At 48.3% G+C, this 57,300-nt stretch carries 57 protein-coding genes and 1 riboswitch (2 of these 58 running past the window's edge); of the genes, 15 read left to right on the forward strand and 42 right to left on the reverse strand.

Annotated elements, in window-relative coordinates; translation table 11 throughout:
• A protein-coding gene (locus ASG16_RS08040) for a cysteine dioxygenase (RefSeq protein WP_056491867.1) crosses the window boundary here: on the forward strand, positions 1–336 show its 3' portion. The gene continues 144 nt to the left of window position 1, outside the view; 336 of the gene's 480 nt are visible here — the last part of the coding sequence; its start codon lies beyond the left edge, outside the window; its stop codon occupies positions 334–336.
• 6 nt (positions 337–342) lie between these two features.
• On the opposite strand, the gene ASG16_RS08045 is transcribed toward ASG16_RS08040, so the two are convergent.
• Both ASG16_RS08045 and ASG16_RS08050 read right to left on the reverse strand, forming a co-directional pair.
• On the reverse strand, positions 343–1,659 hold the full coding sequence (locus ASG16_RS08045) for a globin-coupled sensor protein (protein WP_048034563.1): 1,317 nt from the start codon (positions 1,657–1,659) through the stop codon (positions 343–345).
• 123 nt (positions 1,660–1,782) lie between these two features.
• A complete protein-coding gene (locus ASG16_RS08050) occupies positions 1,783–2,574 on the reverse strand; it encodes a YybI family spore inner coat protein (protein WP_056491870.1) in 792 nt (263 codons plus the stop codon).
• A 208-nt stretch (positions 2,575–2,782) separates the two neighbouring features.
• Here ASG16_RS08050 and ASG16_RS30665 point away from each other — a divergent pair, with 208 nt between their 5' ends.
• Both ASG16_RS30665 and corA read left to right on the forward strand, forming a co-directional pair.
• Entirely contained in the window at positions 2,783–2,959 is a 177-nt protein-coding gene (locus tag ASG16_RS30665; RefSeq protein WP_157966766.1) for a hypothetical protein, read from the forward strand.
• On the forward strand, positions 2,922–3,857 hold the full coding sequence (corA, locus tag ASG16_RS08055) for a magnesium/cobalt transporter CorA (protein ID WP_048034565.1): 936 nt from the start codon (positions 2,922–2,924) through the stop codon (positions 3,855–3,857). The genes ASG16_RS30665 and corA overlap by 38 nt, the downstream gene beginning before the upstream one ends.
• On the opposite strand, the gene ASG16_RS08060 is transcribed toward corA, so the two are convergent.
• On the reverse strand, positions 3,858–4,952 hold the full coding sequence (locus tag ASG16_RS08060; protein WP_056491873.1) for an HD-GYP domain-containing protein: 1,095 nt from the start codon (positions 4,950–4,952) through the stop codon (positions 3,858–3,860).
• A gap of 159 nt (positions 4,953–5,111) precedes the next feature.
• On the opposite strand from ASG16_RS08060, the gene ASG16_RS08065 reads away from it, so the two are divergent.
• Positions 5,112–6,125, forward strand: coding sequence for a DUF2804 domain-containing protein (locus tag ASG16_RS08065; protein ID WP_056491875.1), 1,014 nt, complete (start codon positions 5,112–5,114; stop codon positions 6,123–6,125).
• A gap of 76 nt (positions 6,126–6,201) precedes the next feature.
• On the opposite strand, the gene ASG16_RS08070 is transcribed toward ASG16_RS08065, so the two are convergent.
• The 5 genes from ASG16_RS08070 to ASG16_RS08090 form a co-directional block, all read right to left on the reverse strand.
• Complete coding sequence (locus ASG16_RS08070; protein ID WP_007715663.1) at positions 6,202–6,504, reverse strand: YunC family protein; 303 nt, start codon at positions 6,502–6,504, stop codon at positions 6,202–6,204.
• A 99-nt stretch (positions 6,505–6,603) separates the two neighbouring features.
• Entirely contained in the window at positions 6,604–6,843 is a 240-nt protein-coding gene (locus tag ASG16_RS08075) for a DUF6154 family protein (protein ID WP_056491878.1), read from the reverse strand.
• A 47-nt stretch (positions 6,844–6,890) separates the two neighbouring features.
• Complete coding sequence (locus ASG16_RS08080) at positions 6,891–8,345, reverse strand: bifunctional metallophosphatase/5'-nucleotidase (RefSeq protein ID WP_056491881.1); 1,455 nt, start codon at positions 8,343–8,345, stop codon at positions 6,891–6,893.
• A gap of 24 nt (positions 8,346–8,369) precedes the next feature.
• Positions 8,370–9,194 (reverse strand): sulfite exporter TauE/SafE family protein, encoded by an 825-nt coding sequence (locus tag ASG16_RS08085; RefSeq protein ID WP_048034570.1) that lies wholly within the window; start codon positions 9,192–9,194, stop codon positions 8,370–8,372.
• Between the two features lie 19 nt (positions 9,195–9,213).
• The gene (locus ASG16_RS08090) at positions 9,214–10,071 is read right to left on the reverse strand and encodes a DUF72 domain-containing protein (protein ID WP_056491884.1); all 858 of its coding nucleotides are present in this window, start codon (positions 10,069–10,071) and stop codon (positions 9,214–9,216) included.
• 52 nt (positions 10,072–10,123) lie between these two features.
• Between ASG16_RS08090 and ASG16_RS08095 the strand changes: the two genes are divergently transcribed.
• Positions 10,124–10,630, forward strand: coding sequence for a M67 family metallopeptidase (locus ASG16_RS08095; protein ID WP_056491887.1), 507 nt, complete (start codon positions 10,124–10,126; stop codon positions 10,628–10,630).
• Here the strand turns inward: ASG16_RS08095 and ASG16_RS08100 are convergent.
• On the reverse strand, positions 10,561–11,964 hold the full coding sequence (locus tag ASG16_RS08100; RefSeq protein ID WP_056491890.1) for an aspartate kinase: 1,404 nt from the start codon (positions 11,962–11,964) through the stop codon (positions 10,561–10,563). The two genes, ASG16_RS08095 and ASG16_RS08100, sit on opposite strands and share 70 nt — an antisense overlap.
• A 188-nt stretch (positions 11,965–12,152) precedes the next feature.
• Between ASG16_RS08100 and ASG16_RS08105 the strand changes: the two genes are divergently transcribed.
• The gene (locus tag ASG16_RS08105; protein WP_056491893.1) at positions 12,153–12,905 is read left to right on the forward strand and encodes a polysaccharide deacetylase family protein; all 753 of its coding nucleotides are present in this window, start codon (positions 12,153–12,155) and stop codon (positions 12,903–12,905) included.
• 62 nt (positions 12,906–12,967) lie between these two features.
• Here ASG16_RS08105 and floT read toward each other — a convergent pair whose 3' ends face one another.
• From floT to ASG16_RS08120, 3 genes are all read right to left on the reverse strand, one after another.
• Positions 12,968–14,509 (reverse strand): flotillin lipid rafts scaffold protein FloT, encoded by a 1,542-nt coding sequence (gene floT, locus ASG16_RS08110; protein WP_056491896.1) that lies wholly within the window; start codon positions 14,507–14,509, stop codon positions 12,968–12,970.
• Entirely contained in the window at positions 14,509–15,048 is a 540-nt protein-coding gene (locus tag ASG16_RS08115) for an NfeD family membrane protein (RefSeq protein ID WP_056491899.1), read from the reverse strand. Before ASG16_RS08115 ends, floT begins: the two co-directional genes overlap by 1 nt.
• A gap of 87 nt (positions 15,049–15,135) precedes the next feature.
• Entirely contained in the window at positions 15,136–16,572 is a 1,437-nt protein-coding gene (locus ASG16_RS08120) for an aminotransferase-like domain-containing protein (RefSeq protein WP_056491902.1), read from the reverse strand.
• A gap of 146 nt (positions 16,573–16,718) precedes the next feature.
• On the opposite strand from ASG16_RS08120, the gene ASG16_RS08125 reads away from it, so the two are divergent.
• The gene (locus ASG16_RS08125) at positions 16,719–17,660 is read left to right on the forward strand and encodes a DMT family transporter (protein ID WP_056491905.1); all 942 of its coding nucleotides are present in this window, start codon (positions 16,719–16,721) and stop codon (positions 17,658–17,660) included.
• 51 nt (positions 17,661–17,711) lie between these two features.
• Here the strand turns inward: ASG16_RS08125 and ASG16_RS08130 are convergent, their stop codons facing one another.
• From ASG16_RS08130 to ASG16_RS08145, 4 genes are all read right to left on the reverse strand, one after another.
• Positions 17,712–18,176, reverse strand: a complete 465-nt coding sequence (locus ASG16_RS08130) for an NUDIX domain-containing protein (protein WP_235617547.1) — start codon at positions 18,174–18,176, stop codon at positions 17,712–17,714.
• Positions 18,177–18,192: 16 nt separating this feature from the next.
• Positions 18,193–18,729, reverse strand: a complete 537-nt coding sequence (locus ASG16_RS08135; RefSeq protein WP_056491911.1) for a suppressor of fused domain protein — start codon at positions 18,727–18,729, stop codon at positions 18,193–18,195.
• Positions 18,730–18,974: 245 nt separating this feature from the next.
• Entirely contained in the window at positions 18,975–22,304 is a 3,330-nt protein-coding gene (locus ASG16_RS08140) for a cadherin-like beta sandwich domain-containing protein (RefSeq protein ID WP_056491914.1), read from the reverse strand.
• Between the two features lie 176 nt (positions 22,305–22,480).
• On the reverse strand, positions 22,481–23,794 hold the full coding sequence (locus ASG16_RS08145; protein WP_056491918.1) for an amidohydrolase family protein: 1,314 nt from the start codon (positions 23,792–23,794) through the stop codon (positions 22,481–22,483).
• 454 nt (positions 23,795–24,248) lie between these two features.
• Between ASG16_RS08145 and ASG16_RS08150 the strand changes: the two genes are divergently transcribed.
• The gene (locus tag ASG16_RS08150) at positions 24,249–24,566 is read left to right on the forward strand and encodes a hypothetical protein (RefSeq protein ID WP_056491921.1); all 318 of its coding nucleotides are present in this window, start codon (positions 24,249–24,251) and stop codon (positions 24,564–24,566) included.
• 59 nt (positions 24,567–24,625) lie between these two features.
• Here ASG16_RS08150 and ASG16_RS08155 read toward each other — a convergent pair whose 3' ends face one another.
• From ASG16_RS08155 to sufC, 6 genes are all read right to left on the reverse strand, one after another.
• Positions 24,626–24,997, reverse strand: a complete 372-nt coding sequence (locus tag ASG16_RS08155; RefSeq protein ID WP_056491924.1) for a hypothetical protein — start codon at positions 24,995–24,997, stop codon at positions 24,626–24,628.
• Positions 24,998–25,414: 417 nt separating this feature from the next.
• Positions 25,415–26,812: a Fe-S cluster assembly protein SufB gene (sufB, locus tag ASG16_RS08160; protein ID WP_015893091.1), complete on the reverse strand. Its 1,398-nt coding sequence runs from the start codon at positions 26,810–26,812 to the stop codon at positions 25,415–25,417.
• A 39-nt stretch (positions 26,813–26,851) separates the two neighbouring features.
• Positions 26,852–27,289 (reverse strand): Fe-S cluster assembly sulfur transfer protein SufU, encoded by a 438-nt coding sequence (sufU, locus tag ASG16_RS08165; RefSeq protein WP_056491927.1) that lies wholly within the window; start codon positions 27,287–27,289, stop codon positions 26,852–26,854.
• Positions 27,276–28,502 carry a cysteine desulfurase gene (locus ASG16_RS08170; protein ID WP_048034590.1) on the reverse strand — a complete coding sequence of 409 codons (1,227 nt, stop codon included), beginning with the start codon at positions 28,500–28,502 and terminating at the stop codon, positions 27,276–27,278. Before ASG16_RS08170 ends, sufU begins: the two co-directional genes overlap by 14 nt.
• Complete coding sequence (gene sufD / locus ASG16_RS08175) at positions 28,502–29,800, reverse strand: Fe-S cluster assembly protein SufD (RefSeq protein WP_056491930.1); 1,299 nt, start codon at positions 29,798–29,800, stop codon at positions 28,502–28,504. Before sufD ends, ASG16_RS08170 begins: the two co-directional genes overlap by 1 nt.
• Before the next feature lie 21 nt (positions 29,801–29,821).
• Positions 29,822–30,610, reverse strand: coding sequence for a Fe-S cluster assembly ATPase SufC (gene sufC / locus ASG16_RS08180; RefSeq protein WP_047073088.1), 789 nt, complete (start codon positions 30,608–30,610; stop codon positions 29,822–29,824).
• Between the two features lie 279 nt (positions 30,611–30,889).
• Between sufC and ASG16_RS08185 the strand changes: the two genes are divergently transcribed.
• Complete coding sequence (locus tag ASG16_RS08185) at positions 30,890–31,480, forward strand: stalk domain-containing protein (RefSeq protein WP_056491933.1); 591 nt, start codon at positions 30,890–30,892, stop codon at positions 31,478–31,480.
• A 102-nt stretch (positions 31,481–31,582) separates the two neighbouring features.
• Here the strand turns inward: ASG16_RS08185 and pckA are convergent, their stop codons facing one another.
• The 5 genes from pckA to ASG16_RS08215 all read right to left on the reverse strand — a co-directional run bounded on the left by pckA (position 31,583) and on the right by ASG16_RS08215 (position 36,316).
• On the reverse strand, positions 31,583–33,166 hold the full coding sequence (gene pckA / locus ASG16_RS08190; protein WP_056491937.1) for a phosphoenolpyruvate carboxykinase (ATP): 1,584 nt from the start codon (positions 33,164–33,166) through the stop codon (positions 31,583–31,585).
• Between the two features lie 292 nt (positions 33,167–33,458).
• A complete protein-coding gene (locus tag ASG16_RS08195; protein ID WP_056491940.1) occupies positions 33,459–34,601 on the reverse strand; it encodes a M20 peptidase aminoacylase family protein in 1,143 nt (380 codons plus the stop codon).
• Positions 34,602–34,659: 58 nt separating this feature from the next.
• Positions 34,660–35,001 carry an SCP2 sterol-binding domain-containing protein gene (locus tag ASG16_RS08200; protein ID WP_056491943.1) on the reverse strand — a complete coding sequence of 114 codons (342 nt, stop codon included), beginning with the start codon at positions 34,999–35,001 and terminating at the stop codon, positions 34,660–34,662.
• Between the two features lie 459 nt (positions 35,002–35,460).
• Positions 35,461–35,853 (reverse strand): VOC family protein, encoded by a 393-nt coding sequence (locus tag ASG16_RS08210; protein WP_007726371.1) that lies wholly within the window; start codon positions 35,851–35,853, stop codon positions 35,461–35,463.
• Between the two features lie 22 nt (positions 35,854–35,875).
• On the reverse strand, positions 35,876–36,316 hold the full coding sequence (locus ASG16_RS08215; RefSeq protein WP_017251440.1) for a hypothetical protein: 441 nt from the start codon (positions 36,314–36,316) through the stop codon (positions 35,876–35,878).
• A gap of 306 nt (positions 36,317–36,622) precedes the next feature.
• On the opposite strand from ASG16_RS08215, the gene ASG16_RS08220 reads away from it, so the two are divergent.
• A complete protein-coding gene (locus ASG16_RS08220) occupies positions 36,623–38,677 on the forward strand; it encodes a methyl-accepting chemotaxis protein (RefSeq protein WP_056491946.1) in 2,055 nt (684 codons plus the stop codon).
• Positions 38,678–38,731: 54 nt separating this feature from the next.
• On the opposite strand, the gene gcvH is transcribed toward ASG16_RS08220, so the two are convergent.
• The 7 genes from gcvH to ASG16_RS08255 form a co-directional block, all read right to left on the reverse strand.
• Positions 38,732–39,112 carry a glycine cleavage system protein GcvH gene (gcvH, locus tag ASG16_RS08225; RefSeq protein ID WP_047073101.1) on the reverse strand — a complete coding sequence of 127 codons (381 nt, stop codon included), beginning with the start codon at positions 39,110–39,112 and terminating at the stop codon, positions 38,732–38,734.
• 59 nt (positions 39,113–39,171) lie between these two features.
• Complete coding sequence (locus ASG16_RS08230) at positions 39,172–39,624, reverse strand: redoxin domain-containing protein (RefSeq protein ID WP_048034597.1); 453 nt, start codon at positions 39,622–39,624, stop codon at positions 39,172–39,174.
• Between the two features lie 33 nt (positions 39,625–39,657).
• A complete protein-coding gene (locus ASG16_RS08235; protein WP_056491949.1) occupies positions 39,658–40,848 on the reverse strand; it encodes an aminotransferase class I/II-fold pyridoxal phosphate-dependent enzyme in 1,191 nt (396 codons plus the stop codon).
• Positions 40,845–41,210, reverse strand: a complete 366-nt coding sequence (locus ASG16_RS08240; protein WP_056491952.1) for an arsenate reductase family protein — start codon at positions 41,208–41,210, stop codon at positions 40,845–40,847. Before ASG16_RS08240 ends, ASG16_RS08235 begins: the two co-directional genes overlap by 4 nt.
• 58 nt (positions 41,211–41,268) lie before the next feature.
• Complete coding sequence (locus tag ASG16_RS08245; protein WP_056491955.1) at positions 41,269–42,075, reverse strand: hypothetical protein; 807 nt, start codon at positions 42,073–42,075, stop codon at positions 41,269–41,271.
• 83 nt (positions 42,076–42,158) lie between these two features.
• Entirely contained in the window at positions 42,159–42,350 is a 192-nt protein-coding gene (locus ASG16_RS08250) for a hypothetical protein (protein WP_056491958.1), read from the reverse strand.
• A gap of 47 nt (positions 42,351–42,397) precedes the next feature.
• On the reverse strand, positions 42,398–43,210 hold the full coding sequence (locus tag ASG16_RS08255; protein WP_048034602.1) for a DUF2797 domain-containing protein: 813 nt from the start codon (positions 43,208–43,210) through the stop codon (positions 42,398–42,400).
• Positions 43,211–43,351: 141 nt separating this feature from the next.
• Between ASG16_RS08255 and ASG16_RS08260 the strand changes: the two genes are divergently transcribed.
• On the forward strand, positions 43,352–44,053 hold the full coding sequence (locus tag ASG16_RS08260) for a polysaccharide deacetylase family protein (protein ID WP_056491961.1): 702 nt from the start codon (positions 43,352–43,354) through the stop codon (positions 44,051–44,053).
• 58 nt (positions 44,054–44,111) lie between these two features.
• On the opposite strand, the gene ASG16_RS08265 is transcribed toward ASG16_RS08260, so the two are convergent.
• On the reverse strand, positions 44,112–44,840 hold the full coding sequence (locus ASG16_RS08265) for an amino acid ABC transporter ATP-binding protein (RefSeq protein WP_082517261.1): 729 nt from the start codon (positions 44,838–44,840) through the stop codon (positions 44,112–44,114).
• Between the two features lie 203 nt (positions 44,841–45,043).
• On the opposite strand from ASG16_RS08265, the gene sppA reads away from it, so the two are divergent.
• The 4 genes from sppA to ASG16_RS30670 all read left to right on the forward strand — a co-directional run bounded on the left by sppA (position 45,044) and on the right by ASG16_RS30670 (position 47,884).
• Entirely contained in the window at positions 45,044–46,009 is a 966-nt protein-coding gene (sppA, locus tag ASG16_RS08270) for a signal peptide peptidase SppA (RefSeq protein WP_056491963.1), read from the forward strand.
• Positions 46,010–46,038: 29 nt separating this feature from the next.
• Positions 46,039–46,530 carry an RDD family protein gene (locus tag ASG16_RS08275; protein WP_056491966.1) on the forward strand — a complete coding sequence of 164 codons (492 nt, stop codon included), beginning with the start codon at positions 46,039–46,041 and terminating at the stop codon, positions 46,528–46,530.
• Positions 46,531–46,648: 118 nt separating this feature from the next.
• On the forward strand, positions 46,649–47,659 hold the full coding sequence (locus tag ASG16_RS08280) for a CAP domain-containing protein (protein WP_056491969.1): 1,011 nt from the start codon (positions 46,649–46,651) through the stop codon (positions 47,657–47,659).
• A gap of 42 nt (positions 47,660–47,701) precedes the next feature.
• Complete coding sequence (locus ASG16_RS30670; RefSeq protein ID WP_056491972.1) at positions 47,702–47,884, forward strand: hypothetical protein; 183 nt, start codon at positions 47,702–47,704, stop codon at positions 47,882–47,884.
• Between the two features lie 129 nt (positions 47,885–48,013).
• On the opposite strand, the gene ASG16_RS08285 is transcribed toward ASG16_RS30670, so the two are convergent.
• The 7 genes from ASG16_RS08285 to ASG16_RS08315 form a co-directional block, all read right to left on the reverse strand.
• On the reverse strand, positions 48,014–49,198 hold the full coding sequence (locus ASG16_RS08285; RefSeq protein ID WP_056491975.1) for an MFS transporter: 1,185 nt from the start codon (positions 49,196–49,198) through the stop codon (positions 48,014–48,016).
• 28 nt (positions 49,199–49,226) lie between these two features.
• Positions 49,227–51,311: an ABC transporter ATP-binding protein gene (locus ASG16_RS08290; protein ID WP_056491978.1), complete on the reverse strand. Its 2,085-nt coding sequence runs from the start codon at positions 51,309–51,311 to the stop codon at positions 49,227–49,229.
• Between the two features lie 19 nt (positions 51,312–51,330).
• Positions 51,331–53,073: an ABC transporter ATP-binding protein gene (locus ASG16_RS08295; protein ID WP_056492412.1), complete on the reverse strand. Its 1,743-nt coding sequence runs from the start codon at positions 53,071–53,073 to the stop codon at positions 51,331–51,333.
• 136 nt (positions 53,074–53,209) lie between these two features.
• A complete protein-coding gene (locus ASG16_RS08300) occupies positions 53,210–53,785 on the reverse strand; it encodes a GNAT family N-acetyltransferase (protein ID WP_056491981.1) in 576 nt (191 codons plus the stop codon).
• Positions 53,786–53,883: 98 nt separating this feature from the next.
• On the reverse strand, positions 53,884–54,924 hold the full coding sequence (gene mtnA, locus ASG16_RS08305) for an S-methyl-5-thioribose-1-phosphate isomerase (protein WP_056491984.1): 1,041 nt from the start codon (positions 54,922–54,924) through the stop codon (positions 53,884–53,886).
• Entirely contained in the window at positions 54,921–56,150 is a 1,230-nt protein-coding gene (gene mtnK / locus ASG16_RS08310; RefSeq protein WP_056491987.1) for an S-methyl-5-thioribose kinase, read from the reverse strand. Before mtnK ends, mtnA begins: the two co-directional genes overlap by 4 nt.
• A 135-nt stretch (positions 56,151–56,285) precedes the next feature.
• Positions 56,286–56,431, reverse strand: a riboswitch (SAM riboswitch).
• Positions 56,432–56,527: 96 nt separating this feature from the next.
• A protein-coding gene (locus ASG16_RS08315) for an anti-sigma factor (RefSeq protein WP_056491990.1) crosses the window boundary here: on the reverse strand, positions 56,528–57,300 show its 3' portion. Its footprint extends 403 nt past the window's final position; 773 of the gene's 1,176 nt are visible here — the last part of the coding sequence; its start codon lies beyond the right edge, outside the window — the gene reads right to left on this strand; its stop codon occupies positions 56,528–56,530.

Genomic DNA, 57,300 nt, shown 5'->3' on the forward strand with positions numbered 1-57,300 from the left:
CGCAAAGTATTATTCTCCACGCCACATGTTGAGGTTGTCTTGATCCATCTGCCAGCAGATCAGGAATCCATTCCACATAATCACGGTGACTCTTTTGGATGGGAATTGGTAGTCTCAGGCACGTTAACAAATATGATTTATGTCCAAACGAATATTGAAAATAAAGTTCAACGAGCACAAACAACTCATGTCAGCACGGGTGAATGCTATTTTGTAGAGCCAGGGGAAATTCACGCCATTCGCAACAATGGACAAAGTCCAGTTGTTTCCGTAAACGTTTACAGTCCTCCATTGCGTAATTGCCGCCAATATTGCTCCTTTGAACCGACAACGTAATACTTTTTACAGGTTTTCTGTTATTTCCGATAGCTCATCCGCAGAGCTGGCTACCTGTGCAACCGCTTGGTTCATATCCTCCATGACTTTGAAGAAGTTTTCCAGCTCCCGCTGAATCCGTGAGCTCTGTTCTTTACTGTCTGAGACAGCGCTCATGATTCCTTCAAAAAAGGCATTCGTCTCGTTTACTACCGCCGTGCTCGATTGGACCAACGCTTGAATTTCTATCACGACAGACGAGAGGACCACTGTCTGTTGGTTCGTCTTCTCGATCAGTTCACGCACACCGAAAACCGACTTTTTGGTCTGTTCTGCCAGCTTGCGTACCTCATCGGCTACGACGGCAAATCCACGTCCCTGTTCACCAGCACGTGCTGCTTCAATCGCAGCATTTAATGCCAAAAGATTTGTCTGCTCAGCAATTGCCGTCACGACCTCTACAATCCCTTGGATTTTTTCTGCGTTTTCCTCCATCGCGTTCATTTCTTCCGAGATTTGCTTGACGCTGCTCTGAATCAAGCACATTTGCTCCTGTTGTTTTTCCAGCTTTTCTTTGCCTTCACGGGACAGGTCTTGCGCTTTCGTGGAAAAGCCCGTGCCATTTTCAGCAAAACGAAGCACTTCTCTCGACTGTTCTGTCAATTGCACAACTGACGCGCTGTTTTCTTCTGAGACCGCTGCCAGCTCATGTGCAGAATTGGTCAGGAGGATTCGCAGCTCGTCCTTTTTGTCTTGTTCCGCTCGCCGTGCCTTTTCATGCTCGTTTTCATATTCCTCCAGCACAATTTGCTGTTCGATGCTTAGAATCTTCGTGACGGCTGTGAGGGCTCGTACGAATTCATCCTTGTCCGCGATGTTTTTTTGCAAGAGATCAATCAAGGAAACCATCATGTTTTGGAAGGCACTCAAGTACCATTTTGGTTCCAAGCCAATTCGCATATGAATAACCGCAATTCTACTGCGCTGTTCAATATAAGCGCTGTCGATGCGTCCGCTAAACATTTCGGAGATATGGCGGTTCAACGTTAATTTCAACCGTTCAATGGTGCTGTTTTGGTTTACAATCTTCATTAAAATCGGTTCATTTTCAATACTGGCATAGAAATAGTCGACAATAGCGTCAATATTTTGAATGATAAGTGGCTGAAGTGCTTTCACAATGGTCAGTTCTTCTTCGGTCAGGTTGATCATTGCTAGTTGCTTTGCGAGGGTGTTTTTCCCTACAATATGCACTTCCCCCTTTTCCTTCACCCCCTGAAAAAAAGATTCACTTTTTCCTTTCCCTTTCAACCCAAAAAAGGTGGAAAACGGACATGTGCTCATAGCCTGAACTCCTTTTATCCGAGTACATATATCTCTGGAATATCCTTTCAATTATATACCCCTTTACAAACGGGTGTAAACCGCCCACCTTGGCTATGGGCGGTTGTTTGAGCCTAGCTACGCCTACATTTCCGCTTTCCTCACAACTACTCGTTGCAGCTTCCAGCTTGTTTTGTCCCATTTCCAGTACGACTCCACATACGCGATCGTATCGGCATTGGCAACACCACTAACTCTTTGTTCCCCTTTTAATTCACAGATTCCATCGCGAATCTCATCGATGGGCTTGAGTACGCTGAACGTGTTAGGCATAACCTCTACTGGAGAAACCAGCTTCCCGTTCTTGTATACGCCATTTTCTTCATAGATTTTTTTGCGATCGGACAAATCGAGAACGACAGTCTCCCCCGTCTCCTTGATCGTCAAGGACACCTTGTAATGATCCTGATAGGAGCCCGAAATCGTCAAGGGCTGCGGAACTGGCAGAATCGCCGGCTTGTTGTCCTTGTTTGCGAACAAATAAAACTCTGACGTCCCTGCACTGCCCCCAGTCGGTGCCTGAAGCAAAATTTGTTGCACACCGCCTCCAGTAAAATCACAAAAGAACATCTCCGGCTGATAAGCGCCATACGGTGTTGTAAAAAAGGTTGTTTTTTTTGCAACGGGGTCTTGAACCATGATTTTTAAGTGTTCGAAGTAAGGGCTGTCTGCCGCAAATCTCTTTCCTAGCAACGTAACGAGATCCGGTCGACCGTCGCCTGTCACATCCTGCTGTTTGATCTGGATTTCCTCGAACACAGTCGGAGGAGGCTGTACGTCTCTCACCTCCAGGGCAAGAGCTGCTTGTCCCCACCCGGCTCCTGTCAACATCCATACGATACAGCCGATCATACCTACCCTTTTGCTTGTCCACATGTCGATACATCCACCTTTTCATCTGCTCAAGTTATCTGTAGTATGCAAAAAATGGCTTTGGTCAAACCGTCCTAAACGGTAAAATAGAGAGAGGGATCGTAGGAAGTGAGGAACACTATGGCAATATTACCACTAGCCGCAGCGGGAAAAAGGACGAGTTGACGTTCATATGTATAGGATGAAGGCTTTTATCGAGGAGGCTACTTGCATGAAGACTCCCAAGCAACAGCGTGCATCACAGGCTCCGCCTAGCCGCCGGGCACTTCGTTCTGCATATGAATTGATTCTCACACAGATCTGGCCCCGTCTCCCCGCTGCAACCGAATCTACTTGCAGGAGAATCGATCATGAAGATAAGGCTCGTACAAAACGGAATCATCACTGAGATAGAAGACATCGAAGAGGCTGCAACTCCTCCCGTGAACGGGTTTTACTGGATTCATGCCGCGCCATTCGATTTGGATATTTTACAGCCTCTGTTCGGACTGCATCATCTGGCTGTCGAGGACTGCATCGACGAGGAAGAACAGCGGCCCAAGCTGCAAAATTACGATGATCATTACTTTATGGTCATCAATGGCATTACCTTCCACAACCATGATATCTTCTTGCGCGAGATCAATATTTTTTTGGGCAGCAGCACCATCATCACCGTAACGAAGCAGGAGGCCCCAGAATTCACTACCATGCTGTCGATCATCCGGGAAAAAGAAGTCAATCGCCCCGATGCGTTTCTGTACTACTTGGTAGACCAAATTGTCGATCTCTATTTTGATGTAACCGAAAAAATTGAGGACCTGCTTGAAGATCTGGAAGAACAAATTTTGATGCACACGAAAAAATCCCATCTGGATCAAATTATCGGACTGCGCAGTGAGATCTTGTACGCCCGTAAAATGCTCGTTCCCCAGCGGGATTTGATTGACGCCCTACATAAAAAAGAACTCCCGCTGATTCAGCCTTATCTGCGGAAGTACTTTGGCGATATTGTAGAGGATGCCAGCAAAATTGTAGAGAGCTTTGAAGCTTTTCGCGAGCTCATCGGAAACTTGCGCGAAGCGTATCAAGCGGCGCTTGCCGGCAGAGCCAACGATATTATGCGTGTTTTTACCGCCTTGACGACGATTTTTATGCCGTTGACGATTGTGACAGGTATATACGGGATGAACTTTGATGTGATGCCCGAGCTTCGTTCACCCTATGGCTACTACATCGTGCTGGGATGTATGGCGGCCATCGGCACGACGATGTTTATCATTTTCAAAAAGAAGGACTGGCTCTGATTATACCAAATCGCCACAGGCGATGATCATCAGCGTCAGCATTTTGGACAAGTCACACTCATAGGGATGCTCAATATCCCGACCTTCTTCATCCACCAGGACTCTGACGATCGGACGGCTCGGCATTCCTTTGTTCGAATCGACGACGACACCAGACATACCATTGTTCAGACTGACAGTCAGACCAACAGGGTAGAGTGCAATCGTATTTCGCAAAGCCTCTACATACACATGATCAAACAGTTTTCCTGAACCGGAGTAGAGCACCTCCATCGCTTCGTGAGGAAGCATTCCTCGACGGTATACCCGATGCGACGTCAGGGCATCGAATACATCGGCCACTGCCATCAAGCGACCAAACGGATGAATCTCTTCTTGTTTCAGGTGCCGTGGATAACCGGAGCCATCCCAGCGCTCGTGATGCTGAAAAGCGCAATGGGCTGCAAGCAGAGGGATGTCGTCTTGCCGACGCAGCATTTCAAAGCCGATCTCCGTATGTCTTTTCATGATTTCAAATTCTTCTTGTGTAAGGCGGCCAGGCTTTTTCAAAATATCGTCTGGGATATGCACTTTTCCTATATCATGGAGCATACCGCCAATACTAATCTCCAACACATCTTTTTCCGAACAGCCAGTATTTATGGCGAGAGCTGTGCTATACAAGGCAACATTAAATGAGTGCGTGAATATGTAATTGTCGAAGGCGCAAGCGTCTGCCAATAAGTTCATGGCTGAATCATTATTGTTCAATTCATCCGCAACGGTTTGCATGACATCCCGCAGCTTACGTCCCAAACCCTTGTCCGAAAAAAGCTGCTGCCATTTGTCCGGGACTTGATGAACCGTTCGGAATGTATCGTGAATCATGGACATTGCTTGTCTGCGAGTATTTTCGGAAATGACTGTCTCCACAATGATATCATCCGTGCGCTTGTCTTGGATGTAGAGACTGTTCACGTTTTTGTTTTTAAGTCGAGCTATCATTCGTTGGGTTAGTTCTACTCCGGCGCCAACGAGAATCGTTCCATTCTCTGTATAGATGGAACGAGCCAGTTTATCACCCGGCTGGCATTTTTGAATGGATTTCAGTCGCATTTCCTTCCGTCGCCTTTCCTCAGGGTATCCCTATTATAGCGTGATTCGACTTGATTCTACATGAAATTTTTTCTAGATTTGCTTTTCATGTCTACCGAGGAAAGACACGGAAGACGAGTTTGTCTGGAAGAATCCTTGTTTGCAAGGGAGATGATTGTTATGTCACTGATCGAAAAAGAGTTAACGCAGCCTCTTTCATTATGTGATCAAAATGGCCGCTTACTTCCCGAAGCGATTGGCTGGTCCCGTTATCCATTGCATGACTGCCAGTTTAGCGGGCATTGGTTTCGCCGGAAAAAATGGAATTTTTGGTTTATCACCGCGCCTGAATGTGCGATGTCGATTGCGATGGTCAATCTGGATTACGCTGGCATTGTCTTTGTCCATTTTATTGATCTAACGACAGGGGAAACGGCGGACAGTGCCGTAACGGTTCCTTTTGGTGCAGGGATTCGACTGGGTGCCACTGTAGATGAACCTTGCCATTTTACGAGTCGCAAGCTCTCTGTCTCCTTTCAGCCAGGAGCCATTGGAACGAGCGTAGAAGCGACTGCTATTTGTCCCGGCGATAAAACTCTTTCGCTCGACATCGTGATTGATCCGCCATCCGAGTCCTTAAATGTCGTGATTCCGTGGAGTGCGGAGCGCTTTCAGTTCACATCGAAGCAAACGGCGCGGCCTGTGCACGGCACCATTGCCTATAACGGGAAAACCTATTTACTCGATCCGCAGAATGCGTTTGCCAGTCTGGATTTTGGGCGTGGCGTTTGGCCGTATCACACTCGCTGGAACTGGACGACCTGCTCTTTCCGTCACGCGGAGGGTGTCGCAGGCTTTAACTTTGGCAGAGGCTGGACAGACGGAACGGGTATGACCGAAAATGGCTTGATGATCGATGGTGTCCTCTACAAGCTGAGTGAACAAATTTATTTTTCCTACGATCCTGACAACCGGATGCTCCCTTGGACGCTTGCGAGTGAAGAATCGTCTGCGGTACGCCTTACCTTTACGCCGCTTTTTGCTCGAACCGAGCACAAAAATTTTGCATTGGTGCGAACCACTCTGCATCAAGTAATCGGCCGATATGACGGGACGCTCTCAACACCTGATGGAAAAACAATTGCGGTGCAAAGCAAGATCGGAATCTGTGAAGAACAATCAGCCCGTTGGTAAACAAGACCCGAGAAAACTAAAAAACCTTTGTCATGATGGGACAAAGGTTTTTTCTATAGGCAAACCATTTGTTTGTTTACAGCATTTTTACGACAGCATCCCGTCCAATCATGCCAGCAGTAATCCCCTTCTCCTCCGCTGTCGTCGTCACAGACTCCAGCGGCGCATCCAGCAATTCCTGTATGGTCTTGACCCCTACTGCACGACCGGCAAGAATTTCCCTCGCTGCCAACCTCTCGTTTAAGAGCCCCACATCCAGCGCTCCACACATGATGTAGCCATGATCGGTCGTTACAGCCAATAGCGTCGTCTTGGGCAAACGAACGGTGACAGCAATTGCCGTCCCCTCTGGGAAGTGGATTGGCACTACCTCGACCATCAAGATTCCTCCTTTTTCTCTCCTGTCTGTTAGCGTTACCATCCTATGACGCTCAGAAGAAAAATGTGAGGTTTCCAAAGGTAGTACCTAGATTTTCGTTTAATGCACGACGCTTGTCGGAAAGTGCTCATCCTCCATCGCAACTTTTCGTTTCATGACTTCAATCATATACGTCGCAAGCATGTGAAACAGCTCTTCCTCGTCCATTTCCTCGACCAAGTCCAGCAAATCATCCCGAGACTGCTCCGCGAGAATGCCGACGACAACCGCTGTAATATCCTCTTCATCGCCATTAAAATGTCCTCTGTACAGCTCATATACTTCATCAATGAAGCGCATCGCTCGTCCCCTCCCGTTTTTCGATAGCATTCCCGAAAAACCGGTCTCTACGATTGGTTTTTTGACGTTGACGATATCTTTTCCCAACGTGGCCGAAACGCGTTTTGCAGCATCTGTTGGTCCTGTATCGTGGTGGCGAGCACTTCCCGCAGCATCTCGGGCAAGAAAAACGTAACCTCACTGCCGAGCAGCAAATCGGGAAACATCCGATTGTACATAAACATGTCGATCGTCCCGACTCGATACAGACGCTCGCGATCAAGCGGTTGCCCGTTGACTTCAATCTGGATAATTTGCGGCTGGTCATCCTCACTGTAGCGGATGTGCAATCCGTCCACACACATCCAGCCTTCTATTTTTCCGCGAAAACCGTACCCTCGCAGCTCCCGATGAACCATTTCCGGTTGAATAGCCTGCTCCAGGACAGTGGTGAGCTGCGCGCCTGTTATCGTGACCGCACAAGCATTGATCGGGTGGGGCATACTGTACAACAAATCGGCAAAAGACAAGCTGCCCCGAGGCAGATCAGCAAGCAACAGTCCTCCATTTGCCATGCCGATCTCAGCCCCCGTCCATTTGCGAATACTTGCTGCAATGAAGGAACCATAGGGGGTCTCCTCCGTCCAGCCGATGTGCATGTCTTGCTCCAATTGAACAATCGGCTGAAACAAACGGTTCTCTGCCCATACTTTTTCACTCTCAATGAACTGGCTCAATGCTTCGTCTGACTGGTACTGTTCTGTCTGAAAAAGCTCTGCTTGCATATCTGCAATCCTTTTATGCTTCCCGTCCCAGACGAGTTCTACATGACCCACATACTCGCCAAATCGCCCAGCTTGTGTGATCAAGGTGCCTCCTAGGCGTTCTCCATGAGGCAGTGTCCGGTGAGAGTGTCCACCCAAAATGATATCTAGCCCATCGACTTCACTAGCCAGCACACAATCTGTCTGATAGCCGAGATGCGATAGCAAAACGACAACATCCACAGACGAGCGAAGCGCCGCAATCTGCTCACGCAAAATCGGGATTGGCTCCTTGATCTCCCATCCCATACTTTGATAGGAGGGGCCAAAGGGAATTGTCATTCCTAAAATCGCCAGCCGCAGCTCGCCTACGGTATGAATGGCGTATGGTACTGCCCAAGACGGGACTGAATTTGTTGTTGGCTCAAACAGATTGCCCGTAATGATCGTGGAATGCGCATCTGTGTACAGTTCATTCAACTTGTCTTTTGGGAGTGTGATGCCTTCGTTGTTTCCAATCGTCGCGTATTGAATCCCACTTCGATTCATGATTTCGACGTTTGTTTTCCCAAAGCTCGCTTCCGATCGGATATCCATTCGATCCATATGGTCTCCAATATCGACCGTCAGCACATGCTCTCCCCTGCCCTCCCACTCTTCTCGGTGCCTGCTCAGGCAGGTTGCAATTCGCGGCATCGTATCAAAATGGCTGTGCAAGTCATTCGTGTGCAAAATGTGTAAGGTACAGGTGTCTGCCACGACTTTCCCCTCCCTCTCGTCTCATTATCCAAAAATCGCTTCTCCGATCATTTGTATAGCAATTCCCAATATCAGAACACGCAAGAACAGCACGATAGTGCGGCCCTTCATTTTACTGGCAATAATCGCCCCAAGCTTTCCACCCGCCCAAGCTCCTGGCGCGAGCATCGCTGCATACAGCCAGTGTACGTTGTCGTGGAAGATATTCGTGATTGATCCAACCACCGCTGATAAAAAGATGACCAGCATGGACGTAGCCGTGGCAATGTGTGGCGGAAAGCGAAACAATATCATCATGGCTGGAACCATCAGGATTCCGCCACCCACGCCAAATAGCGACGAGGTTATCCCGACAAAGAAGGCAATCGTAATGACGGACCATTTGCTATACCCGTACACATATTCATTTCCTTCGTTGTCGATGAAGTGGCGTTGGACTTCCCACTTAATGCTGCGTGGCTTGATTTTGTCTTTGACCATCAATACGACGAACATGCAGAGCTGAAACAAGCCAAACAGCAGCGAAAAGCCCTCCACTGCTAGTAATGTATTAAGATACACGCCCACAATAGCACCTGGGGCACTCCCGATAAAAAAGAGCAGGGCACTCTGCTTATCTACTTTATTTTGCTTGAGATAAGAAAGAGAGGAAGAAAGCGCGGTTACCGCAATCACGATCAGCGAAGTCGCCGCTGCTACTTGCGGGTTCATCGATCCAGGCATGTACCCGTTCGCAAAATACAGCAGAGCAGGCACGAAGAAAATCCCACCACCCAGACCCGCGATGCTGCCAATGACGCCAGCCACGACTCCGATGATGACAAACAAGATGGCAATTGCTACAAGCATGAACTCCCCTTCTTTCTTGCTACGTGGAGAACAGGTCCATCTGACGAGGATTCAGACCAGTAGGTGCAAGGCCAAGCATCTCCGAAAATTGCTTCGCATTCGCTGCTGCATCTCCTCCAGAGTTATTGTTGAACAAAATGCAGACTTCATCCGCTTCCCGTTCGAGCAATCTGATGTGTTCAACCCACTCTGCAAGCTCTGTCTCACTGTATCGATATAAATAACGGACATCTCGCCAATTTTGTCCCTCTCCGGGATCACGCCAGCCCGCTTTGTTGCGCCCATGAAAGCGGACCAACGCCAAGGATGGCTTCGTCACGGCAGGAACAATCGGGACCGAGCCTTTTCCGACTTGTGGTTCATCACATACGACATGTGTCGCTTCTATCTTGTGCAAGAAATCCAGCGTTCGCTCCGAATACCGTGATTCAAACCAACTTTGATGGCGAAACTCCACCGCAAACGGATACGCCTGCATGGCTTGGCGACAAGCGGTCACATACTGGACATGCTCTCGCGTACAATCAAACCACGGCGGAAACTGAAACAGCAATGCTTTGAGCTTGCCAGCCTCTACGACCGGCTGAATGCTCTCTTCGAACTGACGAAACAATTCCCGTCTGCTTCCCGAAGCGTCCCCGCGTTGATGCCCTGTCATTCCCTGATGCGGCTTGACGATAAAACCAAATCGTTCAGGTGTATCCTTCACCCACGATTCGTAATTTCGCTGTGGTAAAATAGCGTAAAAAGAACTATCCACCTCTACAATTGGAAAGTGGCTGGCATATACCGACAGCTTGTCCCGATTGCGTACACCTTGTACGTACAATTCGTGCTGATCGCCCCAGCCGCAAACTCCCACTTGTATCGTAGTCATCGATTACTAACCTCCAAATCATGGCCGAATAGAGTAGAAGGACGGAATCGAAATGAAAAATCCCGCTTGGTTAGGTGAACCCTTTGCGATTAAGGATAACAAAATATTCCTGACGAAAAAAGTAGCGAAACGCCTCCTGGCCGAAGCACAAGAGGCGTTTCCTTATGAGTATTCAGCATTGCTCGCAGGTCGTGAAGCAACGATTACAGCCTGTGTACCGATGCCTGTCTCACCCGACAAGCACGTGTTCGCTTGGGATGGGAAAACGTTTCTTCAAGCCTTGCAGCACATCCGCAAGCACAATCTTCAATGGTTGGGGGTCTTGCATACACACCCCCATACGCCGCCAATCCCTTCTGCACGCGACATAGCAGGCTGGCATTATCCTACGCTCAGCTATTGGATTGTGGGACTTGCATCCGCACAGCCAGAATGGTGTGTCTATCAATGGGGACGGGATGAAAATAACGCCTCATTCGAAGCACGCGACTACATACTGACAGAAGCGGCTTGTGACGATGAGGACGCTATTGGTTCTTCTGCTCCAAAAAACTCTTGATACAAAGCAATCACAGCACGATCTGCCTCTTCGGCTTTTACACCGAACATCATGCTTACTTCCGATGACCCCTGATTGATCATCTCCAGATTGATTTTCGCACCAGCCAACGCAGCAGTGGCTCTCGCTGTTGTCCCCACAGACTGACGCATGCCCTCCCCGACAATCATGACGAGTGCAAGACTATGCTGAACAGCGACATCATCAGCGCACAGCTCTCGGCGGATGCGCTCCACAATCCGCTCTTCCTTCTCTTCCGTGAGATCGCGCTCACGCAGAATGACAGAAATGTTATCAATTCCAGATGGAGTATGCTCGTACGAAAGCTCTTCCTCCTCCAGAATTTGCAGCAGCTTGCGACCAAAACCAATTTCGCGGTTCATCAAATACTTGCTGACGTAAATGCTGCAAAAGCCGCTGTCACTTGCAATCCCCGAAACTCTATTTGTAGCAGATCCTCTCTCGGCCACAATCATCGTACCAGGCGAAGACGGATTGTTCGTATTCTTGATGCATACGGGTATATCTGCTTGATACGCGGGAATCAACGCTTCCTCATGGAACACACTAAAACCGGAATAGGACAGCTCCCTCATCTCTCGGTACGTAATCTCTGTCACCTTTTTCGGATCGGCAATCAGGTTCGGATTGACCACATACACAGAATCGACATCGGTAAAATTCTCGTAGACCTCTGCCTGAACCGCCGCAGCCAAAATCGATCCCGTAATATCCGAGCCACCTCGTGAAAAAGTAACCAGATCACCAGCACGCGAATAGCCGAAGAAACCAGGGAAAATCACAATTCCCTCCCGCTCTCGCAATGTCGACAATTTGGCATACGCTTCAGGAAGGATATGGGCATTGCTTGCTTCATCCGTAACCAGCATTCCTGCATCCTTTGGATTGATGTAGGTCGCCACCTCGCCCAAGCTCTGCAAATAACGAGCGACAACTTTGGCGCATGTATCCTCTCCCGCAGCTTTGACCGCATCCATGAATCTTTCCTTGGACAAGCTTGCCTTGTTTGCGAGAACCTCCCCGAGCTCTGCTTCAATCGCTTGACCAATCTCGGCAGAAAGCCCGAGACCTGCCACAATCTCCTGATAGCGCAAAAATATTGCTTGTTTCGCTTCCTCTGTAGGCTCCCCAGCCAAATATCGCTCCGCATATGCGATTAATAAATCAGTAACCTTCGTGTCTTCCTTGTGCCGTTTCCCAGGTGCTGATACAACAATGAATCGTCTGTCCCGATCCGCCAAAACAATTTGGCATACTTTTTTTATTTGCTCGGCATTCGCCAGTGATGTTCCCCCAAATTTTGCTACCTTCATGATCGATTCCTCCATCTAACTCTCACGTCTTCTACTTTTATTAGCTTAATTTATCCGCACAAAAAGAACAACTGTATTTTCCACAAGGACACACAGGAATAATCATCAAGATTTGTCGCATAGTAACGGGGTGTACATCAATAGGTATAGCTACCTAGCAGGAAAGTCTCTGGTAACGAGGTGAACGAATGAAAAAGCACATCCTCTTTTTCCCACTTTTGCTCGCTGTTATTCTTGCTCCTTCCTTCAGCGAGACGGCCAATGCAATAAGGGAAAAAAATCGCGAGTATTACGAAACAAGAGGAGATATCGTTTGGGAAGTGCCGACAGAGAGCAAGGTGATTGCCCTTACCTTTGACGATGGTCCTGATCAGGTATACACTCCTCAGATCGCAGCGCTGCTGAAGCAATATCAAGCGAAATCTACCTTTTTTGTCGTAGGCAATCGTGTGAGCCAGTACCCGGGAATCGTCAAATCTCTCGTGAATGATCAACATGAGATTGCCAATCACACTTACAGTCATCCGGATATTCGAAAGCTGTCAGCGAATCGACTGTTAGAAGAGGTGCAAAAAACGCAGGAAACGATTTATTCGGCAACAGGGGTTCGTCCCACCCTCTTTCGTCCCCCGGGGGGATATTATAACGAGACCGTCGTCGATACAGCCAAGAAAGCCGGTTTTTTGGTGATCATGTGGTCGTGGCATCAAGACACACGTGATTGGAGCGATCCCGGTATAAAAAAAATCGTCAACAAGGTTTTGAACAACGCGCGGAATGGAGACATCGTGCTATTTCACGATTACGGAGGCAATCGCAGACAGACCGTAAAAGCCCTTGAGCAAATATTGCCTGAACTGAAAAATAGAGGGTATAAATTCGTAACGGTCAGCGAATTGTTGAGAGGATATGGACGTGCGAAGCAGGTAGACTATCCTTGATTTTCTTTCATTAAAAAAGTGCCCCTCGCTAAAAAGGGGCACTTCTCCTCTGATCGATTTCATTATTTGTTTCCGTTCTCCAAAATAGAATCCGTCTCTACCTGAACTTTTACGGGTACAGGCTGTTGCTGTGTAGGTACAGTACCACCCTTTTGCATAAAGTCTGCGATCATCTTATTCATATCCAAACCGGACACGTCTTTCAGCATTTCTGGCAGTTGGGCCATCAGCTTCGTAACATTCCCGCTCAGACGGTTGACGCCATCTCCCTGACCGCCTCCTGCATCCACGATCGTTACCTTGTCGATCGCCTTCATTGGCTCAGCAATTTTCTCAGCCAGCTCAGGGAGCATTTTCGCAATAATATCGAGTACAGCCGCATGACCGAATTTTTCAAATGCTTCAGCCAGCTTCTCTTTCCCTTCTGCCTCGGCTTCGAGTTTGAGTCGCGTGACTTCTGCCTCCGCGCTACCACGAGCTTTTTCCGCTTCGGCAATCGCTAAGCCTTCCAGACGCTTCTGCTCAGCATTTGCTTTTGCTTCCGCTTCAATGCGGTACTTGATCGCGTCTGCTTCTCTCAGCTTCTTCGCTTTTTCCGCTTCTGCCGCCTGTTCCACAGAGTAACGGTCGGCGTCAGCCTTTTTCTTCACTTCCGCATCATATTGCTTTTCGCGGCGAAGAATTTCTTTTTCCTCCAGCTCGATTTCCTTCTGCTTGCGGACGAGATCAATCTTCATCTCTTCTTCTGTAACCTGCTGCTTGGCGACAGCTTCTTGCAGCTTGTAGGCTTGGTCTGCGCTCGCCTTTGCTTTGTCCTGCTCTTGCTTAAACGCCGCTACCTTCAGCTCTTTTTCCTTTTCTGCTTCGGCAATGTTCGTTTCCTTCAGTAGCTCTGCCTTGCGCGCCTCTTCCTCTGCCTGCGCCTGCTTGATCCGCGCTTCTTTGTCCGCATCAGCCTGTGAGATCGTCGCATCGCGCTTCACTGCAGCGATTTGCGGTATTCCAAGAGCAGCTAAATAGCCGTTTTTGTCCCGGACATCCTTGATCGTGAAGCTGACGACGGACAGCCCCATTTTTTTCAAATCCTTCGTCGCTACCGCTTGCACCTCTTGTGCGAATCGCTCACGGTTCTTGTAAATTTCCTCCACGGTCATACTGCCGAGGATTGCCCGCAAATAGCCTTCGAGTACTTCCTGTGCTTCTCCGCGCAGTGCCTCGTCACTCTTGCCCATAAATTGCTCGGATGCGGTCGCGATATCTTCAATGGAACCGCCTACCTTGATGATTGCTACGCCATCTGCCATGACAGGAACGCCCTGCTCGGTATATACCTCAGGAGTCGATACGTCCAGCTTATGAGACAGAAGACTCAGAAAGTTTGCTTGTTGAAAAATAGGGAGGATAAATGCGCCGCCTCCGCGGACGATCTTCATCTTGCGTCCGGATTCGTCACTGAGTACGTTTTTCGAGCCAAGATAGCTACCCGTTACGATCATTGCTTCATCTGCACCCACTGTTTTGTAACGGGCCCAAAAGGCAATGCCCAAAACGAGAAAGACTGCGACGACCACACCTACTATCGTCAAAATACCGGGTTCTAACATCATTTCTCATCTCCTTCGCCAGATTCAGTGTAAAAGGGGATTACATACAAGACATGGTCACGCACCTCGACCACGACGACACGGGTTCCTTGCGGGATAATCTCGCCCTCAAGACTCGCCGCCATATGGTAGGTAGTTCCGCTAATCATCGGCAGCAGCACTTCTCCCAGTCCTTGTGCAGGGATCGTCGTTCCTACTTCCCCCAGCTTTCCTCCTAGTTGACTCATGGAATAGCTCGTGGAATTTTCCGCATGGCTCATCGGCTTTACCCACAGGAAGTATGAGACAAGACCCAAAGCGATGCCAATGGCAACAGCCAGCATCAACACGACAAGCGGACCAAGTGAAGTGTAACGAGATAGCAAATACCCCGCTCCGCCAAAGGCAGTCATGCCGCTGACCAACAAAATAGGCTGTGCAAAAGGCAGATGCAGATGTCCCAGCCAATCCGAGAGCGTATCGCCAAACAACAGCGAGATGACCGTGTAGAGTAGACCAAGTACAAGGCAGACCATGTAGACGTTTTCAAGTATGTCCACGACTGTCCCCCCTTTCTAAAATTGCCTCTATAGTGCATACGAGTGAGATGGGAATTAGTTTCATAAATAAGGAAATAATCCCTTTTCTTATCGCTTTTTCTGCTGAAGGACTCTTTGAATACGGCGAATTCCTTCCTCGATATTCGCCGGGCACTCCCACGAATAGGTCAGTCGCAGCCAGCCCACTTCCGCTCCATAGACGCTGCCAGGCGTAAATACGACACCTTCCCTAATCGCATCATCCAACAATTCCTTTTCGTCCCTGGGAGTAAGCAACCGACACCAAATATGATAGCTGCCACCCGGCTCATTCCATACGGCGTAATCAAAGAGATGATTGTGCATAGCCCGTACCGTCGTTTGTTGCTGCTCCAACAAGTAACGAGACACTCGCTCCTGCTGATTGTTCCAGCTCTCTCGCTCAACAAATTGCCGGGCGAATTGCTGGGAGACGCTGCTCGTGCCAAAGTCCATTTGCTGCTTGGCATCGGCTAGTCTTTCTACGACTGATCTTGGTCCTACGAGCCAGCCAATCCGCAAGCCTGGCGCAATCGTTTTCGAAAGGCTCCCGACATACAGAACAGCCCCTGTCTTGTCGATGGCTTTGATCGGCTTTGGCGGTCTAGGGCTTCCAGCCAGTGTCAGTGCACCGTAAGCGTCGTCCTCCACAAGTGGCAAGCGCAGCTCCTGACAAATATCGAGCAACTGGGCTCGCCGTGCCTCGCTTAAAATCGTCCCGGTTGGATTATGATAGGTCGGGTTCGCGAAAACCATGCGAATGCGGTGCTCCCGTTGCAAGTCGTAGACAGCCTCGGGTACAATACCGTCCTCATCCATCGGCAAGCGAAATAAACGCAGGCCAGCTGAGCTGAATAAGGGAAGAGAATACGAATAAGAAGGTCCCTCCATTGCGATTGCATCTCCGGGATTCAAGAGACATAGTGTTATGAGATGCAATGCCTGCTGCGCTCCTGAGGTCACCAAAATTTCGTCGGGAGAAGCATGAATGCCGTAGTTTTCGTGCAAATGCACAGCTAATGCCTCCCGCAGACGCGGCTCCCCCTTTGGATGCGCGTAGCCAAGCTCAAGCTTGATCTCGTTTTCTTCCCCCAGCGTCGTTGGGATCAATGACGGGATCATCGTCGTGGCCAATTCAGCCTTTGCCAGATTGATGATCGAGGAATCGAAGCACGCATCCTGTATTCGTTTTGCGAGTGGATAGGCTGGCAAGAATGCCCCACCATTCGTGTAGGCATACCAGTTTGGCATCTGTTTGACACCCCACAGATCACGACTTACCCAAGTACCGCTCCCTTGCCACGATTGTAAAATACCTTTGGCCCGCAATTCTTCATACGCTGCCGATACCGTCCCACGATTGACGCCAAAGCGCCGCGCCAACACTCTTTCCGGCGGCAGTGATGTACCAGGGGGCAGCACTCCTAGCACAATCTGTTGTTCCAGCTCTTTGGCAATTTGCATATAGATCGGAATCCCTGCGTCTTTGTCTGGCTTCCATTCCATCCTGATCCTTCCTCCACACTTGCTGTTTTCCTCCCTTTCGACAAATTGGCTTACTGCTCCTGCTGCCAATTGGCTCTACCTTTCATGATCGCTCGCCTCTAAGATGGAACAACAGAAACTTTTATTCGATAAAGGATGGGATTCGGATGAGCGCACAGCTTCCTATCGAGAAGCAGAAATTACAAAAAGAACAGTCCATCACTCTCGAGCAGCAGCATACAGAGAAAATGGGCTTGCTGTATGGCTTCATCGGGGTGCTTAGCTTCAGCTTGACCTTACCTGTGACGAAGGTAGTGGTTACCGTGCTCTCTCCCCTTTCGGCAGGGTTGGGACGAGCGTTGATCGCAGGGGTACTGGCTGCTTTGGTTCTCCTGATCAAACGCGTACCGTTTCCTACCTGGCACGAGACCAAAAAACTGTTGCTCGTATCTGCTGGCGTAGTAGCGGGCTTCCCGTTTTTCTCATCGTGGGCGATGGAGAGAGTACCTGCTACGCACGGCGCAGTTATCATTGCACTCTTGCCTTTGGCTACGGCAGGCGCAGCGATATTTTTTTCAGGAGAGCGCCCCGCTCGAAAGTATTGGCTTTCTAGTGCGATCGCTTGTGTAACGATTATCGCCTACGCGATTAGCTCTGGCTTTGGTGCCCTCCAATGGGCGGATCTCGCCTTGCTCGGAGCGGTCATCAGTGCGGCGATCGGATATGCAGTCGGCGGTGAGCTCTCCAAGACTATGGGCGGTTGGCAGGTCATCAGTTGGTCATTGATCTTCGCCTTTCCTTTACTCGTCGTTCCGCTGGCGGGTCCTCTACTCACTGAATTAAAACAAGCCACTTGGCCTGTCTGGATCGGTTTTGGCTATATTAGCGTGGTCAGTATGTTTCTCGGTTTTTTCGCCTGGTATCACGGCCTGGCAATCGGTGGCGTCTCCAAAGTCAGTCAAATTCAATACCTTCAACCCTTTTTATCAATCATCGCCGCCTGGCTGCTCCTGTCCGAGCCATTGACACTTGGTGCTGTTCTCTCGGCCGTCATTGTCGTGTTGGCTGTCGCAAAAGGAAGAAAAGCTTCCGTTCAGCAAAAAGCGTAAGTAAAAAAACACCGCTCCTCTTCTCTAGGAAAAGGGCGGTGTCTCTTGTTTTTATTCTGCTTTGCTCAGCATATTTCCCAAGTACATCGGTTGATAAGTGGGATCAGACAAGACCTGCTTGACTTGATCCGGGCGTGTTTTGTGGTCGTTCGGCAGTTGCTTCCACTCTTCTAGCGTAACCCAGCCAGCCCATTCGATTTCTTCATCGACGATACCACCTGGCGTAGGGTTTGTCTCTTCACCGACGAGCTTCGCCAGAACGCCCACTCCGACTGTATGCTTGCCGTTCCCTTCCTGATCGATCCGATCGTCTATCCAGATCAATCGCTCCATTTCCACGAGGAGCCCCGTCTCTTCCATTACTTCTCTTTTCGCCGCATCTGGAATCGCTTCTAAATATTCTACGATTCCCCCTGGCAGGTTGTAAAAGATGCCTCGTTGTGTCTGTTCACGGATGAGGAGGACTTTCCCTTCGTGTTCCACTACTACGGTGACTCTCAAGCGAATCGCTGACATTTCGCTCGCTCCCTTCTCAGATGGCAGGCGTACGCGTAACATTCAGGGAATCGACACCGGAGTGCGCTAACCATTCCTGTAATGCCATAAGTCCATATTGTTCCAAAAACTTTGCTTCAGAATCCGCGATTGCATGAAGCATCATGAACCTGATTACGTCCTTGCCGTTTGTATAATATTCAAGTCCAGCCTCTTCATAATAGGCAGGGGTCAGTACCATATGATTCAAAACCGATTTTTCCACGATTGTATCCCCAAGCGAAAAGATGCTCCCAGACTCCATACGGGTCGTTTGACTCTCCCACTGACGAATCACCTGGGCCGCTACTCTTGCCAAATGCGTAATCATTCTCTGCTCAAACTGATAGGAATAGACGAGGTACTCCGTTGCTCCCATCTTGTGCAGCTCAAGCGTGGCATATGTCCACCATCCTCGCTTGCGTGTTGCCGGATAGACGGCAATCAGGATATCCGCATCCTCGGATTGATACAGCTCTCCTCTACTTCCAAAAAAGCGGTGGCAATGATCCATTAATTGCTTTACCACTATCATATGTGCAACTCCGCTCCAAAAAGTATGAAAACGTCTACGGCTGCCTCTCATAGAAGAGCAACTGCATCTTTGCGAAATGGTTCGTGCTCGCCCGAAAAAAGCATGCCCGGATTCGTAGGCATACTTCGTTGATGTTGGACAGCGTTATCATGTATATACGAACATTTTATCATTGTGTGGAGCGAATGTACATGTTTCAACTCGCGCAAAAAAGCCCCCGGTTTTTCCGAGGGCCTTGTTCTTGTTTATTTCGTGACTTTCACGAAAACGGTCATGCTTTTACCTTGGTACTTCACCTTGAGCTTCGTTGTTCCTTTTGCATGTCCTGTAATGACGCCATTTTCTACGGTAGCAATCTCCTCGTCTTCACTGGACCATACCGCATCGTCTGTTATGTCTTTTTTCGATTGATCCCGGTAGTAAACGGTTGCTGTGACCTCTTCCTCTTCTCCTTCAGCAAGCGTGACAGATCGATTACTAATGGAAAGTTGACGGATCAGCTCAGCACCCCCAACATAGACTGTCAGCTTGGATGTTTTTCCGGCATATTTGGCTGAAATGACCGTCACACCCGGAGCAATTCCGATGATTTCTCCGTCCTCATTGATCGTTGCCACCTCTGGCTCACTGCTATCCCAAAATGCCTGTTCCGTAACATCTTCCGTTTTCCGGTCGGATAACGTAGCGACAAGTATTAGCTGCTCCTCTTCATCCACGTCCAAGCTCAAGCTACTTGGGGTGAGTTTCAATTTGCTTACATATACATCCGAGACAACGACAGGAATGGTGAGTTCTTCGTCCTGATACGAAATCGTAATCGTTGCTTCGCCTTTCTTTTTGCCAGCTTTGATTACACCTTTTGTGGCAGTCGCTACTTCTTCTTCGTTTGTTTCATATCGGACATCTTTGTTTTTGGTAATATCCTCTTTCGTGCCATCGGCGTACATCGCATACAGCTTGATAGAAGAGGATTTTCCTGGCTTCAACAGGATGTTTTTATCCGATACGCGCAGTCCGACCAATCTCTTTTCGCCTTCCCGGGCAACTTTTACCCGGATCGTCGCCGTCTTGCCTTGGTCAATGGTCGTCACGGTAATCGTTGCTTTCCCGGGCGCAAGAGGAGTAACCACACCCTGATCGTCGACGGATGCTACTTCTGGATCGCTGCTGCTCCACTTCACGCTCTGATTCGTTGCATGCGCAGGGGTTATCGTTGCGCGCAATTCAGCCGTTTCTCCGCCTTCCGTTAAGTACAACTCCTCTTGGTCGAGGCTCACGTCTGTTACGGGATAGTAAGATGGAGGGGGAGGCGGTGGCGTAACAGATTGTCTGGTCACTACAATCGTGTACGTCTTCGTTGTGCCATCTTCTGCTGTTACCACAATCGTAATCTCGTTCGTACCTGTTTTCAGGGAAATTGCTGCACTTGCTTGCCCGCTTTTGACAAGAGAACCGTTGACGGTTACGGTTGCGTTTGAATCAGCCACAGTCGGTGTCACGGTCAGGCTCGCTGTGCTGTTCCCGACTCTTTGCGTGTAGTTCGTTTTCGCAGGATGGAATGCTTCATGAAAAGGTCCGCTGCTCAATGCTACGTTACTTAAATCTGCGTTTGTCGATGTAGAAGCTTTACTCACTTGTACGGTATACGTCTTCGTAACCGTGCCATCTTCTGCTGTCACTATAATGGTAATCATGTTACTACCTGTAGTCAGTGAAATCTCAGCACTTTCTTGTCCACTCTCTACGGCCGTACCGTTCACTGTGACTGTTGACTTTGAGTCAGCCGTTGTCGGGGTTACTTTCAAACTAGTAGTGCCACTCCCAGCATCATGGGTGTAGCTTGTGGTATCTGGATCAAACGCTTCGTTTAAAGAACCGCTGCTCACCGTTAAGCCGCTTAAATTGGCGTTCGTCGACACCAACATCTTATTCACTTGAATGTTGTACGTCTTCGTTGTACCTGTCTGTGCTGTTACGATAATGGTAATGGGATTGCTTCCCATCTGTAGAGAAATTGCACCGCTTGCTTGTCCGCTACTGACAGGACTTCCGTTGACCGTTATCGTTGACTTCGAGTCAGCAGCAGTCGGCGTAACAGTCAGGTTTGTAACGCTTTGACCAACATTTTGCGTGTAGTCCGTCTTCGCCGAATCAAATGTTTCATTCAAAGCCCCCGAATTCAGGCTGATGCTGCTCAAATCCGCGTTATTGGATACGATTTTTACAGATGTATCTACATAGCCGGTAGCGCTTACCGTGATCGTATGCCCGACAGCCGTCAGCTCATTGGCCTGAATTGTAATTTTCCCTGGAGCAGCCGTGTAAGCAAGCTGCTTGTTCGTTTCGTCTTTGACAGCCGTAATGTTTTGACGCCATATCGGATCATCTGCAAAGGTGATGTCGATCGCATTGGCTACATCACTACTCGTTGCAGTTGTGGAAAGTACAGGAGGAGGTGTAGATACCATTTTGTATACGGTGGAATCCCCTGAAGAATCAGTTGCAACTACATAGGGAATATCATCTACGATCGTTAACGAAACAGCATTCGTACCTGATGGAGTAAAAGCCTCGTTGCCTACTGTCTCCCATTGGCCAATATACTTCTTCACTGCTACTTTTCCGCTATTGCTGTCTATATACGCTACATAAGGAATATCGTCTTTGACAGTCATGGACAATACATGCGTTCCTTCATCATTTTCAGATGTACCAGGACTGCTTAAGGGTGAGCTCTTCTTACCCGGAGTGTCACGGTTCACCACGATGGACTTATCATTCTGATCCACTATTGCCATATAAGTAGAGTCATTGTAATCACTAGCAGTAAAAGCTATCGCGTTACGTGATGAAATCGAATAATCCTCCTCGAAATTCCACCATGGATTAGTACCATCAGTCCCATTTAAACTCAATACTTGAGTAAGATTTGGCCATACATTCGCTACGTGGAGTTTTCCGTTTTGATTCGCTAACGCAATATTCGCTATGGCTTTTCCCGAATTGGAAGCGTTCAATACCAGTTTCCAGTCGTTTCCTTGAAATTCTTTAACCGTTGCATTAACGCTTGCCATCCCTACTTTGACTTTACGTGCATATGCCAAATATATTTTCCCGTTTATGCTAATCAGGGATGGAAGGACAGCATTCGATGCATCCGTCTCTGTCCCTACTGTTTTCCAGCTACCTCCTTCATATTTCTTCACCACGACACTCTCATTATGGATATAGGCCACATAAGGTTCTCCGTTAGAAACAGCTAAAGACGGATACCGAATTTGACTTTCGGAAAAACCTTCGTCCCCAACCGACTCCCAGTCCGTTCCGTTGAATTTCTTCACAGTGACCTTTCCGCCTTGGTTAGAATCCGAATAGGCGATATACAAAGTTTCATTTGCGTTCAAGAGGGTCGCATATTGCGCACCTTCTATTCCCGTCTTGCTTACTTGCGACCAATTGCCTGCACCTGCAGCATACGCTGTGCTTTCTGCGAACAGAGCATGTCCTGACAAGCTGCCAATCAGCAGCAGCATTCCCAGAACGACCCTCATCATTTTTTTATAAAATGAAACCAACAATTCTCCCTCCTTCTTAAATCTTTCCTATCATCACATAATTAGTACAATTTAATAATTATAGCATTATGTCTATAAGTTCGTCGTCTAACTAAAGTTAATAAGAATCGTGCCTGAGCGACCTAATCACCAAAGTGTGACCAGTCACTACAGGCACGTATTACGACAGCTCTCTATCAGACTCGCATACCTTGATATCTCTCCAATTCCTCTCTCATAAAGCGTGTGCTGTCATTCAACAAGTCAATATCAACAGGATCATGCACAACCCTGCCGTCCTTCTTCATCCATCGACCGTCAATCATGACATGCGCGATATTGCCAGCATTCACATTCATCAATACATAATTGTAAGGATCGTAGAGTGGCGCTGTTTGGTGCCCCCCGGTGTCAATCATGATGAGATCAGCCTTCTTTCCTGGTGTCAGGCTGCCGATTTCATCTTCCATCCTCAACGCGCGTGCTCCGTCAATCGTGCCCATTTCCAGCACACTCTTCGCGTTGAAGACGCCCAGACTTGGTTCTTCACCCTTGATGTTGACCCGTTCATTATGCACGCTGTGGGTGTACGCCAAAGCTACCCGCAATTGTGTAATCATATCCGCTCCAACCACGGAAGTTGTGTCCACACCGATTGACGGTCTGCCGCCCTTACTCAGAATCTGATAAAATGGCGGGTATCCATGTCCCATCAGCATTTCAATCTCCGGTGTAATGGAGACAGACATATTTTCTTGCACAAAAAGCTCGTAGTCCTTTTCGGACAATTGGTTGCAGTGGGCAAAGTTAATGAAATCGAGAGGAAGACCCTCCTCGTGCAAATGAGCGATTAGCCCATCTTCACCAGGCACCCCTCCCACATGGACGGTAGCGAACACATTCAGCTCATGTGCTTCTTTTATACTGTACTTCAACCTTTCCACATCGTTGCTGAGCGCCCCAAGCGCAATCTGAGTCAGCGGGTTGCTGTTTGTCTCCCGCAACCGCAGCATATTTTTAAAGTTCGCATCTTCATCATGGGCTACCACAGAATCTGCAATCGCCACTATGGTACGCATCCCGATTTCTGAATCCGCTCTCAAAATTTCAAGGCCATGCCCATAGCTGTTGGTCGAATTCGCCCAGTGCAGCACGGTTGTAACGCCAGAATGAATCGCCTCCAAATAACCGATGTAACTGCCTACATAGATGTCCTGCGGGCGAAGGCGTTGTCCGATATCACCAAGAAACCGTGTAAAATAGTCCGTCAGCGACCAATTCGTAAAGGCTTGATTGAACAAATGCTGATAGACGTGGCGGTGTGTATCCACGAAGCCCGGCATCACAATGTATCCGGAACCGTCTAGTACCTCCATATCCTCCGTCAGCTCGATGTTCTTTCCGACCTGTTTGATGATGTTGTTTTCAATCAAAATATCTCCATTTTCAATTTCTTTAATTTGAGAATCCATCGATAAAATATACGCGCCTTGAATCAGGATTGTTGACATCGTTATACCTCCTAAGCGTCATTTGAGATGGATACTGCCTCTAAAAAACTCCCCCCTTTTTACGTAAGCTACTCTATCGTTTGCTACCGAGCTTGATCCTCTACTATAATAAAATCTAGCTGTTTGCTTTGTAGTCGCAAAGGAAAGAGCGCGCGTAGAGTCGGTTTCCGGTAGTGCCCGTCCATGCCCTATCTGGAAATCGGCTCTTTGTCATTGTCACAAGAAAGCTAGAAAGAAACGTCTAGCCATCTCGCAAACAATCTATAACTTTAGACGCACAAAAATGTAAAAAGTTTCAAATTTAAGATAAATTTTGCTCTTTTGATTTCTATGCAGAAGGGCTGGCATTTTTACTACATTTGGTCGTCAGTACGATTCTGTTACGGTTACCTTTTTCCATTTTCTCGCGTCTTGTTTATTGGCAATTCCATTTTTCGGGAGGAATCAGGCACTTATGAAAAACAAGACAGCTTGTCTCATCCTTACTATTAGTCAAAGCGTATATGCCATTTTCTTATTGGCTTGGATCATTTCTGTTCTTTTTACCATTGTGCTTCTACCTGAAGATGAATATGATACTGGAGCCCCTGAGGTGTTCTATACGATCCTGTCGTATCCGCTTGTACTACTTGCCTCGGCGCTGGGCAGTTGGTACTACTATCACAAGTTGAAATTCAAAACGAGTTACGCGCTCAACGCCATTCCTTTACTTTGGGTCATTCCGATGGCGATATTCATGATCATTTTATGGAAATTCGGTTTGTCCTCGTAAAAACAGCCCTCCCCGGATGATTCCGAAGGAGGGTTTTCTAACTCTACTGGGATATTTTATTATTCAGTGATAAGAATCCTATACAATCTGGAACTTCCTGACGCATCAAAGATTCGAACTTTAGCGGTTCCTGCAGCAAGAGCCTCTACATTAATTCGGTTCTCTATCTCTGGATCAATCCAAAACCTAAGTAGACCTTCCCCTGCCAATACATTCCAATCATCTCCAGCAAAATGTCTTTGTTCACCCACAGTGTAGATTCTATCGTATTTTGCCGTAGCATCCTGGCTAACTGTGAATGAAGACTGTTTGTTTACATCAATATGAATCGGTATTACTCTTTCAGAAGTCTCCTTAGCAAAAGCAGATGAACTAAGAGAAATAACAGAAACGACCGTTAGTACGCCTACACCCAATTTTTTCAAAAACATAACAACACCAACCTTTTTCAAATGATAGTTACAACTTAAAATTATGTAAATTATTGGTAATTATTCTTTGGTTTATTGAATTTTATTTATCTTTATTAAACCCTCTATAATTCCCTTTTTATATGGTTCACCTTTACCACAGCAGAAAAAGAAGTCTGAGCTTCAACGAGTTCGTGATGAAATCGGCGGGCGGATTAAGAGTTTAAGCGAGAGTGGAGAATAAATTGCTTCTCGGATGGGATGGCCCCACAGAGTCACCTTCTACGTGATCGCCTGTTAAAAAACGATTATGATCAAGATCAAAAACCCTCCCCCGGATTGTTCCGAAGGAGGGCTACTCTATTATTGCTGAATACCTGCAAATAAAAAATACGTGTCTGATCGAATCAGACACGTATTTACACGTTCCATCATCAATTATCCGATAGAGCCTTCCATCTCGAACTTAATGAGACGGTTCATCTCTACCGCGTACTCCATCGGCAATTCTTTTGTAAATGGCTCGATGAAGCCCATTACGATCATTTCAGTTGCTTCTGCTTCTGACAGTCCGCGGCTCATCAGGTAGAAGAGTTGATCCTCGGATACCTTGGATACAGTCGCTTCGTGCTCAAGCGTGATGCTGTCGTTCATGATCTCGTTGTACGGGATCGTGTCGGACGTGGACAGTTTATCCAGAATCAGCGTATCGCACTTGATGTTGGACTTGGAGCCTTCCGACTTGCGTCCAAACTGCGACAGACCACGGTAGGTTACTTTTCCGCCATCACGGGAAATCGACTTGGAAATGATCGTCGATGTGCAATCAGGCGCCAGGTGAATCATTTTCGCACCTGCGTCTTGGTGTTGTCCTTTTCCTGCTACTGCAATAGAAAGAACGGTACCTTTCGCGCGAGGTCCTTTCATGATAACAGCTGGGTATTTCATCGTCAGCTTGGAACCGATGTTACCATCGATCCATTCCATGTTCGCATCCGCGTAAGCAACCGCACGTTTGGTAACGAGGTTGTATACGTTGTTGGACCAGTTTTGGATCGTGGTGTAACGGCAACGAGCGCGTTCTTTTACGATGATTTCTACAACAGCGGAGTGCAAGGAATCCGTGCTGTAGATTGGAGCTGTACAGCCCTCTACATAGTGAACGAAGGAATCTTCATCGGCGATGATCAGCGTACGCTCGAATTGACCCATGTTCTCGGAGTTGATGCGGAAGTATGCTTGCAGGGGAGTTTCTACTTTTACGCCTTTTGGAACGTAAATGAAGGAACCACCGGACCATACTGCCGAGTTCAGTGCAGAAAACTTGTTGTCTGCTGGAGGAATCACTGTCGCGAAGTATTCTTTCACGATTTCTGGGTGCAGTTTAACTGCGGAATCCATGTCGCAGAAGAGAACGCCCAGTTTTTCCAGGTCTTCCTGCATGTTGTGGTAAACTACCTCAGACTCATACTGAGCAGATACACCTGCGAGGAACTTCTGCTCTGCTTCTGGAATACCCAGCTTGTCAAAAGTTGCCTTGATTTCTTCTGGCACCTCATCCCAGCTACGGCCTTGCTTTTCAGAAGGCTTTACGTAGTAGGTGATGCTGTCAAAATCGAGGTCGTCCAGATCGCCGCCCCATTTTGGCATCGGCATGCTGTTGAAGATGTCCAATGCTTTTAGACGGAATTCCAGCATCCATGCTGGCTCATCCTTGATCTTCGAAATTTCTTCGACGATCTCGCGGGTCAAACCCTTTTTGGTACGGAATACAGAAACGTCCTTGTCGTGAAAGCCGTACTGATATTCCTGTATTTCTGGGCCTTTAACAGCCATCGTTGCTCACTCCTTCGTGTTCATTTCCCTTACCCATCACTATTCCTGCTCCGCCTGTTTGACACCTTGCTCCAATGCTTTCCAAGCCAATGTCGCGCACTTGATACGCGCTGGGAACTTGGCTACGCCAGACAAGGCTTCGATATCACCAAGGTCAATCGAATCATCGATTTCTTTGCCTTGCATCATATCGGAGAATTTTTGCGACAGCTCCAGTGCTTCTGCTACCGGCTTGCCTTTGACAGCATCTGTCATCATGGATGCAGACGACATACTGATCGAGCAGCCTTCGCCGAGGAACTTCGCGTCCACCACTTTGCCATCCTCCACTTTCAAGGAGAGCGAGATGCTGTCGCCACAGGTCGGGTTATTCAAATTCACAATGAGTCCTTCAGATTCTTCCAGTTTGCCGCGGTTACGCGGTTTTTGGTAGTGATCCATAATGACGCGGCGGTATAAATCATCAAGAGAAGACATTGCCGAAATACTCCTTCGTCTTCTTCAAGCCCGCGATCAGCACATCTACTTCTTCTTCTGTGTTGTACAGGTAGAAGCTTGCCCGAGCGGTAGCCGTCACATTCAGCCAACGCATCAGCGGTTGTGCGCAGTGATGACCGGCACGAACTGCGATTCCGTAACTGTCCAGCACTGTCGCCAGGTCATGCGGATGTACTGTATCCAGGTTGAATGTAATTAAACAGCTGCGGTCCTGCTGTGGGCCGTAAATCTTCAATCCTTCGATCTCGCGCATTTGTTCCATCGCGTACTTGACGAGATGTTTTTCATGACGCTCGATATTGTCCATTCCGATCTCTTCCAAAAAGTCGATCGCTGCTCCCAATCCGATAGCTCCTGCGATGATCGGAGTCCCTCCTTCAAATTTCCAAGGAAGCTCCTTCCACGTGGAATCGTACATATCCACATAATCGATCATTTCTCCGCCGAACTCCATCGGCTCCACACGCTCCAGCACCTCACGCTTGCCGTACAGAACACCTACGCCTGTCGGGCCAGCCATCTTATGCGCTGAAAACGTATAAAAATCGCAATCCAAATCCTGGACGTCGATTTTCTTGTGTGGAGCACCCTGCGCTCCGTCAACGAACAAAAGTGCGCCATGCTGATGGGCGATTTGAGCAATTTCCTTTATTGGGGTAGTATCCCCCAATACGTTGGAAACATGGTGAATGGCAACGAGTTTGGTATTATCCGTAATCGTTTCCTTGACCGCTTCCAGAGTAACGGTGCCGTCCTCTGCCAGCGGAATGAACTTAAAAGTCGCTCCGGTTGCCTTGGCTGCCTGCTGCCAAGGAATGAAATTGGCGTGATGCTCCACCAATGTGGTCACGATTTCATCTCCCGGCTTGAGGAACATGCGAGCATAGCCGTACGCTACCGTATTACAAGCAGAGGTCGTTCCACGCGTAAAGACGATTTCTGCGGCTTCACGGGCGTTGATGAAGGCGCGAACTTTTTCACGCGCGCCCTCGTACCCATCTGTCGCTATGTTACCCAAGGTGTGCACGCCACGGTGCACATTGGAGTTATACTCCCTGTAGTATTTATCCATCGCCTCAATAACCTGGATCGGTTTTTGAGAGGTTGCACCATTATCCAAATAAACGAGCGGATGTCCGTTTACTTCCTGGTGTAGGATGGGAAAATATTTCCGAAGCTCCTTGGCGTTCATTAGCCTAACTTCCTTTCAAGCGCTTGACGGAGTCTGTTTTTCACTTCTTCTACTGGAATCTCAGCGACAACTGGCTCCAGGAAGCCGAGAATGATCAGACGTTCTGCGCCTTGACGGGAAATACCACGAGACATCAAGTAGAAGATAGACTCTTCACTAAAACGTCCTACCGAAGCTGCGTGACCCGCTTTAACGTCATCCTCGTCGATCAACAGGATCGGGTTGGCATCACCGCGAGATTTATCGCTCAGCATCAGGATGTTTTCCGCCTGTACGCCGTTTGCCTTTTCAGCGCCTTTTTCGATTTTCGTGATACCGTTTAGGATACTCACTGCTTCATCCGTCATAACAGCCTTGCTCACCATGTCAGACTCCGTATGCGTGCCGATATGCTGAACTTGGGAAGTGAGGTTTTGGCGTTGGGAACCAGTACCTACAGAAATGGATTTGGTCTCTGCGATCGAAGCAGTTCCCTTGAGGATGGTGGTGTTGTTAGCAACAGTATTGCCATCGTTCATCTCACCCAAAATCCATTCCATTTTTCCATCGCGCTCAACCGTTGCACGACGGAAGCTGTAGTCGTGAACGTCTACAGACAGAGAACGAACAGAAGCTACTTGCACAGATGCGCCCGCGCCTACATATACTTCAACTAGGCTGTTCGCAACCATGCTTTTCCCTTCGCCAGATACATATGTATCCACGTAGGTTACCTTGCTGTTCGCTTCTGCTACGATCAAAACATGTGGGGCCAACAGAGCGTTGTCGCCTGCGATTTCATACACAGCTTGCAGTGGCACATCTACTTCCACGTTTTTCGGAACGTAGAGGAATACGCCACCATTCACTACTGCAGTATGCAGAGCAGTCAGCTTGTGTTCATCAAGTGCGATAACGTTAAGCAGATACTTTTGCACGAGATCGCCATGCGTTTGCAGTGCATCAGCAAAGGTCGTGAAAATCACGCCTTGTGCCTTCAATTCATCAGATACTGCTTGAAAAACGGTAGAAGCATTCTTTTGTACCAACAGGTTTTTCACGCTGTCGACATCAATTTGTGCTTTTACCAAATCGCTGAGTTCATTCGCCGCTGCCACCTTCGCAGTGGTTTGGAACGGATCGAAATCAACGGTATTCCATTTATCAATCTTCGTTTTCTCCAAGGCAGGGAGCGCCAGCTCTCCCGCCGCCTTCAGTCCAGCGAGGCGCTTTTCCAGGAACCAGGCAGGCTCCTGATTAGCTTTGGAGTACTGGGTGATCGCCTCGGAATCGAAGCGTAGCTGTACATCCACACTCATTTCACTGCTGCCTCCTTCATCCTACACGTTGGCGTTTACGGTTTCGTCCTCGATGCCGAGCTCTTCCTTGATCCAGTCGTAGCCTTCTGCCTCCAGGCGTTCAGCCAGCTCAGGACCACCGGACTTCACGATACGACCTTGCATCATGACGTGTACGAAGTCAGGCTTTACATAGTTCAGCAAACGCTGGTAGTGCGTGATAATCAAGAATCCGCGGTCCGCGGAGCGCATTTCGTTTACACCAGCTGCAACGATTTTCAATGCGTCGATGTCCAAACCGGAGTCGATTTCATCCAAAATACAGATGCTTGGCTCCAAGAGCATCATTTGCAGAATCTCGTTACGCTTTTTCTCACCACCGGAGAAACCTTCGTTCAGGTAACGGTGGGAGAAAGACTCATCCATTTCCAGCGTGTTCATCTTTTTGTCCATCTCACGGATGAATTTCATCAGGGAGATTTCGTTTCCTTCGCCACGGCGTGCGTTGATCGCGGAACGCAGGAAGTCAGAGTTGGTTACACCGCTGATTTCGGACGGGTATTGCATCGCCAGGAACAAACCTGCACGTGCGCGCTCGTCTACTGCCATTTCCAACAAGTCTTCGTCATTGATCAGCACTTCGCCATCGGTTACCTCATATTTTGGGTGACCCATCAGCGTGGATGCCAATGTCGATTTACCGGTACCATTAGGTCCCATGATCGCGTGCACTTCGCCGCCCTTGATCTCCAAATTCAGGCCTTTGAGGATCTCTTTGTCCTCGATCTTGGCGCGAAGGTTTTTTATTTGCAAATGCGGTACTGCTGTCATCTGAATTCCCTCCATACACGTCAAAAGTGAGTTGGTAAATTCTCAATCCATTCTCAATAACTATCTTATAATAAGAATAATTATAAATCAAGGAATGAAACATATCTGTATTTTTTATATCATTATATTTAGAAAGTCCGTTTTTGCGCATGAATCCTTCCTAAATATTCTTGCCTCCGCTGCATTTTTCCCTTTGTAACTTTTTGACATACATTTCCGTCTAAACTCCAGGTACTTTTTGTAAAAAAACACCACTGGATAACTGGAGAGGGATGGATCATGTTGAAAAAGAGTAACAAGAAACTCGCAATTGGACTAGCTACTGTCTTACTACTCGTAGGTGGGACTACAGTCTTCGCAAAAACGGGTACAGAGAAAATATCTGCTCGTTTCTCCAACATTAAATTGATAGTCAATGACCAGGTCGTCAAAACGAAAGCAGAACCATTCATCTATAATGGAAACGTCTATGCACCTGTAGCGACTGTTGCCAATGCACTCGGCATTAAGCAGGAATGGGATAACAAAACTCCTGCTGTCCGTTTCTCTGGCAATAGCGGTAGCACCGGTGGAACTACTGGTGGCAGCTCCATTCCAGAAGCAATTGTCCAACAGGCCAAAAAAACATTACCGCTTCCTTGTGACACTTCCGACGTAAAAGGCAGCCTGTACTATTGCTCTCCTGAGAAAGAAGTCGTGTCCAAAGGTTATGTCAATCTGACAGGAACGAGTGATCAGGAGTTTCTCGTTATGTATCGCTATCACACTATTGAAGGGCTCCCTTCGGAAGCTTACCTGACTCTTTTCCGTCAGTCAAATGGAAAAGTTGTACCAGTCAATACCTCGAAAGTTTTCGAGGCCAGCGAGTAAATGTCCTATCCAAGGCCGTCAGTCACACGCTGACGGTTTTTTATATTTTTCACGAAGAAAAAACGGATAGACCCATTGTCTACCCGTTTCTTTCGTATACGATTACTTTACTTTTGGACCCGCAGTTGCAATATCTGCTGCATTCGGGAATTTCTTCTCGAAGTTCTCAATGAAGCGTGCAGCCAAATCAGCCGCTTGCTTGTCATAATCTTCCTTGTTTGCCCATGTATTGCGTGGTTGCAGAACTTCAGCAGGAACGTTCGGGCAAGAAGTCGGTACTTGTACCCCGAAAATCTCGTCAGCTACATAGTCTACTTTTTCCAGCTCACCGTTCAATGCTGCTGTTACCATCGCACGTGTGTAGGACAGCTTCATACGTTGCCCAACACCTACCGGCCCACCAGTCCAACCAGTGTTCACCAGGTATACTTGAACCTTGCGCTCGTCAATCTTCTTACCGAGCATTTCTGCATATACTACTGGATGCAGTGGCAAGAAAGGAGATCCGAAGCAAGTAGAAAACTCTGTTTGCGGAGCAGTTACGCCACGCTCTGTACCGGCCATTTTGCTGGTGTAGCCAGACAGGAAGTGATACATGGCTTGCTCTTTATTCAGCTTGGAGATTGGAGGCAATACACCGAACGAATCGGCTGTCAAGAAGACGATGACATTTGGTTGCCCGCCCACGCCTGGAATTACAGCACCCGGAATTGCTTCCACTGGGTACGCAGCGCGTGTATTCTCTGTATATTTGGTGCTATCGTAGTCTGCTACACGAGTCGCTTCGTTTACGTCTACATTTTCAAGTACAGTACCGAACTGGATTGCTTTCCAAATTTGCGGTTCGCCTTCTTCAGACAGCTTGACGCATTTTGCGTAGCATCCGCCTTCGATATTGAACACGCCATTGTCAGACCAGCCGTGCTCATCGTCACCGATCAGGAAACGGTCTGGGTCAGCAGACAGCGTTGTTTTTCCTGTACCGGACAATCCGAAGAACAGGGCAACGTCTCCGTCTTTCCCTACGTTCGCAGAGCAGTGCATCGAAAGTACGTTGCGCTCTGGAAGCAGCATGTTCATTACGCTGAAGATTGACTTTTTCATTTCGCCAGCATACTCAGTGCCACCGATCAATACTGTCTTTTGCTCAAAGCTCAATACGATGAAAGTCTCGGAGTTCGTGCCGTGTACCGCAGGATTGGCCTTGAAATTAGGGGCATAAATAACCGTGAATTCTGATTCGTGCGCAGCCAGTTCTTCTTCGGACGGACGGATGAACAACTGACGTGCGAACAGGTTGTGCCAAGCGAATTCGTTCACTACGCGGATTGGCAGACGATAGGTTGTATCTGCCCCTGCAAAGCCATCAAAGACAAACAGCTCATCTTTTGATTGTAAGTATTGGAGCACGTCTTGTTGAAGTGCTTGGAATTTTTCGGTACTGATAGGTTGGTTAACCGGACCCCAGTTGATTTTATCGTGTACGGAAGCTTCGTCCACCACAAATTTGTCCTTTGGCGAACGGCCGGTAAACTTCCCTGTTAGCGCATTGAGCGCCCCCTTATCGGTCAAAATCCCTTCGCCACGCTTCACTGCCATCTCAACAAGATTAGCTACAGGCAAGTTATGATACACTTTCGTAGCTCCAAGAATGTCAGTAAGCTTTTGAACCGTATTGGTTTCCATGTGTGAACGATCTCCTTCCCAAAATGTGTATCATTTATTGTGACTTTCTAATTGTCGCTCGATTTGTAATTAGTATATCACATTTAGCTAAATAAGCTACATAATTTTATAATCTCTTATGGATAATGTGTGAATAACCCTCCTCATGCGTATTATTCCCCAACAGCAGTATTTTGTCCACAAACCAATCAGTCTATCGGTTATTCGTGAGGTACGCAGGGACATTTTCCCCACAAAAAGAGCAACACCAAGAGTTTACTCTCTTAGTGTTGCTCTCACAAGGCATAAAGATTTACGTATTTTCAAACGTTTTTACGACTGTTTGACACAAAATCGCCACACCTTTTTCCAATGCAGAGCGGTCAAAATGCATCAGCGGATGATGCAGCCCTGGCATCAAATCACATCCAAGAGCCAGCATCGTCGCCTTGATATGAGGGCGCTCCACCGTATAATAGTGGAAATCCTCCGCTCCCGGACTGACAGGCGCCGCACGCAAATTCTCTTGACCGAGCACATCTACGATCGCAACCTCCATAAATGCCTTCGCTTGATCATCGACCTCTGCCGCTACCATGCGCGACCCGGCCTCTACTTCTATGCGTGCCTGAAAAGACTCTGCAACTCCGTCGATCATTTGACGAACTCGATTCACCAGGTCATCCATCGCTTGATTCGTCTGCGCTCGCAGATCGAGAGCAAAACGCGCCTTGTCCGGAATAATGTTGTAGCTCTCTCCCCCGGCTTGCAGCATGGTCATTTTAACGGTGGCAGGCACCATCGGATTGATATGTATATGTCCGAGTCCAGAAATAATCGCTCCCGCTACCTCAATCACATTGATCCCGAGATGCGGTCTCGCTCCGTGCGCAGCAACTCCTGTGATTTCCCCGTAGAGAAACATGGCCGCTCCGTTGTAGATAGCAGGTCCAGCCGTTCCATTTGCCATCTCCTGAATCGGTCTTAGGTGAACACCGTACAAATAATCGATGTCATCGACGACACCCTTCTCCACCAGCTTCAATGCTCCCGTTCCTTTTTCTTCTGCTGGTTGGAACAATACTTTTAACGTTCCCGGGGGTTGATATCGAGCGGCAACCAATGCTTCTACCGTTTCCACGATTAGCGTCATATGGGCGTCATGACCGCAGGAATGATTCGCGCGCCATTCCCCGTTGACTTCTTGCCAGAGAGCATCGATATCTGTGCGCAAGCCAACAACTGGCTTCCCTTCGCCCCATTCAGCTACTAATCCTGTACAATCGTCAAAAGTCGTGACACGCAGTCCCAAGGCACGCATGCGCTCCGCCAAGTAGCGAGTCGTTTCTACTTCCTTCCAGCTTATCTCCGGATTCTCATGCAGATGACGGAATGTTTCGGCAATAGCATCTTTACGTGCGGCAACCGCCTGTTGCAACGACATTACAGTAGACATCAAAGCGCCTCCTCCAAAACCGTTTCTTCCTATTATATCACACTGCCCAATAGACAGTTCACCGACAGGTCAGTCGCAAAATGGCATCGAGCTTCAATTGATCGCGCAATGGCCCTGCTATTTGCACCTTTTCTTTGGCGAGAACATAGACGAGCTCATCGCCGCCGAACAGCATGTGCATTTGTTTTTCCTCTCCCCTGATGATCATATCGGCAGGCTGCTCTTCTGTCCATACCTCCCAGGATGCAACGCCTTTTGCTATTGTCAATTGCCACTGTGACGGTGAATCATCCACTACAATTCTGATTCTGCGCTCCCATCCTGCTGTTATGAATCGCAAGTGTGCTTTTCCTTGCAGTCGCTCGCCCAGTTCAAAAAGCAGTCTGCCCATTCCGATCATCTGCACGCCACCCCTCTCTTCCCAATTGGGTTCGTGGCCTGTCAGGTCGAATCCTTTGGCGAGGAATGAGAGGCGCTGTCGGCTGTTGTCATGGGAGCCATGTTTTTCTCGACATTGTTAGAAAGGTCTTTTGAGTCAACATAGTGGAGGAGAAGAAAAAGCACAGTTCTCTTCGACTCTGACACGCCAGCAAGAGGGATTGACTGGCCGTCTCCACTTAAAAAAGGGGACCGTCGAGCCAAAGCCACCCTACGGGCGGACGTTTCTCAGGGAAGAAGTGTTCGACAAGCGTGGTCCCCTTTTTGAAGTTCCGACTGGAGAGGCGTTGTCAAGGTCTACGAGCTCTGTGCTTTTTCTTCTCAACAGCTTTGTTGGTTCATCGGTACCTTTTTTAAAACGTTAAAGAAGATCAACCACAACAAAAAAGCATCTGCTTTACGCAGATGCTTTTCGTAAATACTACTCATCGAACTCGTCTTTATCGAGTCGCACCTCAAGGTGGTGACCATCGGGTGTTTCAAAATACAAATTATAGCTAGTAGGCTGTGTAATGGGGCCACGATAGCAAATATTCTCTGCCTCCAGCTTATCGACCAGATAGTCCAGCTCGGCTCGGCTCTGCACAGAGAAGGCGAGATGATCGACCTGCCCTACGCCACCTTTCCCAGCTTCCCCGCCATGAGGATGAAGACCGATCCGTGTGTATGTGCCAATTTGAAAGTAGACAGGTGCTCCTTCCGTCATATTCTCTTCCGGGATAGGGACTTCCAAAATGTCCTTAAAAAAACGAGCTACCTTCACAACATCACTACAATTCAATGCGATGTGGTGAACGGCTTTCAAATGAAACATTCACACTGCCTCCCACGTCAACTCAGGTCATGCGTTCTTGTGCGACATTAGCTTTTCTTTTATTGTACTGCTTCAATCGCTCGCTTAACCGTCTTAAACGAATCATCAATGCTTCCCGCCAGTCGTCATCCTGTAACTCCTTGGCGACCCCGAGCAGATCAAGTGAAATATCGATCTGCTGCTTTAATACTTCGGCGAAGCTGGCCGCTTCATCCGTCATGGTACAATTCTCAAACAACTCGGATGTATTGTCAACACTCACAAAGTCAGCAAAATCCACTTCTGGAGCCTGATCTCCCTGAGCATATTCTACTAAAATTTCGTATTCTCCCTCAATACCGGGATGAACCTCAATTCTGTCACATACAGGACAAAACATGATCGGGACATTGTGTACAAGCGTTTTATAATGACGGACCGAGCCTACGGAACCTACCATTCCAGCACCACAACAAAAACTCATATAGTCTCCCTCCCTATTCGCCAAATGAAACGTCCATGTCCGTTTTTTGGTCGAAACTTTGTCTGTATCCGCATTGTAGCCTATATGCCCACTAACACTCCACCCGCAAATGATACCAATGAAGGAAATCGCATAAAGATTTGGTTTATCCATTTTACTCGATTTCCTTAGATTCCTGCAACATTTTCTGATTAGTATGAATATTTCCCCTCATTTGCCTAAATCCATCATACAAGTTAGTCTTAATCTATCCGATAATAAGGAATAATAATCATTTTAGCAAAACTTCAAAAGGAGAGCGGTTCCATGTTTCGTTTCAAAAGTCTTCGTGCTCGAACACTGACCATTACACTGCCTGTCATTATTTTGACTCTTTTGCTCGTCGTGGGTATCGGTTTCTGGTTCTCTGTCGACCAACTCAATCGGGAAATTGAGGACAAAATGAATTATCAACTAGATATGGTCGGCAGTAATGTGGAAAAGCAACTGGAAGCCCATAGCAAGGTAACGCTGAGTATGGCTCGCTTTATTGAAATGGGTCCTGTTACACATTCGCTAGAGCAGTTAAATTCCCTGCTGTCCAAAACTGTTCTCATTAATGATACGACGGTTGGAATGGGAATTTTCATGGAACCTTACGCTTTTGACCCGAACAAGAAACTCGTTGCTACTTACGGGGCAAAGACCGACGGCAAGGTTACCATTACTGATGAGTACAGCAGTGATTCCTATAACTATCCAAATCAAGACTGGTACAAGGTCGGTATTTCGACCAAGAAGGAAACCGATTATTCCGAGCCGTACTTTGACGAGGTTTCCAAGGTCTCCATGGTGACGGTAGTCGCTCCTTTTTACACGCCGGATAAAAAGCTTCTGGGTGTAGCCACAGACGATATTACACTCACTGACGTGGAAAAGCTCGTCTCCAGTACAAAAGTAGGCGAAACAGGCTGGGCCTTTTTGGTGGATCAAAAAGGGAGATACCTCGCTCATCCTCAAGCAGACAAGCTGATGAATCATTCCGTTCAATCTGACGATAATGCTTCCTTGGCAGCAATAGGTCCTTCTCTTCTAGAAGAGAAGTCCGGAATGAAGACGTTTAACGATGAAAACGGGATCAATCGTGTTTACTTTCAAGAGTTAGGTGATACAAACTGGACAATCGCTCTCGTGATGCCAGAAAAGGAAATTGCCGATCCACTCTACGACTTGTTCTTTGAGCTTTGTATGGTGAGTCTGATCGGTCTGTTGATCATGATTGCTGTCATTTATTACTTCAGCAAATACTTGACCAAACAAATCGATCGCGCCAACCAACTGGCGCATGCCCTCTCCAATGGCGATTTTACCGCTTCCATGGATATTCAGACTGCCGACGAGATGGGGGTTATGGCAAATCGCTTCAACTCCATGACCGCAACCTTGTGCGAAACGCTGGGTCAAGTCAGCTTCAACGCTCAGCAGGTCGCTGCTACGTCTGAGCAATTAATGGCAAGTGCGGAACAGACGAGCAAAGCAACAGAGCAGATCGCACAATCCGTTCAAGAAATTGCCTACGGTACGGAGCAGCAAGTGGATGCGACTGTTCAAGGCTATGAAGTCATCAACGAGATTGCTGTACACATCGAAGAGATGGAAAAAGGCATTGAGGATGTAAATCTCTCTACAAAAGAAGCGAACCGCCAAGCCACAGATGGCAATCAGATGGCAGCCAAAACAGTCGAGCACATGAATGTAATCCATAGCCAAATGGCCAAGACTTCTACCATTGTCAATACGCTAGGCCAACGCTCCCAAGAGATTGGAGAAATGATCTCACTCATCACGACAATCGCCAATCAAACCAACCTGCTCGCTCTGAACGCCGCTATCGAAGCGGCTCGCGCCGGAGAACAAGGACGAGGCTTTGCAGTTGTAGCCGACGAGGTGCGCAAGCTGGCCGAACAGTCGAGCTCAGCCGCCGAGCAGGTCAGTCACATCGTTACCGTGATTCAGCAGGATACAGGCTCAGCGATCGCGGCAATGAATCATGGCTCTTCTATTTTGGGAGAAGGCATGACTCTCGTTCGCTCAACAGGAAATGCTTTTGAGCAAATTACTGGCTCCACGTCGGAGCTGCTCGTCCGCATGAATGAAGTGACAACGGAAATGAGCAAGATCAGTCAGCAAATGCAGACGATTGTATCCGCCATTACCCATATTACACAAATTGCAGAACAATCAGCCGGCAACTCTCAAACGGTTGCAGCAGCAGCGGAAGAACAAACCGCTTCCATGGAGGAAATCTCTTCGGCTGCAACAATGCTGGCGAAAATGGCAGAAGAGCTTAATGATGCAGTACGAACATTCAAGCTGGAGTAGTCCGTCCAGCAATAAAGAAAAGCCGGAGCACAAAAGCCCCGGCTTTTTTGTTTCCTATTCTTTTACCATCGCTTCGTATTTGTCTGCATCCATCAGCTTGTCCAGCTCAGCCGTATCAGACAATTCGACGACGATCATCCATGCTTGCTCGTATGGCGAAGAGTTAACCAGTTCAGGTGCGTCTTCCAGCTCGCCATTTACTTCTACTACTTTACCAGTTACAGGAGCGTACAGTTCAGAAACGGTTTTTACCGATTCCACGCTGCCAAACGGCTCATCCTGTTGGATTGTCGCGCCTACCTCAGGCAACTCGACAAACACGATGTCACCCAGCTCTGATTGAGCAAAAGAAGTGATTCCGATGTACGCCTTGTTTCCTTCTACTCGCACCCACTCATGCTCTTCACTGTAACGTAGATTTTTCGGGAATTCCATCGTTTACATATCCTCCTATCGGGTACAATCCATTACACATACATAATTAGACGAACATTCTAGGATTCCTCTTCGATCCCCAAAATTCTGAACAAGCGTTTTTTTACCAGTTGGAGACCCTTCTCTCCTGCCTGAAAATGACGTAACTGAAGAGCCTCGTCAAACAAATAAAAAGCGGGGACGTATTCATTCTGGAATGCATCGACTGTCTCTCTATCATTATCGATTGCAATAGGGTGTGTCAAATGTTGTTCTGCAATCGCCTTCTTGATCATTTCGATGTCTGTATCTTTTTCCGATTGAGGGATATGAATTCCAATGACCTTCAAACCGTTAGCCGCGTATTGATCTCGCCATTCGTTCATGCTTGGCATTGATTCCTTGCACATGTAACAACTGACGGACCAAATATGCACCAAGACTGGACTTCCAACTAAATCAGCTTTGGTTACCTGCCCGTTGATCCACTCCGTAATCCCAGGAAAGTCAGGCATTTCTTCGCGCAAACGCATGAAAGCTCATCCCCTCTTTTTTAACTTCAACCGCTACACGCTTGTTTTCAAGTGAAGAATCCCGGATTGATCGATGGCAGCCACAGCCTCTAAAAGAATCTCGGGAGGTTGGACGAGAGCAATTCGAACATACCCCTCTCCTTCTTCACCGAAGGCACTTCCCGGAACGACCACGACTCCGGCTTTCTCCAGTAAAGCAAAGGCAAACTCTCGTGACGTCCAGCCGTTCGGTACAGCTGCCCAGACGAACATGGTCGCCTTTGGAGATGGAATGCTCCACCCTGCCTTTGCCAATGCCCCCAGCAACACATCACGCCGTTCCTGATAGACAGGCGCAACTGTGTTTTTCCCACCCGATTCCCGATCCTTTCGTAAAGCCTCAATGGCCATTTCCTGTACAGGCAAAAAGACACCGTAATCGATATTGGATTTCACAATCGCAAGCGGCTTGATGATGTCGGCATTCCCTACAACATAAGCGATCCGGCAACCTGCCATGTTGAAGCTCTTGGAAAACGAATTACATTCAATTCCCACTTCTTTCGCTCCTGGCACTTGCAAAAAGCTCGGCGTTTGGTAGCCGTCAAACACCATCTCCGAATAGGCCAAATCATGAACCACAATAATGTCAAAACGCTTGGCAAAAGCCACAACCTCTTCAAAAAAGGCAAGGGTAGCAACCGCGGAAACCGGATTATTCGGATAGTTCAGAATCATGAAAGTTGCACGAGCCGCTATCTCCTCTGGAATGTCTGACAGCTTTGGCAAAAATTCATTTTCTGCCCGCAGAGGCATACGGTAAGGTACTGCTCCCGCTAAATGAACGCTGCCTTCGTAGATCGGATACCCAGGATCGGGTACGAGAACGATATCTCCAGGATCGGTCCATGCCAAAGCAAAGTGAGCCAAACCATCCTGGGACCCCATCAAGGAATGAACCTCCCCATCTGGTGCTAGCTCCACCCCAAAACGATATTGATACCAGCGGGCGACCTCTTCTCGAAAGGCCGCCGTTCCATCACTTAATGGATAGCGAAAAGCAGTTGGTTGCTGGATAGCATGGATTAACGTTTGCAGAAGATTCTCGTCAGGCTGCTGATCAGGGCTGCCGATGCTCAAGTCGTATACCGTTCTTGTTTTGGCAACTTCCCTTTTGCGAGCCTCCATCTCTGAAAAAATATCGGCGGAAAGATGGTTCAGTCTTTTGGAAGGTTGACGCATCATGCCTTCCCTCCCCAAGCCTTCTCCAGCTCTTCTTCTTTGAAACCAAGGGTTACGGTTTGATCGCTTGCGATAAGAGGCCGTTTGATCAGTTTGCCATTGGAAGCCAATAGCTCAAGCATTTCATCCTCGGTCATCGTAGGAAGCTTGTCCTTCAAGCCAAGCTCGCGGTAATGAACACCACTCACATTGAAAAACTTGCGCAAGTCGAGACCGCTTGTCTGCCAAATTTGGCGCAGCTCTTCTTTGGACGGCGGTGCATCCACAATCGGAATTTCTTCGAAGCCAATCTTTTGATCCGTGAGCCATTTTTTCGCTTTGCGGCAAGTATCACATTTGTTGTATAGGTAAGCTTTCATCGTCATATGTATTTCCTCACTTTTGGTTTATGTCGTTGTTTCTTTCATTGTAAAAGAAGTACACCTAGCGTACAACGGTTACCGTATTGGAAAACGTCACGCCAGATTCTGCAGTTTCCGGCACTTCAATCAGTAAGTAGTTATTAAGCATGGAACGATCTGCCCCTTCTCCAAATTCATATGTTTGATAATGGACGAGCATTTCTTCCACCCAGATTCTAATTCCCTCAATCTCCACCGAATCTGTTTCACTCTGGGATGATTTAATCAAGAGATAGGTTTTTCCGTTTAGAGCGGTGTGAAATGTATGGCCCTGACTGTTTTGAATAAGCGGCTTCGCCCACGCTTGGATTTGCAAATCGGCTTCGACTAGCTCCTTCACCCGATAGGTTGGATACATATCTTCCGGCAGCAGATCTTGCTCTTGCTCCACATCCGTCCTATATCCAGCCGTCATGTTGTACCCTTCTACCGTCCACATTTGCCGATGATTACTCCTTTTTTTCATCGTCACCTCGTACAGCATGCCGTCTGTCGTCGCTACAAGAATTCTCCTGGGATTTAATTGACTGCCTATCGTTTGAAAGCTCTCGATTTCCGTTTTCAACTCATCCTGCACAAAACGGCGGAGAACGTTTTTGTAATTATGGTTGTCCGGATCTTTTTGCATTTGTAACAGCTCAGCTTCGTTATACTCGAGGCCTACACCCTTATCGTCTGTCCACTCAAACGCTTCCACAACGGCGTCACGGTCCACCGACTTTTGACTCGCTTGTGTGGAAGTAACCGGCTTTGCCCCGACTGCGTACATCCCCCACATGCAACCGATTAGCACCATCGCTACCCAAAAAGAATGCAACCAGACTTGCATACCTCTGCCTCCTCACGTATTCACCGTGCTAAACAAAAACGACAGCCATCTCTGTCTTCTGGCTGTCGTTCATACGTAAGCTGCTATTGCGGCATGTTGCTTTCATTACGCCTGCTTTTCGCAGTCTCTTCTTCATTCGTCCGAGCATCCGGATTCACCTGCCACATTTGCGAAAGTGGCGAATAGGGCACCCCTAGTTGCTTGGCATTCTGGTCTTCCACAGCCTCAGCCAGTGTCCCGGTTAAAGGCATGGTGTACTCAATGTGCTCATCCATCTGCCCATCCTCCTTCACATGTCTTAGTGTGAGGAGTTTGCACGTCATTATGCAGATGGTTTTGCTTTGATCTCCACTTGGTAGCCAGCGTGCTTTCTCGCCTGGAATACACCATTATCAAAGATCAAATACTGTGCTTTCACACCGATCAATCGACCGCCGAGCTGTTCTTCTTTATCAAGTGACTTGGAATTGATTTTATCCAGCGACTCCAAGATCGGATAGGCAATATCTACCCATTCGTCCTCGCGATATTGGAATGCTTTAAACTGTTCAGGAAAATGACCGTACACTTCGTCACGCATGGCGAGCAAGTCGATTTCCTTCACATCTCCTTTAAGCATTTTACGCCAGTTGGTCTTGTCCGGCAAAAACTGGCTCAAGTGAAATTCAAGCTCCCCAGCCATCCGACGAGTGGGAACCTCCGCAATCGGAATCGCGCGAATTGCGCCTTGATCCACCCAGCGTCTCAATTCATTATGCTTGCGAGTCAATCCTACCTTTATATCACTCGACACTGCCAGATAGACAAAATGAGGAATCATGCAATATCTCTCGCCGAAGCTCTCGTCCCGGCAAGTCCCCAAGTCAAAATGGCATTCATGCGGCTTGACGATGCACAAGTCATTTTCCGGAAGCTTGGTAAAACAGGGATAGCAATACCCGCTGTTAAACGTCTTGTTTGTTTTGCGGCCACAGGCAATGCAATTTTTTTCGCCTAAAAACGAAATCGTCAATTCACTGCCCAGCCATTCATTAAGCGGAAGGCGATCTTCACCAATATTCAAATAGTAGTCTACCGGCTTGTCCCCTCCATGGTACTCGTGTGTTAGTCCTTGCAAAATACCGCGGAGTTCCACCAAACTCTCTCCTCTCCTATGTACGGTTCTTCCATTTTAACATAATCGCCGCCTACTCTGACCGCTGTTTTCTTTTGGTAGCATGTTTTCCCTGGCAGGAGGTGAACCTAATCACATCCCAGAAGAAGGAGGCGATTGTTCATGCGCAAATGCATACGGTACGCCTTGCTTTTCGCCTGCCTTCTTGGCTACGGCACCCTACCTGCTTTTGCCCAGCAAACACTGCCTTCGTATGAGCCGATCCACAGAATTGACACTGAGAAAAAGGTCGTCGCTCTCACTTTTGATGATGGGCCAGATGCTATCTATACGCCCAAAATTCTTGAGGTGCTGCATCAGTACAATGTTCGCGCTACGTTTTTTGTCCTTGGCTCCCAAGTGGACAAGCATCCAAAGGTCATGCAGTGGATTTACAAGGCTGGGCATGAAATCGGCAACCACGGCTACCACCATTTTGATCTGAACAAGCTGACCGAGCATGAAGTGTACGAAGACATCAAGCATGCAGAACGCTCCATTTTGAAAACGACCGGCATTTTGGCGCAATACTACCGTCCCCCCTACGGCATCCTGACACATGACGTCATGAATGCAGTTCAATCCAGTGGCTACGACATCATTCACTGGTCGATTGATCCTCGTGATTGGTCTTTGGCACGCACGGCTAACGTCATTGCCAAAAGCGTCAAGAGCAATGTCTCCTCCGGGGATATCATCCTGTTTCATGATGGGGGTCTAAACCAACGGCAAACAGTCGCTGCACTCCGGGAGCTCATCACAGATTTGCGTTCGCAGGGCTATCGATTTGTCACCGTCAGTCAATTGTTGGATGCAGCAAAATAATACGGCACCAGTGCCTCGTTTTCCTGAAGCGAAACGAAGCAACTGGTGCCCTTCTTTTTTACGCCAATACCTTGCCCAAGAACGAACGCAAGCGATCGTTAACGTTATTGCCAAAAACCTCACTGGGATGACCTTCTGCCATGATGATACCTTGATCCATAAAAATGATTCGGTCGCCCACTTCCTTGGCAAAATTCATTTCGTGTGTCACGATCACCATTGTCATGCCTTCTTTGGCTAAATTTTTGATGACAGCAAGCACCTCTCCTACCAGCTCCGGATCTAGGGCGGATGTCGGCTCATCAAACAGCATAACCTTTGGATTCATGGCAAGCGCCCTTGCGATTGCGACTCGTTGCATCTGCCCGCCAGACAGCCGCTCGGGATACACATCTGCCTTATCCTGAAGCCCAACCTTCTGTAAAAGAGCCAAGCCTTGCTTGCGGGCTTCTTCCTGGGACATTTTCTTCACTTTTACAGGGGCCAGCATGACGTTTTCCAGCACTGTTTTATGTGGAAAGAGATTAAAGCGCTGAAAGACCATCCCGACCTCTTCTCTGACTTTATTGATATCGGTCTTGGGGTCTGACAAATCATGTCCGTTGATGACAATCTTTCCGCTGCTCATTTCCTCCAACTGATTCAAGCAACGTAAAAACGTGCTCTTGCCCGAGCCAGACGGACCAATGACACAGACTACTTCCTTTTCTGCTACCTGAGTCGTAATGCCCTTCAACACTTTCAGATCGCCGTAGTTCTTCGTCAAATCCGACACCTGTATAATCATTTGTCTGTCCCCCTATTACGATAAAACAAGCTTGTAGTCCTTGTGATTCCATTTTACCGCAATAGTCTAAAGATTGCATGAATTTACTGTTCAGCCTTTGGTTTCCTTCCTCGTAGACAGTCGCGTCAATCCCATTTTTTCCAGTGCTCGTCCCATGCGTAACTCTGCCCTCGACGGCTCATGCTAAGTGCGAGGTGGTTTTCATGCATCGAAAAAAGTGGGTCGCTCTCGTAATTGTACTGGTCGTTTTTCTATTAGGGCTTTTGGTGGAGGTTATTTACGGGACTTATACAGATCTCGTCGACCATCCTGGGTTCGCTTGGGAAGAAAATGTGGTATCGGGGTATGGCAACAGCAAAGTTGTGCAGCTCTTTGTAAACGGCGTTATTTCGGGGCAACAAAATAGTGCCGGGCTGCCTTCGATGACGGAACTATTGACTGAACAGCTCCGCCGAATTGAAGAGGATCAGATGGTGAAAGCCGTGGTCCTTCGCATTGATAGTCCAGGTGGAGAGGTCGTCGCTACGGATGAGCTACACCGACGCTTGCTACGGCTCAAGCAGGTTCGCAATCTTCCCATTGTCGTCAGCATGGGTTCCACAGCAGCCTCAGGCGGTTATTACTTAGCCACAACAGGCGATGCGATTTTTGCCAATCCCAACACACTGACCGGTAGTCTCGGGGTCATTTTCAACCTGTTTAACTATAGTGAAGCTGCGAACAAGCTGGGTGTACATCAATACGCGATCAAAAGCGGGCGCTTCAAGGATATTGGCAGTCCAGCTCGACCACTGACGGACCCAGAACGGCACATTTTCCAAACACTTGTCAACGAAAGCTACAACAATTTCGTCGACGTCATCGTGAAGGGCCGCAACCTCTCTCGCCAACGCGTGCTGGAAATCGCTGACGGCCGCGTCTATTCCGGTGAGCAAGCAAAACGACTGGGGCTCATAGATGAATTTGGTGATTTGGAGGAAGCGACACGCTACGCTCTCTCTTTGTCTGGCGAAAAAGAAGCCATGGTCATTCGCTATGCAGACCAGCTCTCCATCAGCAAGCTGTTATTCAGTATGAAGCAGTACTGGTCGAATCCTGATCCGCTTGGTCTCAATCGAATATGGGACCGCCAAAGTTCACCTCGCCTCCTGTATCAGTTCATGCCCTAGCCTGTTATTACGGAAAGGAGTGGCTTCTCATGAACCAGCTTCCCGACGATGAAAAAGCACATGATCCTGTATCCCATGAACCCTATCAAGAAGTCCATCCACAGCATTCGTATGCAGGCTTCTGGATTCGTGTCGTAGCCTCACTCCTTGATTCGATGTTTTTGATCGGGATTAGCTACCTCGTTTTCAATCCGTTACGGCGTGTTTTTGCCGTTCCTTACGCCTCTTTTCCATTCATTGATTTGTTGGAGGTGTTGTTTGATCTCCTCTATATGATTATGCTAACCTGGTGGACCGGACAAACCTTGGGAAAGCTGATCACAGGCATCCGTGTCATCAGTGCAAGACAGGCACGAGGCAATCTGACAGGCGGGCAGGTATTATTGCGCGAAGTCATCGGCAAATTCCTTGCTTCACTCGTATTCGGACTGGGCTATCTATGGGTTGCGTGGCACCCACGTAAGCAAGGCTGGCATGATCTGATCGCCAAAACGTATGTCATCCGGGATCGTCGACCATAACCTCCGCTCTATCGCGGGGGTTTTTATTTTTGCATCCTTGGTCCCTATTTTTGTAGCGGCTTCCTGCCGATACCATTACCAACAAGGCAGATCCTATCCCAACCGAGGAGGAAGATACATGCGTAAACAGAAAGTAACCAGCATCCTCGCCCTGAGCCTTTCGCTGGCTCTGCTCGGCCACGTTGCCCCTGTCCTTCCTGTTTCAGCAGCATCTGCTGTCCCTCAAGCAGCAGCCGATAAAACGAATGACGTCTATAACCTTCAGCTAGGAATGAGCACAGCACAGGTCGAACAAACATTAGGCAAGCCTGCCCGCATTGATGCTAGTCATACAGGCGTGGAATGGTGGATTTACAATCAAGATTTGAACAACTACATTCAAGTCGGCATGCAAAACGGCAAAGTCGTGACGTTGTTTACCAATGGCGCCAAGCTGAATCTGAATGGCATCTCGATTGGTTCTACTACCAAAGACCTACAAAATAGCTGGGGTGCACCGCAAAACACGCTGACGATCACACCAAGTCTGCGTATCCAAAAAAATACCCTTGCTCATCCGACCTATATCCAAAACAATCAGGCGATCACCTTCTCTATTGATCAGTTGGGTGGAAATAAGGTCGCAGGAGTGCGTATCTCTACTCCAGAGCATTTTGCTACCATCGCGATTGGCTTAATGTATCCCATTTCCTATACGAAATTACCGGAACTGCCGAAACTGACAGACGCACAAATAAAGCAAGCAGCGCTTGCATACGAGAAACAAAATTTGGACTTGCTCAACGTGGCAAGGCAACGTGCCAAGCTGCCTGTTATCACTTGGGATGAACAAGTTGCAGCAGTGGCCAGAGCACACAGCCAAGACATGGCCCAGAACAACTTTTTCAACCATACCTCCCCATCTATGGGAAGTCCGTTTGATCGTTTGAAGCAAGCCGGTATTCGTTACAGCTCAGCTGGTGAAAATATTGCCTACGGCCAACTAGACGGAGTCGAAGCCCATATGAGCTGGATGAACTCCGCAGGTCATCGTCAAAACTTGCTCTCTCCAAAATTCAAGCAGCTTGGCGTTGGTATCGTTATGAAAGATGGCCGCCCGTATTTCACGCAAAATTTTGTTACTCGCTAATACTACAGCAAAAAGACACGCCATCGTCGGTGACGTGTCTTTTTGCTGTGTACAAAAGAGCAAAGCTATGGCTGCGAAGTTGCATTTGTAGTGGCAGGTGCAGGTGCAGACGGTGTCGGAGCCTGGCCGTCATCTGAGAAAAACGGGATGATTACCAGACTGAGCACGAAAAATAAGATCCAGGCAATGCCTCTTCTGAATATGCATGGTGTCAGCATCGGGTAACCCCTTCCAATCATGCTGTTCTACTTACTATTCATACGCTTCCCTCCTTGATGCCCGTTTATGCTTTTTTTGGGCAAAAAAAAATAAAAGCCCCGCCAAAAGCTTGGCGAAGCTTATCCATTATTGTTTTTACCCCTGTTTTTGCAACGGCATCGAATACGTCTGTTCCTGGGTTGCTTTTTGTTTGAAAAATAGACATGCTGCCGCAAAAACAATGAGCAGCGATCCCATCAGCCAAAAGATCGTCCACGGCTCCCACACGTCCATCAGCAGACCATTCACATTCGGAGCCAAAATACTGGCGACACCAAAATTGACGCCCGCGATAATTCCTGCGGTAGGAACCATCGATGCTGGTAAAATATCTGCCGAAAAAGCCAAGCCTAGCGAGTAAAAGGAACCGACTGCCGCTCCTGCTATGGCCAACAACAGCATCATCAGCCATACGTTTTCACCTGCAAACGGGAACAGGAAGAAGGCCAATCCCCCTACAAGGGCACACACGAGCATGACCTGCTTGCGTCCTATACGGTCACTCAATGCCCCCAGCGGCATCTGCAAGATAATACTTCCCACAACAAACGACGGAAGGATCAAGGAAACCCATTCAACGGACAAGCCGGTACGCAAGGCATAAACGGGAAAACTGCCGTTGAGTGACGTCTCCATGAATCCGAACAAAAACGAAGGAATCAGTGCCAGCCAGGCAAGTCGCAAAACAAATGCATACTTGTTTTGCTTCTTTTCCGTTTGTTCAATCTGTGCAGGGAACTCATTTTTGATTCGGGATAATAATAAGAAGGCAATCAGATACAGAATGAGCAAGCCGCCAAAAGGTACCCAAATCCCCAAATGCAGCACGCTTAAGCCTAATGGACCAATACTAAAGCCCACGCCATATGCCAGCCCGTAAATGGAAAGATCGCGTCCACGATTCTCGGGAGCAGCAATCTTGGTCACCCACATCTGGCTGGCGTAATGTAATCCGCTATCGCCCACACCCATCAGTAAGCGTAATACGAACCAGACCGCCAAATGGCTAAACATCGGGATGAGTGCTGTTGCGATTGTCACCAACAGCAACCCCCATAATATCGTGGATCGGTATCCAATCCGCCGCAGTGGGATTTCCAAAAATGGATTGACCATGACCATCCCGATATACAAGGCAGCGGCGTTGAGTCCGTTCATCACGGATGATACACCTTGTTTTTCCAATAAAACCGTCAGCATCGGGATCGTCAAGCCTTGGCTTAACCCCGCAATACCAACAACCAAAATCAACACCCAAAAGGTGTAACGTGACTGTGACATGGTGTTGTTTCTCCTTCCTAGCTCCCTACTAAGCACTCTCTACGGAAGCACTCCCCTGTTGAAGCTGATACATTTTTTGATAAAGACCATTTTGCGCCATGAGTTCATCATGTGTACCTCGCTCCATGATTTCTCCCCGGGACAAAACAAGAATCTGGTCGGCGTGCTGAATCGTCGACAATCGATGTGCAATGATAAATGTCGTCCTACCTTTTGATAGTACATGCAACGCTTCCTGAATGGCTAGCTCTGTTTCGCTGTCAATGCTTGCCGTTGCTTCATCCAAGATCAGCATCGCAGGATCAGCAGCCAGTGCCCGGGCAAAAGAGATCAATTGGCGTTGGCCTGCGGATAGCGTCATGCCTCGCTCGACGACTGGTTCGTCATAACCACCCGGTAGCTTGGAAATGAATTCGTCAGCACGTACAGCTTTTGCAGCCCGCTTTACTTCTTCATCCGTAATCGTATCCTTGTACATACGAATATTGAATCCAATGCTTCCCGTAAACAAGAACGGGTCCTGCAAAACGAGTCCGACATGACTGCGCAATGAGTGCGTATCAATCTGTCTCATATCTTGGCCGTCGATTAAAATGCTCCCTTTCGTCACCGGATAGAACCCGAGCAGCAAATTCATCAAAGAGCTTTTTCCCGATCCGGTGTGTCCCACCAACGCAATCGTCTGACCAGGCTGCGCCGTAAAGGAGACGTTTTTCAAGACGTAATCGTCACCTTGATAAGCAAAAGATACGTTATCAAAAACAACCTCTCCACGCGGGCGCTCGATTTGTGCACCCGTTTCTTTCTTCTCCGTGGTCTCATCCATAATTTCGAAGACGCGCCCCGCCGAAATGGTCGCCTGCTGCATTTGTGATAACCGATTCATGATCATGTTGATCGGTTCGAAAAAACGGCCCATGTAATCGACAAAAGCAAAAAGCGCACCAAAGGAAATCGCGCTGTGGAAGGAGGTCGAGCCGTAATACCAGACGATCAGTGTCAAGGAAACTTTCCAAATCAAATCTACCGCTGGGCGCAAAAGCAAGGATTCCAGATTGATCTCTTTCATCCGCACCTTGAAGTAGTCTTCGTTTACATCAGCGAACTCCTTTTGTACACCCTTCTCCCGACGAAAAGCCTGCACGATCGTCATGTTCTGGATCATTTCATTGATCGTTGTGTTCATATCACCGAGCTTCGCGCGAATCACCGAATAGTAGCGAGAACTGTACTTTTGATACACGTAGACTAACAGTACGAGCACTGGCACAGTCAAAAAGCAGAAGAGGGCGAGCTCAGGCTGCAAGATGTAGAGCGCGATCAAGATTCCAATCAAATAAAGACCGTTTTGTACAAATGTGGCGAGCACACTTACATACAGCTCACGGATGGCTTCTGTATCATTGCTCACACGGGAGACGAGCGCACCTACTGGCGTTTTGTCAAAAAAGGCAACCGGGAGCTTCTGCAAATGGATAAACAGCTTCATCCGCATTTGCTGAATGATGCGCTGAGCGATCTTTTGCAGCCACAAAATCTGGACGTAATTGAATCCAGCAGAAAGCAAGATCAGTGCTCCATAACCTACGGACAGCCAGACAATGGGCAGGACATCCCCCTGATACATCGCCTTGACTTCCTCTGCGGTCAGCCGAATGCCTGTGGAGGTCATCTTTTGACCTGATTGCTCCTTCGTTGTTACCTCGAAGCGCTCCCTGCCGTTTTCTGGCGCAATCGGAGTGAATTGCTTCTGTGTGTTTGGATTCACCTTGCCTAAAACCAAGTAATAGGTCGTGCCTTCTGTCAGCACGCTTACTTCCTTTTGCTTGATACTGTCCAAAGCAAGACCCGTCTTTGCTGCAACATCTTCACGAATATAGTTCGTACCGTTCAGTGAGGCGACTTGCCCCGCTGCTTGTGGTGGCACTTCGTCCAGTTGATACCAAGGCTTTTGGATCGCCAGGATGTGATTATCAATCATGACCTTGGCTAAAAAAGGACCTGCCAACTCTGCACTCGTTCCCAGCAAGAGCAGGAACAGCGCCCCCAGTATTTGCTTTTGAAATGGCCTGGCGTACTCGGTCAAACGCCCCCATACATTTTCTTTGCTCATGAAACGCTTTCCCCCTCTCTCAACCAGCCACATCCTGTTCCATTTGCTGACGACGGTACTGCTCTGCATACCAGCCTTTGCGCTGCATCAGCTCGTCATGTGTCCCCCGTTCGACGATTTGCCCCTCATCCAGCACGAGAATCAGTTGGGCATGCTGAACGGCAGACAGACGATGAGCGGTAATAATCGTCGTTTTATCCGCGCGCTCCTGCCGCAGATGACGAAGGATGCTCTCCTCAGTCCGGGCGTCAACAGCCGATAACGAATCATCGAGAATCAGGATACCCGCATCCATCAAAAGAGCGCGTGCTATGGAAATGCGCTGTTTTTGCCCCCCTGAGAGGGTGACCCCCTTCTCTCCAACCATGGTTTGCAATCCATCTCTGAATTGCTCCATATCTCTCTTCATCTCCGCAAGCTCCAACGCATGCTTCACTTCCTCGGTCGTCGCTTGTGGTTTCCCGAATGCAACATTTTCGACAATCGTCCGTGAGAACAGCAGATGCTCCTGAGGCACGTAGCCGATTTTTTCCCGCAGCGTATCGAATGCGAGTCCTTCGATCGGGATGCCCCCGATAAACAGAGCTTGTTCCTTCATCTGATATTGATGCAATAAGGCACGGCATAGCGTCGACTTACCACTTCCTGTCCGTCCGACAATCCCAAGCGTCTCTCCTTCGCCCAAACGAAACGAGATGTCGGTGAGTGCCGGCTTGTCAGTGCCCGGATACGTAAAAGAAAAATGGCGTGCTTCTACAGTATTGGCGATTTGGCTCGTGACCGGATTCGCTGCCTCCGTCACATCTGGCTGCTCCACCATTAGTTCTGTGAAACGCTTGTGGGAAGCACCACCGCGTTGCAACACATTGACCAGCCACCCAAAAGCGAACATCGGCCAAATTAAAAGACCCAAGTATAAATTGAACGCAACCAAATCCCCTAAGGAGATGGCGCTGGTGAACACCAAATACGTCCCATAGCCCAGCCCGATCAAAAAGCTGAAGCCAATAATAATCCCGATCGTCGGCTCGAACAGGGCGTCGATCCGCGAAACACTCACATTTCGCTCCAACGTTTTTTCACTGACCCGGCGATACGCCTCGATATCGGCCTTTTCCTGTACAAACGCTCTCAATACCCGAACGCCTGACACAGATTGTTGGACATGATCATTCATCTCTCCGAATGCTTCCTGCGCCAAGTAAAAGCGCTCATGCAGCAACCTTCCATAGTACGCCGTTGACCAAGCCAAAAACGGCATCGGGATCAGCGCAGCCAGCGTCAGCTTCCAATCAATCGCGGTCACCATGACGCCCAGCGTTAACACGGTCATGAACAGCGCATCGACAAGCGTAAGCACCCCTGTACTGGCCGTTTGTTCAATGGCAGGAATGTCGTTGGTAGCGACGGCCATCAGATCGCCACTGCGTTTGCGATGAAAAAACGACGGGGTCATTCTCGTCAAATGGGCAAACAGTCGCTCACGCAACGTCCTCTCCAGTATCAAAGCTCCTCCATTTAACAAGTACCGCCAGAGAAACCGCAATCCATACAAGCTAACACCCAAAATGAGCAAGATGACCACTGTTAGCGTCAAGTCAGCGTCCGTCAGGGAACTGTTGCGAATCGAATCTACCGTGTCGCCAATTAATTTCGGCGGCCAAAGCATGAGCACATCGATGATAAACAGCACAGCGATTCCAATGACGTACCGTTTCCAATAGGCACGGAAAAACCAAGATAATTGCCGAAGTGTCTGCATGTATTTCACCTCTATTTTTTTCAAGCCTAACAGCACGACTAAAAAAGGGCTTGCGAATCACACGCAGCCCTCTTGATCTGTCTTCACCATCGTAATTTACAGAATTTTCATTGTCAATCGAAGTATACAGTTCAATCTAAGATTTTTTATCGGTTTTCCAGTCGAGCCATTCTTCTTTTAGCAGGCTGTAAGTGGCATGATCCACGTAATGATCGTAAAGAAATTCATTCCTACGCAGTATCCCTTCCAGTTGAAACCCTAATCGTTCCGGAATCGATCTGCTCTTAAAGTTTTCCGTAGCAGCCTGAATCGTTACTTTTTCCAAATCCCATGACCCGAAGATCAATACGTCCAAGTAAGTCGCCACTGCTTCTGTCATCAAGCCCTTGCCCTGAAATTGCGCACCCAGCCAATAGCCAATGGACGTCTTTTTGTTAATCCAATCCACCGTATGTACACCGACTGTACCAGCCAGACGTCCTTGGTACCAAATACCGTAGTTGATGCCGCGATTATCGTTGTACTGGTTGATTGTCGCTTGGATGAATTGGCGCGAATCCTCTACCTTCTTCGTATAATTCAGCCACGGCAGCCATTCCATAAGGTTCTCCCGGTTCGAATCCGTAAGCAAAAATAACTCCTCAGCATCAGCTAATTCCAATTGTTTCAAGTACGTATCTTCATTGATGGCTATCCGTTGAACCGGTTGCATACGAATCTCCCCTTTTCTTGGCTATTTTACTGGAAAACACCAAAATGAGCAAAAAGCGCCCGCCAGTAACAACAGGGCGAACGCTTAAAATAGTTCTTTTATTTTTTGCTATTGCCGATCTCTTCTGGTTTGAAAATGCCTGTCTCCGTGACGATCGCTGTAATGTACTTCGCAGGCGTTACATCGAACGCAGGATTGTACACCTTGATATCGTCTGGAGCTACCTGTTTGCCCAAGCCATGGGTAATTTCCTCGGCTGGACGCTCTTCAATCGGAATATCTGCGCCTGTCGCTGTCTCCAGATCAACAGAGGACAACGGAGCTGCCACGTAAAAAGGAATGCCGTGAGCTTTTGCCAATACCGCTACCCCATAGGTACCGATCTTGTTGGCGACATCGCCATTCGCTGCTACGCGGTCTGTACCCACGATGACAGCCTCTATTTTCCCTTGGGACATAACCATCGCGGCCATGTTGTCGCAGATCAGCGTCACATCAATCCCTGCTTGCTGCAATTCAAATGCAGTGAGACGAGCGCCTTGCAGGACAGGACGGGTTTCGTCCGCGTACACCTTCAGGTTCCAGCCGCGTTCCTTTGCCAAATAAAAGGGAGCGGTAGCCGTACCGTACGCTGCTGTAGCCAATGCCCCTGGATTACAGTGCGTGAGAATTCCCATACCGTCATGCAACAGTGTGAGCAGATGCTCTCCGATCGTCCGGCATACTTCAGCGTCTTCCTTTTGAATCGCCAGTGCTTCATCAAGCACTGCCGTCTTCAAATCTGCAATCGACCCACCGCTTTCTTTTTCAACACGAGCTTTGATGCGATCCAATGCCCAGAACAGATTCACGGCTGTCGGACGGGAAGAGCCCAGGTAGTCTGCCTGCCGGTTCAGTTCCTGCCAAAACTCGTCGTAGTTACTCGCTTCACTGTCACGAATCCCAAGGTAGAGTCCGTAAGCCGCCGCCATGCCAATCGCTGGTGCGCCACGCACTTCCAAACGACGGATGGAACCCCATACTTGCTCGGAGGTAGTCAAGTTCAAATAGATCGTTTCTACTGGCAGACGCGTCTGGTCAAGCAAGACCAATGCGTCATTCTCCCACTTAACAGGTGCCAATTGGGTGCTGGTTGTCATACTGTAGTAGCCTCCTGATAGTAACGTTCGGTCACAGTGCGTACGATGTCCGTGATATCTGTCGATTCGTCTATGTTGCCGCGACCAAGAATCAGCGCTTCTCCAATCGAGAGAGCCAGACGCTCTGCTTCTGCGCGAGTCCGGTCGTCTTCAATGGCATTCAGGTCCGCTACACCTGCCAAGCCGATGACACGACGCAAGATTTTGCATCCGGCATAGCCTGCTGTATCCTGAATCAAGCGCTTCACGTAGCTTTGCCACAGTCCTTCGACATGGGCGCTGCGCTCTTTGGCGTGCTTGTGCCAGAGCTGAACGAATTGCGAAACGAATTCATTCCAGACATCCTCGACCGTTTCCAGTAAGTATTCGCGGTACGCTTCCCGTTCTCCTTGATCTTTTTGCAGACCGTGCTGTCCTGCGTAGTTGAGCAGCAGATTGGCTATAATCGCCCCAATGTCAAAGCCGATTGGGCCGTAGTAAGCGAACTCTGGATCGATTGCCTTCAGGCTGTTTTCCGTGATGAAAATACTTCCGGTATGCAAGTCACCATGCAGCAGCGCTTCTGCGCGCGTAAGGAAATCGTATTTCAGCTTGGCGATTTCCAGCTTCAGCGGCCTGTTGCTCCAGATCGCCTCGACTTCGCGGCGGATCAACGGGTTGAAGTCGTTGGTAGGCGCATTTTCATATGGATCGGTAAAGACGAGGTCTTCTGTGATTTTGCATAATTCTGGATTTATGAATGTTCCGACTAGCGCTTTTTTATCGTATGGATGTGCGCCCAGATCGGATGTGAAAAACAACGTTTGCGCGAGAAAACGGCCAATTTGCTTTGCGAATAGTGGGTACCGCTTTCCTTCGATCAGACCTTTACGCATGATGATGTGGTCCCCGACGTTTTCCATGACAGTCAACGCAAGCTCCCCGTCGAAGTGATACACCTGCGGCACCAAGTCTGGAACGTATTTGTGCTGAATGCGGAGTGCCTCGCTCTCGATGCGAGCCCGATCAATCGTAAGCGGCCAGGATTCTCCCACGACGCGGGCAAAAGGCAGTGCTTGCTTGACAATGACGCTCTTACCGGTTGCCGGCTCCTGAATGTCAAAAACCAGATTGAGGTTGCCATCCCCGATTTCGCGGCTGGTCAGCTCGGCTCCTTCGCTAAAAAGACCCGGTATTCCTTTTACGTACTCCACTGCTTCCTGTTCAGTCAATGCGCGATATGCCATGATTCCAAAACTCCCCTCTACGTATTTTTCCTCTATCTCTACTTGTTTTGTTTGAGTACCTGGAGCAATAAAAAGACCTCTTTTCCCGAAGAAAAGAGGTCGCTGTCGTCACGTGTAAGAACCGTGTTGATGTCCCCCTTATCTTCCAGACCACTTTTGTTTCTGCAGGAATTAGCACCGTGCATGTCGCCTGTCAATCAGTCGCTTCCTCGCGTCTGAATGGCGTCATGTCGGTTGCCGGGTATCATCGGGCCAGTCCCTCCACCTTCTCTGGATAAGGTATCCAAAACGTATTCGGTTTTTGATTTAGTTTGAATCATACAACCAACGCTTCCACGATGTCAACACCCTTTTGTGCAAAAATTCGCACCTTGCTATCAGTAGCTGTATTGTGTTCCGGATGCCGCAGGTCGCTCCCAATTCCACCAGTCTACCTTGCCAAGAAACGCTGCTGTTATCGACTTTTCGGACTTGAGCTTCAGTAGTTCTTTCGTAGGTCCAGTGAGGACGGCTCCGTAGATTCGCACTCCGTTTTGCTGCATGTAGTTGTATCGCTCTGCTATCTGTAGATCTCTGCCAAAGAGTAAGGATTTTCCGATATCGCGAGCCAGTTCTTCTTGCTCTGACAAATACCTCATCTCCTCCAGATAGTTTGCGATTACCTTGTCCCCATCCCCTTTTTCATATGCACCACCGTAATCCATTTCCCGCTGGGCAAATCCCCATACTTCCCCGGAACCAAACAGCACATCTCCGGCATCACTTTCAGCTTGCTTGAGCTCTACTCCTGTATCTACCGCAAACCAAACTGTATCTTGTCCAGAAGAGGTAACATGGCGGGTAACCAGTTTATAGTACTCGTCATACGTCAAAAAGTGATCAAAAGAAATCGCAAGCTGCGAAACGGTACCCTCGGGCAGCTTCTCCATCGTCGTCCAGGCAGCCGAAGTGAGAGACATGGTATCCTCCGTTTCCCCCTCTGTCGGATAACGGAAAAACAGCTTTTGCTCCCTGACCCCGTCCGTCCATTGCGGCTTGGCTTTCACGTTCCATAGCACATTCGTACTCTCAAATCGGCCCGCGTTCTTTTCTTCTCCCCCAACCCGCTCGCGTAGCTCCATGCTGATGTTTCCGTACAGCAATCCGACCT

Origin of the sequence: Brevibacillus sp. Leaf182, assembly GCF_001423865.2 — a bacterium.
Taxonomy (GTDB): domain Bacteria; phylum Bacillota; class Bacilli; order Brevibacillales; family Brevibacillaceae; genus Brevibacillus; species Brevibacillus brevis_C.

What these genes read in the sequence shown, in the direction of transcription:
- ASG16_RS08280 (WP_056491969.1), top strand. Translation starts at nt 46,649, where the DNA reads ATGCGTAAACAGAAAGTAACCAGCATCCTCGCCCTGAGCCTTTCGCTG.
- gcvH (WP_047073101.1), bottom strand. Translation starts at nt 39,112, where the DNA reads ATGGAATTCCCGAAAAATCTACGTTACAGTGAAGAGCATGAGTGGGTG.
- sppA (WP_056491963.1), top strand. Translation starts at nt 45,044, where the DNA reads ATGCATCGAAAAAAGTGGGTCGCTCTCGTAATTGTACTGGTCGTTTTT.
- ASG16_RS08045 (WP_048034563.1), bottom strand. Translation starts at nt 1,659, where the DNA reads ATGAGCACATGTCCGTTTTCCACCTTTTTTGGGTTGAAAGGGAAAGGA.
- ASG16_RS08285 (WP_056491975.1), bottom strand. Translation starts at nt 49,198, where the DNA reads ATGTCACAGTCACGTTACACCTTTTGGGTGTTGATTTTGGTTGTTGGT.
- ASG16_RS08215 (WP_017251440.1), bottom strand. Translation starts at nt 36,316, where the DNA reads ATGAGTTTTTGTTGTGGTGCTGGAATGGTAGGTTCCGTAGGCTCGGTC.
- ASG16_RS08265 (WP_082517261.1), bottom strand. Translation starts at nt 44,840, where the DNA reads ATGATTATACAGGTGTCGGATTTGACGAAGAACTACGGCGATCTGAAA.
- ASG16_RS08100 (WP_056491890.1), bottom strand. Translation starts at nt 11,964, where the DNA reads ATGAAGGTAGCAAAATTTGGGGGAACATCACTGGCGAATGCCGAGCAA.
- ASG16_RS08230 (WP_048034597.1), bottom strand. Translation starts at nt 39,624, where the DNA reads ATGCGTTTGCGCGAAGAAATGCCTGACTTTCCTGGGATTACGGAGTGG.
- ASG16_RS08220 (WP_056491946.1), top strand. Translation starts at nt 36,623, where the DNA reads ATGTTTCGTTTCAAAAGTCTTCGTGCTCGAACACTGACCATTACACTG.
- ASG16_RS08130 (WP_235617547.1), bottom strand. Translation starts at nt 18,176, where the DNA reads ATGTCAGCGATTCGCTTGAGAGTCACCGTAGTAGTGGAACACGAAGGG.
- ASG16_RS08300 (WP_056491981.1), bottom strand. Translation starts at nt 53,785, where the DNA reads ATGCAACCGGTTCAACGGATAGCCATCAATGAAGATACGTACTTGAAA.
- ASG16_RS08290 (WP_056491978.1), bottom strand. Translation starts at nt 51,311, where the DNA reads ATGAGCAAAGAAAATGTATGGGGGCGTTTGACCGAGTACGCCAGGCCA.
- ASG16_RS30665 (WP_157966766.1), top strand. Translation starts at nt 2,783, where the DNA reads ATGAAGACTCCCAAGCAACAGCGTGCATCACAGGCTCCGCCTAGCCGC.
- ASG16_RS08095 (WP_056491887.1), top strand. Translation starts at nt 10,124, where the DNA reads ATGAAAAATCCCGCTTGGTTAGGTGAACCCTTTGCGATTAAGGATAAC.
- sufC (WP_047073088.1), bottom strand. Translation starts at nt 30,610, where the DNA reads ATGACAGCAGTACCGCATTTGCAAATAAAAAACCTTCGCGCCAAGATC.
- ASG16_RS08245 (WP_056491955.1), bottom strand. Translation starts at nt 42,075, where the DNA reads ATGCAAGTCTGGTTGCATTCTTTTTGGGTAGCGATGGTGCTAATCGGT.
- ASG16_RS08195 (WP_056491940.1), bottom strand. Translation starts at nt 34,601, where the DNA reads ATGTCTACTGTAATGTCGTTGCAACAGGCGGTTGCCGCACGTAAAGAT.
- mtnA (WP_056491984.1), bottom strand. Translation starts at nt 54,924, where the DNA reads ATGACAACCAGCACCCAATTGGCACCTGTTAAGTGGGAGAATGACGCA.
- ASG16_RS08235 (WP_056491949.1), bottom strand. Translation starts at nt 40,848, where the DNA reads ATGATGCGTCAACCTTCCAAAAGACTGAACCATCTTTCCGCCGATATT.
- ASG16_RS08185 (WP_056491933.1), top strand. Translation starts at nt 30,890, where the DNA reads ATGTTGAAAAAGAGTAACAAGAAACTCGCAATTGGACTAGCTACTGTC.
- mtnK (WP_056491987.1), bottom strand. Translation starts at nt 56,150, where the DNA reads ATGGCATATCGCGCATTGACTGAACAGGAAGCAGTGGAGTACGTAAAA.
- ASG16_RS08105 (WP_056491893.1), top strand. Translation starts at nt 12,153, where the DNA reads ATGAAAAAGCACATCCTCTTTTTCCCACTTTTGCTCGCTGTTATTCTT.
- sufB (WP_015893091.1), bottom strand. Translation starts at nt 26,812, where the DNA reads ATGGCTGTTAAAGGCCCAGAAATACAGGAATATCAGTACGGCTTTCAC.
- ASG16_RS08120 (WP_056491902.1), bottom strand. Translation starts at nt 16,572, where the DNA reads ATGGAATGGAAGCCAGACAAAGACGCAGGGATTCCGATCTATATGCAA.
- sufU (WP_056491927.1), bottom strand. Translation starts at nt 27,289, where the DNA reads ATGTCTTCTCTTGATGATTTATACCGCCGCGTCATTATGGATCACTAC.
- ASG16_RS08295 (WP_056492412.1), bottom strand. Translation starts at nt 53,073, where the DNA reads ATGCAGACACTTCGGCAATTATCTTGGTTTTTCCGTGCCTATTGGAAA.
- corA (WP_048034565.1), top strand. Translation starts at nt 2,922, where the DNA reads ATGAAGATAAGGCTCGTACAAAACGGAATCATCACTGAGATAGAAGAC.
- ASG16_RS08240 (WP_056491952.1), bottom strand. Translation starts at nt 41,210, where the DNA reads ATGACGATGAAAGCTTACCTATACAACAAATGTGATACTTGCCGCAAA.
- ASG16_RS08065 (WP_056491875.1), top strand. Translation starts at nt 5,112, where the DNA reads ATGTCACTGATCGAAAAAGAGTTAACGCAGCCTCTTTCATTATGTGAT.
- ASG16_RS08200 (WP_056491943.1), bottom strand. Translation starts at nt 35,001, where the DNA reads ATGATCGGAATGGGCAGACTGCTTTTTGAACTGGGCGAGCGACTGCAA.
- ASG16_RS08135 (WP_056491911.1), bottom strand. Translation starts at nt 18,729, where the DNA reads ATGATAGTGGTAAAGCAATTAATGGATCATTGCCACCGCTTTTTTGGA.
- ASG16_RS08275 (WP_056491966.1), top strand. Translation starts at nt 46,039, where the DNA reads ATGAACCAGCTTCCCGACGATGAAAAAGCACATGATCCTGTATCCCAT.
- ASG16_RS08050 (WP_056491870.1), bottom strand. Translation starts at nt 2,574, where the DNA reads ATGTGGACAAGCAAAAGGGTAGGTATGATCGGCTGTATCGTATGGATG.
- ASG16_RS08170 (WP_048034590.1), bottom strand. Translation starts at nt 28,502, where the DNA reads ATGAACGCCAAGGAGCTTCGGAAATATTTTCCCATCCTACACCAGGAA.
- floT (WP_056491896.1), bottom strand. Translation starts at nt 14,509, where the DNA reads ATGTTAGAACCCGGTATTTTGACGATAGTAGGTGTGGTCGTCGCAGTC.
- ASG16_RS08210 (WP_007726371.1), bottom strand. Translation starts at nt 35,853, where the DNA reads ATGTTTCATTTGAAAGCCGTTCACCACATCGCATTGAATTGTAGTGAT.
- pckA (WP_056491937.1), bottom strand. Translation starts at nt 33,166, where the DNA reads ATGGAAACCAATACGGTTCAAAAGCTTACTGACATTCTTGGAGCTACG.
- ASG16_RS08155 (WP_056491924.1), bottom strand. Translation starts at nt 24,997, where the DNA reads ATGTTTTTGAAAAAATTGGGTGTAGGCGTACTAACGGTCGTTTCTGTT.
- sufD (WP_056491930.1), bottom strand. Translation starts at nt 29,800, where the DNA reads ATGAGTGTGGATGTACAGCTACGCTTCGATTCCGAGGCGATCACCCAG.
- ASG16_RS08250 (WP_056491958.1), bottom strand. Translation starts at nt 42,350, where the DNA reads ATGGATGAGCACATTGAGTACACCATGCCTTTAACCGGGACACTGGCT.
- ASG16_RS08085 (WP_048034570.1), bottom strand. Translation starts at nt 9,194, where the DNA reads ATGCTTGTAGCAATTGCCATCTTGTTTGTCATCATCGGAGTCGTGGCT.
- ASG16_RS08150 (WP_056491921.1), top strand. Translation starts at nt 24,249, where the DNA reads ATGAAAAACAAGACAGCTTGTCTCATCCTTACTATTAGTCAAAGCGTA.
- ASG16_RS08145 (WP_056491918.1), bottom strand. Translation starts at nt 23,794, where the DNA reads ATGTCAACAATCCTGATTCAAGGCGCGTATATTTTATCGATGGATTCT.
- ASG16_RS08070 (WP_007715663.1), bottom strand. Translation starts at nt 6,504, where the DNA reads ATGGTCGAGGTAGTGCCAATCCACTTCCCAGAGGGGACGGCAATTGCT.
- ASG16_RS08090 (WP_056491884.1), bottom strand. Translation starts at nt 10,071, where the DNA reads ATGACTACGATACAAGTGGGAGTTTGCGGCTGGGGCGATCAGCACGAA.
- ASG16_RS08060 (WP_056491873.1), bottom strand. Translation starts at nt 4,952, where the DNA reads ATGCGACTGAAATCCATTCAAAAATGCCAGCCGGGTGATAAACTGGCT.
- ASG16_RS08075 (WP_056491878.1), bottom strand. Translation starts at nt 6,843, where the DNA reads ATGCGCTTCATTGATGAAGTATATGAGCTGTACAGAGGACATTTTAAT.
- ASG16_RS08260 (WP_056491961.1), top strand. Translation starts at nt 43,352, where the DNA reads ATGCGCAAATGCATACGGTACGCCTTGCTTTTCGCCTGCCTTCTTGGC.
- ASG16_RS08125 (WP_056491905.1), top strand. Translation starts at nt 16,719, where the DNA reads ATGAGCGCACAGCTTCCTATCGAGAAGCAGAAATTACAAAAAGAACAG.